Origin of the sequence: Rhodococcus sp. MSC1_016 (genome assembly GCF_023667485.2) — a bacterium.
GTDB lineage: Bacteria > Actinomycetota > Actinomycetes > Mycobacteriales > Mycobacteriaceae > Rhodococcus_F > Rhodococcus_F oxybenzonivorans.
Genome location: NZ_JAMOZI020000001.1, coordinates 802,388 through 860,058, shown reverse-complemented (window position 1 = coordinate 860,058; position 57,671 = coordinate 802,388). Strand labels below are relative to the sequence as shown.

Below are 57,671 nucleotides of genomic sequence, written 5' to 3'. Positions count from 1 at the left end.
CGACGAGGTGGCGGACCAGTTCGGCAACCGGTATCCGGCAGAATCCGGCGACCACCACCAGTGATGACCAGATCACGAGGGTTCCCCCACCCGTCCACGTGGCGCCGTTCTGGGCGATGGCCGCCAATGTTGCGGTGTCCATCCCGGACTGCGGGGCCAGCGCGGCAGCCAGCCCGCCGGTGAGGGGTAGACCGGCCCACCCCGAACCGTCGAGACCGACCGCCATACCGATAAAGAGCATGCTGAACGCGACGAATACGCCGTTGTCGGGGATGTACGGCTGGACCCGTTCCACCGTGTCGAAGAGGAAGGCCGGACCGGCGGTGGCGTCGTCGAGTCCGAGGATGGCGCCCGAGTAATCGGGAATGCCGATGTACACGAAACCTGCGACGGGAAGGATGATGCCCATTGCCCTGAATGCGTACGACAGACCATCGATGAAGTGGGTGGCGCAGAATTCGAGAGCCTCGGAGCGTCGTGACGTGACGGTCACGAGCGCCATCATGATGATTGCCGTACCTCCCACCAGGGACGCGCCCGCCCCGTCCTCCCAGGGGACGAGGTCGGTGAAACGACCGACCAACATGTAGGCCAGGACGGCGACGAACGCGGCGGGCACGCCGATCGCCCAAGCACGGGTCAGCGTCGGACGATCGGTGATTCTCGTTCCGTCGTCCTCGAAACCGGGCAGGTCCTCGTCGAGCACGTCCGTGACAGTGGGTGAGACCGCGACCCGCGGGCCCGGCGCGAGACCAGCAGACGTGCCACCGGGCGTGCCACCGACACCACCGGGGCGAGGTACGGTTCCACCGATCGGGTCGGTGCCCGGAACTGCGTCCGTACGCATCCTGCGGCGGACGGTCAGGAAGTAGGCGAGCACCGCCGCGGTGATACCGACGATCAATGAGATCACCAGGGCACGGTCGGCGATGTCGTCGGCGGGAACGCCCGCGCCGCTCGCGGAAATCGACGGCGCAAGGCCGATCACGTAGTCGGAGGCGATCGACATCCCCTGGCCGGAGATCGCGAGAACCACCGCGGCACCGAGCGGCGGCAGACCTACCTTGATCGCGGCAGGAAGTAGGACCGCACCGATCAGGGCCAGTGCCGGGGTCGGCCAGAAGAACAGCGAGAGAAGATAGGTGAAGACGAACAGCACGATGTACGCGACGCGACCATTGATCATCCACCGGCTGACGGGGCGCACCATCACCTCATCGGAACCGATGGTCCGCATCGCCGCGAGCATCGAGGTCACCGCGGCGATGACGATAAAGATCTCGAACAGTGCGGTACCGGAGGTAATGGTGGCCCGGAACACTGACATGACGGCATTCGGGACGCTGCCGCTGTACGCCAGTGCCGTGGCAAATGTCGCGAGCACCGCGGGGATCATGACGTTCTTGCGTAGTGCCATGGCCACGATCAGCGAAGTAAGGCCTAGTAAGAAGACGATCTGCGCAGCACCCACGTGCGACTCCTTGTATCGAACTACCTGCGGCGAGTACCTCGGAAATGTGCGGGTGAGGACGGCCGAGTAGCGACGAATGTTGGGTCGCGACGCGGGGCGCCGCAGCCCGGTTGTCGCATGATCCTGGCCTGCCTTTGCCGTGTCGTCAACGTCAAAGTGACTATCCGCGAGCCTGTTCGATGTGCAAGGTGCGCAGAAAATGACAACCGTATTTCGGCTTCGGTCGGTCGTGTGAACGTTTAGAGTGTTCTGCGGCTTCGTGGGCCGGCGTCGACGGCGAGTTCGTGAGCCAGGCGGTGTCCCCTCGTGGTTCGGAAGGCACACGAGATGCCGCCCGTGTCCGAGGAAGAGGGGGCGTCCCGGGACACTTGCGGCGGATGGCCTCCCGGCCGAGAGGTGACCGGTCAGGGGGCCTGGCTGCCGTGGGGCTGCCGGGCCCGCGCGCAGCGTAGGTGCGGGGCGCCCACTGATGTGCGGACTGCGCGCAGCGCGCTGCGGGCAAGCTGACCGGGCACCCCAAAGTCGACAATGTTCTCCACGTCGGCGTGACCGACAACGGTCGGCCGTACATCGTCATCCCGTACCACGCCCAGGACTCACTCGACACGCGGATCCGCCGTCACGGACCGCTCCCGCTCGACGAAGCGTTGCGACTCGGGGTGAAGATGGCCGGTGCGCTCGAGACTGTCCACCGCCTCGGGATCCTGCACCGTGACGTCAAGCCCGGGAACAAACACCCTCGACGACGTGAGCCGCCTGGAGGTTGCCCGCCTGTGCCAGCGGCTGGACGGCATCCCTCGGGCAATCGAAGTCGCAGCGGTCCGGATCAGGTCCCGTCCCCTCGACCGCATTCTGTAACGTTCCGCGATCCATCACGACGTTGGAACCTTCGGCCACGAACTTCAACGTATCCGCGATGCGCACGCCGATCAGAACTGGGGAATAGCGACTGCTACGGGCGCTGATTGCCGCGGCAAAAGCTCTGGTGTGATCAGAAGGCACTGTGCCAAGATGACACGCTCAAGGCTCGCCGCGAACAGGTTCGTTTGGATCAGCGCCGCTTCTGCAAGCATCACGTCGCCCATTTTCGAGTGCGAAAGATCCGACTTTGCCAAGTCGGTGTCCTCCAGATCGGCGCCCGCACAAGTCGACTCCGTCGGGTCTATGCAGAGACAGCCACAGTGAGCTCTATCTCCACCGGTGCGCCGGACGGCAGGGCGTACACACCGATCGCGCTGCGGACCGGCAGCGCGTCGGGTCCCAGGCATTCGACCAGCACGTCGGAAGCGCCGTCGGCCACCGCGGACAACTCGCGGAAGTCCGGGGCACACGCGACGAAGACGCTCATGCGCAGGCATCGTGAGATCGCCGCCGTGCCGCCCGCGGCCGCGGCGACGGCGTCGATCGCGTTTCTCGCCGCCAACCTGGCCGCCTCCCGGGCCCGCGGGATATCCAGGTCTCGCCCGACGACACCGGTAACCGTCAGCACTCCGTCGCGGCGTGGCGTCATCCCGGCGCTGTACGCGATCCCGTCGTGCACGACAGCGGGAATGTAGCGGCCCTGGGGTTGTGGGGCGGTGGCGACGGATTCCTGCTCAGACACCGAGCGCTATTCCTTCCTGGCGGGGGTCGGCGGCGCCGGACAGCAGGCCGCGCGCTGCGTCGAGGGAGATGATCTGGGCGCTTCCGCCTGCGGCCCACGGACCCTGCAGTGCGACGTCGTGACCGAGGCGCGCCAACTCGGTGCGCACCTCCCCCGGAATGCGGGACTCGCACCGCAGTTCCGCCGGGCGACCGACCACGTCGGCGTCGCTTCCGGGGAAGACCGTGAAACGAGGCGCCGCGACCGCCTCCGCCGGGTCGAGCCCGTGATCGAGCAGATGCGAGATCAATTGCATGTTCCACTGCACCTGGCCGTCCCCGCCCGGGGTGTTGCCGACGTGCAGGAGATTCCCGGCCGTATCGGTGATCACCCACGCGTTGAGGGTGTGCAGCGGCTTACGTCGCGGCGCCGCGGCGTTGGGATGTCCCGGGATCAGGTAGGCCCCGCGGCCGTATCGGTTGTTCAATGCGACTCCGGTGCCGGGAACCGTCATCTTGGCGCCGAACGTGAAGGCGAGCGAGTGGATGAAACTGACGGCGCGGCCGTCGGAGTCCACCGCGACGGTCGAGGTGGTGTCTCCGGCGCTGACGCTGAAGGCGCCCGCCGACGCCCGGCGGCCGTCCAGTCGCTCTCTCGCCGCCCCGATTGCGGCCGGCTCGAGCACGTCCTTCCACCCGTCGTTGCCGCTGCCGCAGCTCGCGAACCGGTCCTCGAACGCCAGACGGGCTGCTCTCGCCATGCGATCGACCGCCGGAGCGGTGAGCCACGGGGAGAAGCCGACGACGCCGTCGTTCAACGCCGCCTGCTGGAGCACCATCCACCCGGGGGTGGGCAGGGGTGTCTGGTGAACGACCGCGCCGGCGTAGTGCCCGCTGATCGCCGACTCCGGTCGCACGTCGGCGCCTGCCGCCCACTCGTCCCCGCCGAACGGTGCCCCACCGGCGCGGAGCGCCTCGACAGCCTGCCGAGCGAACGAGCCGGTGTAGAAGCCGTGCACGTCGCGCGCCAGAGCGCGGATGGATCGGGCCAGGTCGCGCTGCGGCAGCAGTTCCCCGACCTGCGGCAGCCGCCCGTTCGGGAGATACACCGCGCGCAGGCCGGGGTCGGCGGCGATCGCGGTCTGCGCTTCGCTCACGTCGTCCCGGGTCTTGGCCGAGCAGGGAAGTCCCTGCTCGGCCGCGCGCACGGCTGGTGCCCAGAGATCCGTCAGCGAGCGGGTGGCGCCACCCGCGTGCAGCGCGCCGAGGGCCGCCGGCGCTCCGGGAACCGCCACCGCCAGCGCTCCATCGAGGGGAATCGACCGCAGCCCACGTTCGGTGTAGAAGTCCACGTCACCGCCGTCGGGCCCGAAGCCGCTGCCCCCGACCGTCCACACCGATCCGTCCGGTTCGCGGACGACGGCGAACGCGTCACCGCCGATTCCGCATTGCCCCGGCAACGTCAGCCAGGTCATCGCGGCCATGGCCAGCGTTGCGTCGATGGCGTTGCCGCCGTCGGCCAGTACTCGGGCACCTACCGTGCTCGCCGCGGGATAACTGGACGAGACCATGCCGTCGGCGGAGAGTGTGGGCGGTCGAGGATTCACTTCATGCACCCCCGCCCGGCTCGCCGGCGCGGGATGGAGCTGGTGTCCTCGGGGTCGATGCCGACGAAGATCTCGCCGTCGCGTTCCTCGACCGGGTAGGTCTTGATGGCCACCGTCGCCGGCGGGCACACGGGTTCCCCGGTCTCCAGATCGAATACGCTTCCGTGGCAGGAGCATCCGATGCCGTCGTCGACGAGTTTCCCGGACGAGAGCAGGCAGTCCAGGTGCGTGCAGTAGTTGGAGGTGGCGTATGCCTTCCCGTTCAGGCGGGCCACCGCGAATTCGTGTTCGCCGGCGAAGAAGCGGCGCACGATGCCTTCGGCAACCTGTCCGGAGCGCGCAATGCGAGTGAATTCCATGGTCTTCTCCCTCTGTGGACAGGTACGTCTCAGGCCGAAGGGCTGAGGTAGACGGTCTTCTCGGCTTGGTAGAACTGCATCATCGAGTCGCCCGCCTGTTCCTTGTGGGTTTGCGTGCTCGACGCCTTGTATCCGCCGAACGGCGCGTTCATGCTCATGCCGGTGGTGGGCTGGTTGATCTTCACCAGGCCCGATTCGGAACGGCCGGCGAAAGCGAGTGCCTTGGTCACGTCGTTGGTGACAATTCCCGCGCTGAGTCCGAACTCCGTGTCGTTCGCGAGTGCGACCGCCTCGTCGAATCCGGACGCTCGCAGGAAGACCAGCAGTGGTCCGAACACTTCTTCCGTGACCACCCGCATGTCGGTGCTGCCACCGGCGAACACGGTGGGGACGGCGAAATAGCCGTTCCCACTGTCGAGACTTACTCCGCCGCAGGCCAGTTCGGCGCCTTCATCATGGGCGATCTGTACGTACTCGAGAAATTTGGAGAGCTGCCCCGCGCTCGCGAGAGCCCCCATCCCCACACCAGGGTCGGCGCCCGGGCCGACGGTGATCCCCTTTGCAAGCTCCACCACGCGGTCCAGCAACCGGTCGTGGATCGCGTTCACCGCGATCACCCGGCTGGTGCCTGTGCACGCTTGCCCGGCCAAACCGAAGGCGCCCTTGACGATCAGTGCGGCCGCCTTGTCCACGTCGGCGTCGCCCAGGACCACGACGGGGTTCTTGCCGCCCATCTCCAGCTGACTGCGGCGAGACGGGCCCACTGCCGCGTGGATCGCGCGGCCCACCTGGGTGGAGCCCGTGAACGTCACGGCGTCGACGCGTTCGTCCGCCGCGACCGCGGCACCGGCACGACCGGAACCCTGGACGAGGGCGAGGGCACCGGCCGGAAGTCCCGCGGCGAGCAGCGCCTCGACCAACCGCTGTCCCATCAACGGTGTGAGCTCGGACGGTTTGAACACCACCACATTGCCGGCAGCCAGCGCCGGTCCGAGTTTGCGCGACGGAATGTTGAGGGGGAAGTTCCACGGGGTGATCGCCCCGACGATTCCGACGGGTTCGCGGAGGGTGATGACGAGTCCCTCACCCGGGGTGGGGTACGTACTGCCGGTGGTGCGGAGCGCCTCACCCGCGTAGAAGCGCAGATTCATCGGCGTGCGACCGACTTCCATGGTCGCCTCGGCGCGGGTCTTGCCCTCCTCCCGGACGAGTTCGTCGACGAGTTCGGCTGCGCGCGCCTCGAGGTGCGCGGCCGCGGCCTCGAGGATCGCCGCGCGGTGTTCCGGGGGCGTCGCGGCCCACTGCGGCGCCGCCTTGTCCACCGCGCTGACGGCGGCATCCACGTCCGCCGCGGTCGAGTCCGGGAATACGCCGATCACGTCGTCGTGGTCGGCGGGGTTGCGCCGCTCGAACGTCGCTCCGGAAGATGACGGGACCCACTGCCCGTCAATGAAGTTGAGTCCCTCGATCATGACACCGTCACCAATTCCTCGTCGTCCTCGTCCATCAGGTCGAACAGATCGACATCCTCGTCCGCCAACCGGGTCGGCGCGATCGACCTGCCGATCAGTTCTCTGGCCGCGCTGATCTCGTCGCCGCGGTCGAGCGCGAAGGCGCCGCGCACGACACCGCCGTCCAGGTAGAAGGCGGTGAACTCGCCGCCGTCGGCGCTGCCCCGGAGAACAAGGTCGGTGTAGCGGGCGGTGCCGGCGAACTGAATGTTCTTACCGAACTGATCGGACCAGAACCAGTGCGCGGGGTCCACCACCCCGACGCGTCCGAGCATCAGGTTCGCGGTCGCCGCCCCCTGCTTGCTCGCGTTGTCGAAGTGTTCGACGCGAACGTGTCTGCCTGCCACGTCGGAGAATCGCGCTGCCACGTCGCCGGCGGCGTACACGTGTGGAACCGATGTCCGCCCCTGCGCATCCACGAGGATCCCGCCGTCGACGGCCAGTCCGGAAGCCTGTGCGACCTCGACGTTGGGGACGATCCCGATGCCCACCACCACGACGTCGGCCTGAATTACCTCCCCGCCCTCGAGGTCGATGAGTACGCCGTCGGGTCGGGTCGTCACGGTGTCGACCCGGACGCCGCCGCGGACGGTGACTCCGTTCTCTCGCTGCAACCGAGTACAGACGTCGCCCATCTCGGGTCCGAGAATTCGGGCGAGAGGAACCGGGTCCGCCTCGAGAACGGTCACCTCCGCCCCCAGGGTTCGTGCGGTGGCGGCAATTTCGAGTCCAACGAAGCCTCCTCCGATCAGCACCAGGCCGACACCGGGACAAAGGTGGGCGGCGAGCCGTTCGGCGTCGTCGATTGTCCGCAGATAGTGCACCCGTTCGGGCGCTGGACCGCTCACCGGCATCGTGCGCGGCCTGCCGCCGGTGGCGACGAGCACGGCATCGGCCGCAAGTCTCCGGCCGCCGGACAGTTCGACCGACCCGGCGCTCACGTCGATCCGCGTCACTGTCGTGCCGGTGAGGAGTTCGACGTTCTGCTTGTCTCGCCACGCGTCGGGAAGGAGCATTAACGATTCGCGATCCTCCTGCCCGGCAAGGAATTCCTTGGACAGCGGCGGGCGCTGATACGGCGCGTGCGGCTCGTCGCCGACGAGGAGGATCCTGCCGTCGAACCCTCGGCGCCGCAGGGTGCGCGCCGCGACGGCAGCGGTCTGGCCGGCGCCGATGGAGACGATGGTGTTCAACGTCATGGGGTCACTCGCTCTCTCAGTCGACTTCGGCCGGCGAAGTCGTGGTCTCGGCGTAATCGGGGCTTCGGGTGAGATCCACGTAGACGACGTCATCCTCGACCTTCACCGCGTAGGTCGGCTGGCACAGGTCCTGGTCCTCCTCGTAGCCGGTGTCGAGGTCGAACGCCCACTGGTGGCCTGGGCAGATGACCCGCCCGTGCAGCAGGGTTCCTTTCGCCAGTGACCGATCCTGATGGATGCACAGATCACGAAAGGCGTAGATCCGGTCGTCCGCCTGGAACAGGGCGACCGCGGTGTCCCCGACCTCGACGCGAAGCTTCCGGTGGCGACCGAGCTCACGCACGGTGATCAGCCGGGTCCAATTCGTCTCCATCGTTCTCTCCTGTCGGGCGAGATACCCGCGTCCGGAGGGGCCCCGATGTGGGCCCCTCCGGACGCACGGTCATGCGGTCGCGAGCTCGAGGTCGGTCGCCACGTAGGTGTCGTAGAGACCCTTCGTGTACGAGAAGCGCATCTCGGCGCCCCACTGCACGAGTTGCAGGCAACGCTGTTGCAGCTGCGGGGTATCCGCATGGTCGAGCACGATCTGGTATCCACGCTCACCGTGCACGACGTCCGACGTGATGTGCAAGTCGAAGAACTCGATCTCGTCCTCGGTGAACCCGTACACCTCGCGCAGAGGGATGATCTGCTTCTTGTAGATGCTCGGAACCTGAGACTCGAGTCCGACGACGAGCGCGGCGGTGGCCACGACGAAGTGTTCACGCTGCGACACCGCGTAGCACCAGGACTGGAGTCCGCGGGTGATCGCGTTCATGTTCGACGGATCCTCGACTCGTTCCTTCGTGGTGCCGCACGCCTCGGCAAACTTGATGAGGAGGTCGGTGTGCCGAATGTCGGCCAGTTCCTCCTCGTACATGTTCTGGAGGGTGAAATCCTTTGCATTGGTGAAGGTGTCGGGGGTATTCGAGTAGATGTTCGCGAGGTAGTCAGCGAAGGGGCCGACGTAGTGGTAGTGGTTCTCCGCCCACCGCGCGAAATGATGCTTCTCTAGCTTGCCCTCGGCCCACGCCTTGCTGAACGAGGCGTTCTTCGCCTCGCGGCCCTTGATGGCGTTCTCCAGAGCTGCGCGGAATTCGTCCCTGCCTAGAAGTTCGGTCATGATGTGCCTCGTCTTCCTCGAGTATGAGATTGGTTGGGGATGCTCCGACTGGAGTGGTTTCGACGTTATCGACTCGCGGCCTGCCCGACGACGGTCGAAGTGACTGCGTTGGAACGGTTTCGATGTGCAGGTTGTCGGCACATCGTGGCATTCAGTTGGGTACTGCGGCGAGGGCTTCGAACTCGGCCAGCATCGCTGCTCCGACCGCCTTGTCCTGCTTGCCGTTTCCACCGCTGATACCGACGCCGCCGACGATCTGGCCGTCGAAGACGAGGGGAAATCCGCCGACGAACACCGCGAACTTGCCCGGCAGCATCTGGCTGATGCCGAATGCCTCGTTCCCGGGCAACGCGGGACCGTCGGGGGCCTCGTTGAACAGGTGCGTTGCCCGCTCGTGGCCGGCCGCGGTGAACGCTTTGGCGATCGCGATGTCGACGCCGGTCAGGCGCGCTCCGGGCAGTCGGTGCAAGGCCAGCACGTTGCCGCCGTCGTCGCAGACGCACAGGGTCTGCTTGACGCCGATTTCCTCGGCCTTCGCGCGGCCCGCTGCGAGCAGTGGAAGTGCGTCGTCGAGGGTGATTCGGTGAACCTGGTGCATTTGTCTTCTCCGTTGCGTATTCGGGAGGAAGTGATGCACCGATTTCTATCACCGGCATAGCCGGACGAACCATGGTCAAACTATCCGGCAATTTCGGCGAAGTCAGGGCATAGTGCATAGGAAGTGCAAGCGCGCGCTCCGCCATACTGCACTTTTCGACACACCCGAGGAGGGCCGTAGTGGACGACACCACGACACCGAACGCGGAGGACCAGCGACTGTCTTTAGGCGGCCTGCTGGAAGAACCCCTGCTTGCGTCGGCCCGGCTGCTGTCCGGCACGGATGCGCTGCGCGGCCCGGTGACGTGGTGCCTACCATGGGGTGAGGTGATGAGCCGGCCCGACTCGCTCGCCGAGGTCGCTGTGTATACCCGGCCGGAAACCCTGTCCTCGCACGGGCGTGAACTCGAATCACTGGTGGCACGGGGTGCCGGGGTCCTTCTTGTCGACGGGTCGGCGCCCGCCGGCACGGTCTGGCCGGCCGGACTCACGGTCGTGGAGCTGGGATTTCCCGTCGGGTTCACCGCACTCAACCGGCTCCTCGCCGAGCGCGCACTCACCCAGGAAGCGCACGTGATGCGCTATGCGCTCACCGTGCACCAGTCGCTCGCCGGGTTACTGCACCGCGGAGCGGGTCTGCCCATGCTGATCCGCGAGGTCGCGACGCTGACCTCGGACGTCGCTGTCGCCCTGGACGTCCGGGGACGCCTCCTCGCGCACGCGGGTCTACCGGACGCCGAGGACGCGGGCACCGTCGCCCTGCTGGACGCTCTCGCGGACGACCTGCCGCGGCTCGAGGAATCGCCGCCGGCACGGATGCACAACGTGCACGTGTTGCGCCTGGAGCATCCGGATGGACTGTTCGCACCCACGACGGCGGTCGCCGGGGCCATGCAACTCGCAGGCCGTTACGAGGGCTGGGTCGTGGTCATCGTGCCCGGCGTGAACCCCCGCAGGCACGACATCGCGCAGCACCGGGTGGTCGTCGAACAGGCCGGGACGATCATCGGCACCGAGATGCTTCGGCAGCGGAGCGTGGACGAGGCCGAGGAGCGAGCACGCGGCGACTTCGTCCAGGCCCTCGTGCACGGCAACTTCGCCAACGACCACGACCTGCGGACCCGGGCCGCGCTGCACGAGATCGATCTGGACCTGCACTACATCGTCTTCGTCGCTCCCGGCCTCGTCGACCGGGCATCGGGACGGCCCGGCGCGAGCATGGTCCGGTTGGCCCGGTACGCCGCCGGAGTCCTGCCGCGTCCGGGCGTACGTTCTCACGTCACTGTCATCGGCGACGTGCTCGTGGTGATCCGATCGCTGAGTTCCGCCGACGCGCCCGGCGTCGAATCCGAGATCAGCGAGTACGCGCACGCCATGTCTCTCGATCTCGAAGCTCGTTTGGGTCAGCGGATTCCGGTGGCCCACGGACGTCCGGCGGCGGGCGCCCGCGACATCGGGGAAAGCTATCGCGAGGCCCGGATCACGCTGGGCATCGCCCAGCGACTCGGGCTGTCCGGTTCGGTGGCCTACAACGACCTGCGGGGCTTCAGCGTGCTCGCCCGCGCGACCGATACCGACGAGAGCCGCCGGCTCATCCGTGACGTCCTCGGCCCCCTTCGGGCGTCGAATTTGCACGCCGACACCGAGGAGTTGCTGTTCGCCTACCTCGAGGAGGGCGGCAACATCAACGCGGCGGCGCGGCGCCTCCGAATCCACCGGAACACGATGATCGCCAAGCTCGATCGCACGTCACGGCTCATCGGCATGGACATCCGGGAACCCGAGAACCAGTTCACGCTGTGGCTGGCGCTCCGTCTCGATCTGCTTTCCCAGGTGCAGGCCACCGTCAACCACGAGATCGTGACCCGCTAGCTCTCAGACCGCCACCGGGTCCTCGCCGACGAACGTCCCGGCCAATCCGGCGAGCACGACGAGGGCCGCCACCACGAACAGCAGTCCGTACGGATCGGCCGCCAGATGCGCCGCCACGCCCACCCAGGCGGCACCGACGGCCGAGCCACCGAAGCGGATGAGGTTGAACAGTCCCAGACCGGTTCCGACGGCCCCCGCGGGCGAACGGGTCGAACCGGCCGCGGCGGGCGTCTGGACCATGCCGATCCCCACTCCGGCGACGACGAGCACGGCGCCGACGGCGACCGGGTTCCGGATGTCGACCGACAGCGTGATCGCCAGTGCCACTTGGCTACCGATCAAGATCGTCAGACCGGACCGCATCACCACCCGGGCCCCGATCCTGTCGACGAGACGGCCGACGACGGGCGCCGCGCACGTCATGACGACCGGCAGCACGAAGAGCATCAGACCCGCCTGTGTGGTCGAACTGCCCGAGCCCGTCAGGTAGAGCGGAAGCGCGAGCAGCAGGGCGCCGAGCGCGAACATCTGGGTGAAGGCGGCGAGAGCGCTGCGCAGGAAACGCGATTCGATCACCAGGTCGATAGGCACGAACGGGTTCGCCGCCCGCCGGCAATGGATCACGAACCCGGCCGTGACGACAACTCCGGCGCCGATAGTTGCGGCGGCCGTCCAGGCGGGCACCTGCTCCATCGAGACGGTCGTGAGGCCGAGGATGAGCAGGACCGCGCCGAGCGTGACGGCGAACGCCCCGATCACGTCGAGTCGCATCTTCTTGCCGGGGTAGCGCGGAATGTAGCGGAGGGTCGCGGCGAACCCGATGAGGGCCACCGGCACCAGTGGCACGAATACCCACCGCCAGCCCCACAAGTCGCTGACGATTCCGCCCATGGACGGGCCGACGGCCTGACCGATTCCGTTTACCGCCGCCCAGGCGCCGACGGCGCGCGCCCGCCGCGCGGGTCCGAACAACCACGCGATCAGGCCCATGACCGCGGGCGCGAACGCGGCCGCCGCGATCCCGCCGAGTGAACGCCAGATCACGAGCACCGGCAGGGACGGCGCGAGCGCCGCGCCGAGCGAGCAGACCGCGGTTCCCAGCAGGGCGGCGCAGTACACACGCCTGCGACCGAACCGGTCACCGATCCACCCGGCCAGTGGCATCGTCGCCGCGAAGGTGAGGAGGAATCCGACGACGACGAAGATGCCGCTACCGAGACCGGCGTCGAAGTCGGTGAGGATCGCGTTCAACGGGACGTTGACGATGTTGTTGCTGACCGTGCCGACGAACGTTCCGGCGAGCAGCGCCGCCAACGCGGGCGACGTGCCGGGTCCGCGTTCGCCACCCGCAGTTGCACTCTGAGCCTGACCGACCGCCGTGTTCATAGAGTCCACTTTCATCCGAGAATTCGCGTTTCGGCGATGCCATTTCCCGCCATACCCATGCCGCACCACGCCCGCCATATTTGGATAGGCAGGCCTAATTATGAACACGGGATTCCGTGAAACGGCTTCTGTCGAGCATTCCTTTACTTGCGCGTGACAACAAGCAATATCGGCGAAAAATGCCGGGCACAATGCACAAATACGCTGGGTCATCGATGTGCACTCTGGACGTTGACCCTGGAAAACGCCCCGCGCAGTATCACTGCACTGTGACTAGTGCCACTAGTCTGTATCTATTTCGAAGGGCGCACCGTGGATGTAAGTCTCACCGCCGCACATTGGGTGTATCTCGGAGGAATCATTGTCATCCTCGGGACGATGCTCATGCGGAAGAACATCGTCGTTCCCGCCGTCATCGGCACCTTCCTAACCGCCTTCGTGTTCTCCGGCAGCCTCGTCACCGGTCTCGCGTCGATCTTCAATGCGAGCCTTGTCGCCGCCCGCGAGCTGTTCAACATCTTCCTCATCATCTCGTTGGTGACGGCGATGCTCGGCGCCCTCCGGCAGATGGGGGCCGACAGGCTGATGGTCGCCCCGTTCCGGCGCGTCATGCGCGGCGGCACCAGTAGCTTCATCGTCCTGGCCGTCGTCACCTACACGATCTCGCTGTTCTTCTGGCCCACCCCCGCGGTTCCGTTGATCGGAGCCGTCCTCATCCCCGTCGCCATCCGCGCGGGCCTTCCACCGATGGCGGTCGGGATGGCGATCGCCATCTGCGGGCAGGGCATGGCACTGTCCTCGGACTACATCATCAAGGTGGCGCCCGGCCTGTCGGCGAAGTCGGCGGGAGTCGATCCGGACGTCGTCGCGGACCGCGCCCTGGTGATGTCCCTGATCGTCGGTTGCACAGCGCTCCTCATCACCTATTTCACGCAGCGTAGGCACATGCGCCGCCCCGCACCAGAACTGCTCACCGACTGGGAGTCACGCGCGGAGAGCGACTTCGGCAAGCCCCGCGACGACTCCCCCGACGGCGGTGCGACCCCTACCGGCGGCAGCGCGATCAGTCGCGCACCGGCAGAAGCGGCGACGAGTGCGGCTCCCCCGACGTCGACGGCCGTCCTCGCCGAACCCGTCACGGCCTCCGCCCGGCAGGTCATCGACGGCACGTTCCGGAGCATCCGCGCCGCAAAAACTTTCGCAGTACTCGTTCCCACCGCGTATCTGGCGTTCATCGTCTACCTGATGGTCGGCAAATTCACCGACCTGGTGCCCGACCTCAAGGGCGGCGACGCGGCCGCGATGGTCGGCGGCATCGCCGCGCTCATCCTGTTCGCCGCGGCCGCGACCAACGACAAGAAGGGCTTCCTCGAGACGACATCCGAGCATCTGATCGACGGCCTGGTCTTCGCGTTCAAGGCGATGGGCATCGTGATCCCGATCGCCGGATTCTTCTTCATCGGCAACGGTGACTTCTCCGCCGCAATTCTGGGACTTCCCGCGGACGTGACCGGTCCGACGCTGCTCTTCGACCTGGTGAACGCCGCCCAGTCCCACCTGCCGCAGAACGCCTTCGTCACGTCGTTCGGCATTCTCGCCATCGGAATGATCGCGGGGCTAGAGGGTTCCGGATTCACCGGGCTCCCACTGACCGGGTCGCTCGCGGGCGCGCTCGGGCCCGCTGTCGGTATGGATCCCGCAACCTTGGCGGCGATCGGTCAGATGGGGAACATCTGGTCCGGCGGCGGCACGCTCGTCGCCTGGTCGTCGTTGATCGCGGTCGCCGGCTTCGCCCGGGTTCCGGTCCTCGAACTCGCCCGGAAATGTTTCGTGCCGGTGGTGTCCGGCCTCGTGCTCTCCACCGCGCTGTCCGTACTGATCTTCTGACGGCTCGACGGCCTCGGTGGGCGATTCCCACCGAGGTCACGCGCGCAGTCGATCCGCATTCGTGAGGATCGCAGCACGCAGTGCCTGCTCCGGTTCGCTGAGAACACTCCGGCGGGCCTCCAACACGAATTCGACGTCGACCGCCGGCCCCCATTCGTCGCGAGAGCGCATCCGCACCGGAGCCAGCCCGGCGGGTGGAAGCGTCTCGGCATGGAACACGACGCCGAGACCTGCAAGGCAGGCGGCCCGCAGCCCGTTCAAACTGTCCGTCACACAGGTCACCCGCGCACCGCGTCCAGACCTCTCCAGGACGTCGAGCGCCGCTTCCCTCGTGATCGACGGCGGCGGATACGTCACCAGGGGCACCGGCCCCTCTGCATCCGGAACGAAGTCGGGGGCCGCGAAGAACGCCAACCGGTCGGTCCACACCAATTCGCCGTGCCGCTCTCCTCTGCGACGCTTCCCGAAGACCAGGTCCAGCTGGCCTTCGCGCAGTTGCCGAAACAACACTTCGCTCAACGCCACCGTGAGTTCGAGATCCACCAGTGGATGGCTGCGGCGGAATTCGCCCAGAACTTGCGGGAGCTCGTGCAGAACCAGATCTTCGGATGCCCCGAACCGGACGCGCCCTCGCACACCGGATTGCGTGAAGTAACGCTCGGCGTCCGAGTGCCGCTCGAGTATCGATGTCGCGAAACCCACCATCACGGAGCCGTCCGCAGTCAGCTCGACCGAATGCGTGTCCCGCAGAAACAGGCGGCGCCCGGCCGCCAGTTCCAACTTCCCCACGTGCTGGCTGACCGTCGATTGCCGCAGATTCAGGCGCCGGGCCGCGGCGGTGAAACTCCGGGTGCGCGCGACCGCCAGGAAACTCCGCAGATGAACCGGATCAAACATCACCCATTGTTATCACGATTCGGCATTACAGTAAACGCAGCCATCGTCTTTCGAAATATCCGCGCGTTCCTTACGGTCGAACCATGCTGACGAAGATCCCGCTACTCGGAAGACTCGATCCTTTCATTCTCGGCATCCTGATCACCGTCGGGATCGCCAGCCTGGTGCCCGCAGACGGCACGGCCCTGACCGCGTTCACCTGGGCCACGAAGGTTGCCGTCGGAATTCTGTTCTTCCTCTACGGCGCCCGGCTCTCCACCCAGGAGGCGCTGCACGGTCTGCGCCACTGGCGCATCCACCTCACCATCCTGGCGGCGACGTTCGTGATTTTCCCGCTACTCGGAATCGCTGCGCGCCTGCTGGTCCCGACGATTTTGACCCAACCGCTGTACCTCGGCCTCCTCTATGTCTGCCTCCTGCCGTCGACGGTCCAGTCATCGATCGCCTTTGTATCGATCGCCCGAGGTAATGTGCCCGGCGCGATCGTCAGCGCCTCGTTCTCCAACATCCTCGGCATCTTCGTCACTCCGCTCCTCGTGGCATTGCTGATGACGAGTGAGGGGGCTGGATTCGACGCGTCCTCCGCGATCGGCATCCTCGTCATGCTCCTGCTGCCGTTCATCGCCGGACAGGCCGTGCGACGGTGGATCGGCCCCTGGGTGAAGAAGCACGGCGCGCCCCTCAAGCTGGTTGATCGGGGATCGATCCTGCTGGTCGTCTACGTCGCATTCAGTGAAGGAATGAACGAGGGTATCTGGGGCACGCTGTCCGTCGGCCGACTCCTCGGCCTGCTCGCGGTATGCACGGTGCTGCTCGCAGTGGTCCTATCCGTCACCTGGTTCGGGTCGAAGCGCCTCGGTTTCGACCGGGCCGATCAGATCACGATCACGTTCTGCGGATCGAAGAAGAGCCTCGCCACCGGTCTTCCGATGGCCACCGTCCTGTTCGCCAGCCAGCCGATCGGCCTGATAGTGCTGCCGCTCATGCTCTTCCACCAACTGCAGTTGCTCGTGTGCGCGTGGATGGCGGGCCGGATGGCACGGCGCGCCGCCGACGAGACGGAACTCGCGACGACCAGTTCGCGCTAGCCGGGAATCAGTCTGCCAGCATGGCTTCAGGAAGGTCTTGGTGCGCTCGTTCTTCGGCGCGGTGAAGATCGTCGCCGGGCAGCGTCTACGTAACTCATACTTCCTGCCACTGATGTGGCAGAGGTTGGAGAAGTACGTACTTCACGGCTACCCGTAACAACATGCGATGCTGGTGCGGGTTTGACCGTGTCCCACACCGACGCTCGAGGTGCAGGAACGATTCTTCTTTGATTCACCCCCGCCTGGGGTGTCGCGGTGGGAACACTGCGGCGGACCCGGCGATGACGCGGGCGGCTCGGGGTGGGGCTGGTCTTGTCGCGGCACTGCCGGACCGGCGCATGTTCGGCGATCCGGATCTGTGGGTTTTGTCCGCGTTTGCGGATTGCTGCGCGGCGCCCCAGTAGGGCACGTTTGGCGAGGTTCACCCCCGCTACGTGGTCACGATTGCCGCCGACCTTGCACTTCGCGCACCATGCCCGGTGGTAGCCGCCCGGGCGGGAGAGTGTTTCGTTACAGCCCGGGCACAGCGCCGAGGTGCCGCGGGCCGGGACGGACACCACCGTCACACCGGCCCCTGTGGCTGTGTGTGCGAGAGCGTCGACGGCTTTACGGCGGGCGGACTGCGCGGCCCGGTTGTTGTTCACCCGGCCGTGTCCCCGCGTTTCGAGGGTGGTGAGGTCTTCCACCCCGATCACTGCCGCACCTGCCGCGGCGGCGTACTCGACGATGTGACGGGCGAAGTGAAACGCTAATTCGCGGTTGATCTTGCCCCGTTTGACACCGACCGCGGCGCGGTGGGCGTCGAGGACCGCGATCTTTCCTTCAAGTTCGGCGCGCACCTCGGGTGGTGCGGTCGCGGCGAGCCGCGTCAGGCGTGCGGCTTTGCGGTGCAGGTGTTGGCCTTCCGCTTGGAGGCGGGCCAGTTTGATTCCCAGGCCCCGGTCGTCGTAGGTGAAGCCCCGGTAGTCCGAGACCAGTCCGTCGGGGCGTTCGGTGACGATCGCAGCGGCTCCGAGGGTGGCTGGCGACCAATCCACTCCCACCGCGGTTGCTCCTCCGCTCAGATCGGCAGTGGGTATCTGTTCGGTGGCCGCGCAGCGCAGCAGCAGCCCTCGGTGGTCGAGGACGAGGGTCGGCAGATGCCAATCCGTGATCGCTCTGGTGTGCAGGTGCGGTGGGATCGCGGCGATCAGGCGGACCCTGCGCCAGTGCGCCCGACCTGTCGGGGCCTCATGCGTGGGGAGTTTCACCGTCAACACCATCACACCGTCTGCGACGGTGATCTGCGAGAGTTGATGATCGGCAGCGGAAAGCCTCGCCATCACCGAAGTTCGCGGTGGTTCCTGTACGTCGGTGATGCGTAGGCGTTCGGTGGCCGCGCCGTCGGTGCGGCGGGCGCGCGCTGCGAGTTGTCGTGCCACGCCGCGCGCGAAGCCGGCCGGCACATAGTCGCCGGCCGCAGTCGGCGGCGCCAGTCGGCGGGTAGCCGGGTCGAACCTGGCCGACAGGGCACTGATGGCGTGGTCCCGGTACGCCAAGGTGCGTAGCGTGCCGACCGCCTGGGCGGTGACCACCCGGGTCACCCGCGACGGCACGTACACCCCGGTCGGGTAGGACGGGTTCCACCCCAGACGCGCCGCAGTGACATGCCCCTGTGCCGGGAGCCGCCGGCCTTGACTGTCACGTCCGGCGGTAAGGGCATCGAAGGTGGCCGGTTGCCACAACCTCGACACCAACTCCGATTGCGCGGCGCCGATCAGGTCGAGCAGCCACCGAACACGAAGATCGATCTCGTCGAGCCCGATCGGGGCGCCGGTAGCGTCGTCGACCGCCGCGTACGGGCGGGTGGTGTACGAGAACTGGCGTGGCACGGTACATCCGGCCTCGGCAACGGTCATGCCGCCTCACTGAGTACGACAGTCAGCGATGCGCGCGGTGCCTCGTGCTTCGGACAGCAGCAATGTCCTGTTCCGCCGCAAGGTTCAGCGTGCACCCACCAGGTGCGGTCATCGTGGGGGTTTCCTCCGACCACCCGCAACTCCGACAGTTCCTCCGCACACAGATCTTCCGCTGCAGCTCCCTTGCCGAGGTCTTTCGACGCGCGGAACACGATGTCGTCGACGGTGATCATCTCGTCGTCGTGGAGCCGCAGCTTCCCGGCGTCTTCTGCGTGTCCACCGTCTTCGTCGGGTTACCCCCGCAAACCGTGCTGCCGCATCGGCCGAGAAGACGGCGTTGATTCAGCCTCGACCGCAAGCTATAGAACCGGCCCGAAAACGACGCCGGCAACGCCATAAAGTCATCGATCAACTCTTCCCCCACCGATGTGTCGTCATGCTCCCGCAGGACCTCGACCGTAACCCCGACCACCGACAAGTAGCGTCGATCCACGCGACACCGAACCGAGGCCGACCGATCCCGCCACACCACCCGCACCACGGTGAAGTGACCCTTGGCGGCGTCGTCGAGCATCCGGTCCCAAACCGGCCGGCGTTTCCCGCACACCGAACCGCGATCCTTGTACACCCGATACACGACCCCGGTGGCGCTCTCGCGCAACATCTTCTCCTGGATGGCGAGCGAGGACTCCTGCCCAGTCTTGCCGGACACCCTGCAGTACAACGCTTCCACCCGGTCGACCGGAACCTTGTCAGTGGCAGATCGGCCGAGATGGGCGTCGAGGTCAGCGCGGTCGAAGACTCGTTGACCGGAACCTGTACGCCGGGAGGGCAACCGGCCTTCCGACGCGGCCTTGCAAACTCCCACGACTGACAGTTCAGCTACACGCGGCCTCACCCATTCACATGAAACGGAGAGTAGCAGACAGGATCAGGAGGTATCAGAGACTACGTCAACTGTTGAGAGCCTTCCTCCACGATTCGGCCCGCGTCGAACATCATCACCCGGTTCGACACGTCCCGCGCGAACTGCACCTCGTTCGTGAGAATCAGCATTGTGATGTCGGTGGTGCGCGCTACGTTCCAGGAGCAGCCGGATACCGCTGCCCAGCAGATTGTGATCCGCATCCCCTCCCTCGTTCGTGCCCGAATCAGGTCGCCCTCGAATTCGGCAACCATTGCCAGGACGTTGAACAGCAGGTGACCGACCGGATCGGTGGGATCCTGCAACGAGGCTCCGATCTGCGGGCACGCGTTCCGGGCCGTGAGCTCATCAACGATGTCCCGGGCATCGGGCAACGAACGGGCCAGACGATCCAAACTTGGTCACCACGAGTGTGTCGGTGTTCCGGCACGCTGCAAGGGCGTTCTGCAGTCCGGGCCGTTGACGATTGGTTCCGGTCAAGCCATGGTCGACGTAGATCCGTTCCGGTGACACCCCGAGCGCGAACAGTGCGTGCTGCTGTGCGGTCATGTCTTGTTGATCGGTGGACACTCGTCCATACCCGATGTACATCGCTGAATCCCATCTCTCGGACGCACAACGCTGAAGGGGTTGTGCTTGGGAATCAACGGTCGAACATCATTGACGACGGCGACTAGCCCAGTGCGGGACAGCCCAGAGCATGGGCACGGCCGCTTCCTGTGCAGCGTCTCAAAATGCCACCGGCATTGAGATGCTCCAGCCATGTAGGGTCTCGCGGCTGATGTCGCAATCTCACGGGCCGCGTCGTACCAGTACGACATCACCATGAGACTAGCGCGTGGGTGCTGCTCAGCGCCTCGTCTCGTACCTGGTCAGGACCACGCCGCCTGGAAACGTCCGCGTCTCCACCAGGTTCAGGTTCACCCAGCTGTCCAGCGCGGTGAAGAACGGCGTGCCGCTGCCTACCAGGACCGGATAGGCGGCGATCACGTACTCGTCGATCAGCCCGGCGCGCATGGCCGCCCCGGCGAGCGTTGCGCCGCCGATGCTCATGGGGCCGCCGTCCTCGGCCTTGAGCCGGGTGATCTCGGCGATCGCGTCGCCGGTGACCAGGCGGGTGTTCCAGTCGACCTTGTCGATCGTCGAGGAGAACACCACCTTCGGCGTGTCCCGCCAGTTCCGCGCGAACTCGATCTCCGCCGGGGTGGCGTTGGGCTGCTGGTCGCCGGTCGGCCAGTAGGAGCTCATCGTCTCCCACAGCTTGCGCCCATACAGCGACAGGCCACACGCCTGCTCGTGGTCGAGCCACCACTGGAACAGCTCGTCGCTCGGCGGTCCGCCCCAACTGATGTCGTCGCCGGCCGCGGCGATGTAGCCGTCCAGGGTCAAATTCATGCCGTAGATCAGTTTCCGCATGGCACAGCCTTTCCGTCCGCGGGTGTCCGGCGTATAGACCAGCGCGGCGCGGGAAACTCATCGGTGCGCGATCTGGGCTCGCCGGTAGTCCTCGTGCTCGGGGCTCAGCGTGGCGTACTCGGCCGATTCTGGCAAGCCGCCTGATCTCGACCGTTCGCAGTGCCTACGCTGTTCTGGGCAGGGCCGCGCCGGCATGCGCCTGCTTCCGCAGGGCCTCGAGATTCTGTCGCATCTGGGGTCGCATGTCCCGATGCTGCGGGAGCAGACGCTAATCGAGCGAGGGCAGTGGGCGGTACGGCAGTCGGTCGATCCGATACGAAACCGTCCTGGCAGCCATGTTAAACGGCGGCACTCGGGGCTGCGTTCGTCGATGCGCGTGACGCCGGCGACCGCGTCATACAGCTGCCGGGCTTTCGGTGCTGCTTTCACACTCGGCCCTGCACGCGCACCCCCGCCGTCAGACGGACGGCGCAGTGGCCATGCGGTCGGCGGCGCCGCGTAGTGCGCGTGAGATCGCGTACATGGCGGGGGTGTACTGGCGGCGGGCGAGAGAGGCGATGTAGATGACGCGCGTCGGCACACGGTCCTGCTCACGAAAAGTCACCGTCCGGACGTCCGGCCGGTGGTAGGCCACGGCGAGCCTCGGAACCATGGCGATTCCGACGCCGGCAGCGACCATCGCTTCGATCTCCTGGTAGTCGTGGGCTTCGTAGACGACGTCGGGTTCGAATCCGGCTGCGCGGCAACTACGGAGAAGGACCTCCCCTGCCGGATGATCGTTGCTTCGGATGATCCAACGAGCATCGCAAAGTTCCGGGAGCGCGATCTCGTCGTCGCTCCGATGATCGATGGGCAGCAACAGGACCGTCTCGTCCTCCATCAACGATTCCAGCGACAGCGACCGCTCGGCTTCCTCGGTCCACGAGTAGCTCCACAGCAACGCCAGATCCACCTCGCTCGAGTGCAGCATGTCGAGAAGTTGCGGGCGTACCGCCGAACGCACGCGCACGTCGACTTCAGGCCACCGTGAGTGGTACTCCTTCAGCGCGTCAGAGAGCAGCGACGCGCTGACCGTAGGGAAAGAACCGAGCCGCACAGACCCGCGCTGCAGGCCACGGATCGCTTCGAGATCGCCGCTCGCGGCGCGCATCTCGCGTCGGAACAGGCGAGCGCGGCTGGTCAGGACTTCACCGGCCTCGGTGAGCTGGACCCCACGGGGCAGCCGGGTGAGCACCGGCTGCTTGATGCTGTGTTCGAGCTTGGCGATGCGCTGCGACGCGGCCGAAGGGGTCATCCGAGCGCGCTCGGCACCGGCAGTCAACGAACCCGCTTCCGCAATGTCGAGCAACAGGAACAGCGTGACGACGTCGAATGAGTGCTGCACTCGACCTCCCGACTTCAGTTGAGCTAAAGGGACCAGTAGCGAAACGGTATTGCCCTTAAACCGGTGCCGTCAATAGTGTGATGTGGACGACGTTCAAGCGCTGAATGTGACCTTCTGCCCACGCCTGGAAAGCTCTCTTATGACCTCCATCGAGATCCTCCCGCTCATCGCGCTCGTTGCGATGTTCGCGATCGCCACCTTCTTTCCGATCAACATCGGCATTCTCGGCTTCATCGGCGCTTTCGTCGTCGGCTATTTCGCACTCGGCTACGACGACAAGGAAATTCTCACTGCGTTTCCGAGTTCGATCGTGCTCACCATCGTCGGAGTGACCTACTTCTTCGGCATGGCCAAGCGCAACGGCACCATCGACCTGCTGGTCAACAGCTGCATTCGTGCGGTGAACGGACGGGTCACGGTCGTTCCCTGGGTGTTCTTCTTCACCGCATCCGTGCTCACCGCACTGGGAACTTTCAGTCCCGCCGCCGTCGCTCTGATCATCCCTGCCGCGATGGCGTTCGCCGCCCGCACTCACATGAGCCCGCTGGTCATGGGCATCATGGTCATCAACGGGGCCCACGCCGGCGCCTTCTCGCCGATCTCCGTCTCCGGTGTCCTGGTCCGAGACATCGTCGAGTCGAACGGCCTCTCGATCGCCCCGTGGACGTTGTTCTCCTCCAGTTACGGCATCAACCTGCTGCTCTCGGTGCTGACGGTGGTCGGCTACGCCGCGCTCGCCCGCACCCGAGGACTGGAGTTCTCCGCAACCGGGTCGACTGATGCCGCGCCCCTCGGCGGTTCACGCGACGGCGCGCCGCACCGGACGACACTGCCCACGGGCGGCGGCAGCAGCAGCTCCGGAGCACCGGGCACGCGGGTACTCACGCGGCCGGTCTCGACCACCCTCATCGATGCAGCCGCACCCGTTACCCGCGCCCAAAAGCTGACGCTGTTCCTCATCGGGGCCCTGTTGGTGCTGGTCCTGGTCCTGCATCTGCCGATCAGCTTCATAGCCATCGCGGCGGGAGCAGTCCTGGCGTTCACCGATCTGAAGAAGCAGAACGACGCGATCGCGGACATCAGCTGGTCGACGGTCCTCCTCGTGGCGGGCATGGTCACCTACATCTCCATCCTGCAAGAGGTGGGCACCATCGACCACCTGGCAGAGATGGCCATCACCATCGGCGCACCGCTCATCGTCGCGTTCGTGCTCTGCTACGTCATCGGCGTCACCTCCGCCTTCGCATCCTCCACAGCACTGCTCGCCGCGGTGATTCCGCTCGCCATGCCGCTGCTGGGAACGGGAGCGCTACCAGTGGTCGGTGTCGTCGCCGCTCTCGCCATCTCCGCCACCGTCGTCGACGTGTCCCCGTTCTCGACGAACGGCGCCCTCGTTCTGGCCAATGCCCAGAACGTCGAGCGGCCGCGCTTCTACCGTCAGCTGCTGCTCAACGCAGGCATCGTCGTCGCCGTCGCCCCGGCGCTGTGCTGGCTGATCCTGGTCGTCGTGCCGGCACTGCTCTGACTCTTAAGCCGCACTGAACGACCACGACAGATTTCTCCATTGTGCTTGAACCTCGCGGACCACAGCCTGGAAGCACAGACACGATCGAAAGGTCCATCCGATGTTCACTCTCCGAGGCACCTGGATGCGAGGCGGGACCAGCAAGTGCTGGCTCTTCAACGCCGTCGACATCGACCCCTACATCGCCGGCGCCGGCGGACTCGACAACATCCTCACGGCCGCTTTCGGGTCCGGCGATCCGAGGCAGCTCGACGGCGTCGGAGGCGGTAGCTCCACCACATCCAAGGCCGCCATCGTGCGGCGATCCACCGTGCCGGACATCGACGTCGACTACCTGTTCGCTCAGGTGGCGATCGACGACCGGACGGTCGAATGGGGCAGCGACTGCGGTAACTGCGCCACCGCGATCGGCCTCTACGCAGTGCAAGCCGGGTTGGTCGCCATCGACGACACCCTCACCATCGTGCGCATGCGGAATCAGAACACCGGAGCCGTACTGCGGGCAGAGATCGCCACGCCGGGTCGCCACGTCCCCACCGAGGGAAGCGCCTCGGTCCCGGGCACGCCGGCACTCGGCGTGCCGGTGGGTCTGACGTTCACCGGGTTGGACGCCGATCGCACCACCCTGCTGCCGACCGGACAGGCCGTCAACCGAATCGAGCTCGGCAGCAACATGTATCGAGGAACACTCGTCCGGGCCGGTGCTCCCGCCGCGCTGTTCGACGCGACGGACCTCGGGCTCACCGGCGCAGAGGACAACGACACCCTCGCCGACCGGCTTCCCACGCTCATCGCCCTTCGCCGCGAGGCTGCACTCTTGATGGGACTCGCACGGCCCACCGATCCGATAACCCACGCCATCCCGAAAGTGGGAATCGTCGGACCACCCACGGACTACCGCACCGCAACAGGAACTCTGGTGCGCGCCGAGGACTACGACGTGTCGGTACGCATGATGTCGATGATGGCCCCCCATCCCGCGATCGGGCTCACGTCCGCTGTCGCAGTGGCGGCAGCCGTCACCGTGTCGGGCGGGACCGTCGCCACCAACGCCCGAATCGGCTGGCCGGGTTCGCTCCGTATCGGCACCGCTGCAGGCGTTCTCGACGTCGACTACGCCCTAGACCCTCACGGCATCCTGCAGACGGTGACCCTGCATCGAGCCGTACGACGAATCGCGACCGCAGATCTCTTCGTGGCAATCTCGACTTCCGCGCTCGTGGGTGCGGGAATCTGAAGTTGACGACTCACTCTGGTCCGGATCGAAGCGTTCACCGTCCTCTGACGGCGGCAGTCGGAGGGAGCGTCATTTTCACACTGGTGCAAGGTCGCTCGCTACCAGCGCGAGAATGTCGTTCGCGTGGCTGACGGCGATGAAATGACCACCACCACTTATCGGGTGCCAGACGGCGCCCGGGGTCTTGTCCGCTACCGTCTTGTTGATGATCTCCGGCACCAGGGTGTCGGCGCTTCCCTGCCAGAAGTGCACGGGGCGAGTCACTGTCGTCATGTCGAACGGCCAGGCCTTGTAGAGCATCGTGGCATCGGCGACGAGTCCGTCCGCGCCATGCCGAAAGCATTCGCGCCCTGCCCTCAGAAACGCGTCGAGGACCTTTTCGTCAGCCAACACCTCCTGATCCGCGGTGCACGCCGACTGCGTGATCGCCTTCGCGTAGCGATCCGCGAAATGGGTGGCACTGATACCGAGCACGTCGTACATGAGTGTGAAACCGGGATGGAAGTGAAGCGCCAGGCGGCCACCCAGCGCGTCGACGCTACTGAGGTACTTCGCGGCCCAGTTCGATCCGAACGTTCCGTAATTGCCCCCGGCGATGCACACGACATTGACCAGCCGTGCGGGATCCAGATAGGCGGCGGCCGCGAGGGCCCACGGTCCACCCTCGGACCAGCCGGTTACTGCGAATCGGTGGGCGCCGAAGGAGTCGGCCAGCAGCAGGAGGTCATCGGTCCAGCTTTCGAAGGTGCGGCCCCGCTGGAGATCTGACCCGCCCATGCCCGGCCGGTCCGCGCATACGAATCTCAGTCCATTGGCCTTCGCATACGGATCGAACAGTTCCGCCTCCAGTCGGCTCGAGGGTCCCCCGTGGTTGTGCAGCACGAGTGGTCCGCCCGGGTCACCGGCTTCGAGATACGTGATGATCCGGTCGCCGACCCGGATACTTCCCTCTCGCGTCACCTGGACTCCTCACCGTGTTGGCCGGAACCCGAACCCGGGTCGGCGGCGTCGAAACTGCAGTTCCCTCGCAGACGTCAGCGACGCTGCTGAAGCCAGTCCCGATAGTGCGTGGGCGCCAGACGAGCGTCTGAACCCGCTGTGAGCGCGTCTCCGGTAACTGCGCCGAACAACCCGGCGTTCTCGTCGAGAGTCACGGTCCGGGCATCGCCCTGCGCCGCCAACGTGATTCTGCCGAGTTCGTCGAGAGGAAAAACCTCCGGACCGGCAATGTCTCGGATACCTCCCAGCGGTGTACCAATAGAGACTTCGACGAGCGCATCGACCACCTCCGCAGCGGCAATCGGCTGGAGTGGGGTGGAGGGCAGCCGCACTGTGTCGCCGTCGGAGGTCCAGGACAAGACGGCGTCGACGAACTCGAAGAACTGGGTGGCACGAAGGATGGAGTACGGCGTCGGCCCCTGCCGGAGCAGGTTCTCCTGGAGGGTCTTTGCCCGGTAGTAGTCCAACTGAGGCACTTGATCGACACCGACGATCGAGAGGACCACCTGATGCCGGACACCGGCACGTTCCCCGGCCGCCAGCAGGTTACTCATGGAGGCCCGGAAGAAGTCCAGGGACGCCTCATCGAAGGTCGGAGAGTTCGAGGCATCGATCACCACATCTGTACCCTCGAGTGCGCTGTCCAGACCCTGACCCGAGATCAGGTCGACGCCGGTGGACTGCGACGCGGGAATCGCCTCGTGACCGGCTTCGTTCAGCTTGCGGACCACCTGCGATCCGATCAACCCGGTACCACCGATGACTGCAAGCTTCATCGTCTCACCTTTCACGGCCGTCGCCGACGGTCGGCGCCGAGATGCCGGAGGCCTCCGCCCATTGTCCTCGCTCGGCAACGCGCTGTGAACCGCTATCGCCGGGTCCGTTCGTATCTCGACATCATCGGACGACGGGGACTTTGACCGGATGCGACCTTCATTATCGGAGCGGGCTTCGACCCCGGTCCTGCGCGCTCACGATCGCTGCCGCGGTGGACGCGATCGTCCGGTCGCCGTCGTCGGTGAGCCTGCCGAGTGCCGCCCGGGCCGCCGTGCCGGGAATCTCCGCGAGGGCCTGTGTGATTCGCAGCCTGGTGGGTGCATCGTCGGCGTTGTCGAGCTCGCGCTGCAGGGCCTCGACGATATCTTCCGCCGGAGATGCAATGGTCGTCAGCAGGCCCAGGACTTCGGCCGCCTCGACATCGCGCCGCCCGTCGACGACCATCTCGAGGAGGGCCGGTATCGAGTCCACGTTTCCCCGAGAGCCGAGAGCCAGGGCGGCGTACCCGCGGATGCCGGCATCCGGATCATCGAGGGCTCGTCTCAGATGTACCGTTGCCTCCGCTGTGTGGACAGCCGCTATCGCGGCAGTCGCGCGACGCCGGACGTCGACCTCCTCCGCGTCGAGACCCTTGGCAAGATGCGCAAGTCCGCGACCGGCGACCCTCGCCAACGACCAGTGCAGCGCACCGGCCACATTGGGGTCTTCCTCCGCGAGGGCGGCCTCGACCAGCGCTTCGACGGGTAGCGATGCCTTCCCGCTCTGCGACAGGATCGCTTGTTGACGACGGGCCGCCGACTCCGATTCGAGTGCGCGCAGCAGGGCGACGATGCGCAGGACATCTTCCCACTCCGCCGGGGAGGCGGCGTCTACACGTTCGAGCTTCGCGAGCAGTTCCTCATCGGCAGCGATTCGCTGGCGGGTGTGCCGGATGAGGTCGCCCACCAGATCGGCCGGAGTGAAATCGGGCCCGTCCAGTGCTCGTTTGACTTCGTTCAACGACAGCCCCAACGTCCTCAGGCTCTCGACGTGGAACAGCCGTCGGATGTCGTCGGCGGAGTATTCGCGGTAGCCGCCAGTGGTGCGGCCGGTGGGACTGACCAATCCCAACGTGTCGTAGTGACGTAGCATTCGCGTACTGACGCCGCACCGCCGAGAAACCTCGCCGATCAACATCCCCTCTCCTTCCGCTACGTGTCCGGGCCGGCGACCGCGACGCGCGTCGCCATCTCGAGTGCAAGGCTGAATCCGCTGTCGGGGTCGTGACAGAGCTGCTTCGTAGCATCGGCATGCGCACGAATCCGCGGATCGGGACTCGCCCTCGCGTCGTCGAGGACCGGTAGGACAGCATCCCCGAGTCCGACCAGCGCACGGCTCAGACTGAGCTGCAGGTGCTGATCGCCCCGGCCTAGTTCTGTCGCCAGATCGGCCGCGAGCGCGGCCTCCTCGCCCGGCGGCACGAGCACCACGGCCGCCCGCCACGCGCTGCGCGCGACCTCGTCGTGGTCGTTGTGCAGCAGTCCCGACACCCCGGGCCAGGCGAGCCGATCCCCGATCTTGGACAGGGTGTGCAGCGACTGACTGCGGGCCTGCGCAGTGTCGGACCCGAGCTCTCGGACCAGTCTCGGCACCGTGAGTTCGGGCGGCAGGCGGCACAATGCCCAGGTCAGCATGTCGCGGACGAAGAAGTCCGGTTCGACGGCGCACCGAGCGACGAGAGCGTCCATGAACTGGGGGTCTGGGCGCGTGCCGGCCGCGAGCGCCGCCCGCAGCCGGCTCGACGGGCCGCCCGCAGCCAGAGTGTCGACGAGGTGAGCGCTCGACCCACCGTGGTTGGTTGTGTTCACGACAACCACCTCCTTCGCCGACCATTCGAGTCCTTGTCACTGTGTCAGGGTCAAGCGTTGCCGTCAGGGTAGGCGTGGATCAACTCGCAGATCCGGTTGCACGAGAAGAGTCACCCGCCTTCTCTACTGTGAGGGGTGCGAGTTCCACCGATGAGTTTGTCCGGCTCGCGGGTCCAACCATCATCACCCTCTTCGACAGTGCAGGAGAAATTGAATGGATCAGCTGCTGAGAGTCCAGAACTTCACGGTGTCTCGCGACGGGTTCGGCGCCGGTGAAAACCAGAGCTTCGAGAGACCGTTCGGCCACGCCGACCCCGGCGAAATGTTCACCTGGGCCGGCGCCACGGCGAGCTGGCCCATGCGGACCGACCCCGGCGGGAGCCGCGGACTCGACGACTACTTCACGCGGGATTTCGCCCGAAACATCGGCGCCGAGATCATGGGCCGCAACAAGTTCGGACCCCAACGGGGGCCGTGGGAGGACCACAGCTGGCGCGGCTGGTGGGGCGACGAACCGCCGTTCCATACTCCAGTATTCGTGATGACTCATCACGAGCGTCCGTCGTTCACCCTCTCCGACACCACATTCCACTTCGTCGGAGGTGACCCTGCCACGGTTCTCGAGCAAGCGCGTGACGCCGCTGGCGGCAAGGACGTCCGACTCGGCGGCGGGGCTACCACCATCCGGCAGTTCCTCGACGCCGACCTCGTGGACACCATGCATGTGGTGGTCTCTCCGGTGCAACTCGGGTCCGGCGTGCGACTGTGGGATTCCCCCGATGAACTGCTCGACCGGTTTCATCTCGAGGTTGTGCCGAGCCCCAGCGGTGTGGCACACCACCTGTTCTGGCGCAGGTGATCACTCTGCCCGACGCACCTGCGGGGAACCGGCGCCTGCCGGTTCCGTCGCAGGGCCGAATCGGAGCCGCGCAGCGAGTTCGGCGCGACTGCGAACTCCCGTCTTCGCATAGACGGATTTCAGGTGATCCTGCACGGTATTGGCAGTAATGGCACGGCGCTGCGCGATGTCGGATGTGGCGTATCCCGCCACAACGTCGCTACAGATTTCGCGTTCTCGTGCGGTCAACCCATAGGCGGCGAGCAGCAGACCGGTGAGGTCGCTGCCACCGGCCGATTCGAAAGTGACCACGGTCTGCGGTTCGTCGCCACCGAGCATGGCGGTTGCTCGCACCAGAATCCAGCCGCCGTGTGCGTCACGGATGCGGGCCCGGAACATCCCGGAACTGCTGGACCGTGCACCGAATGTCGCGGCCCGTAGCACCACGGTCATCCGCCCGTGGGCGACTTCCTCGACGCGATCCCGCCAAGTTCGGGCCGCGGAAGTGAAGGAAAGGGGATCGCCCGTGGCACTCGTCAACACCACTGCCGGCCCCTGATCGTCCGGTGGTTGGGTAGCCGGAGCGTGCACTGCCGCCGCCCGGGTCGCGGCCGCCAACCCCGGTGCCACCAGCGCGAGGAACTCGACATCGCGGTCGGAAAAATCTGGCCCCGATCGAACGAAGCCGGCTCCACCCCAGCAGGTTCCGTCCACTCGGAAGATGACCCGAACCTCTCGTGGCAGACCGAGGGGCCGCCACACGGAACTGTGCCGGAGACTGCGCGCCACCTCGTCGACGGGCAGGTCGGAGGCACGGGCGACTCCACGACCGGTGCAGGCGAGATCGGCGAACGTCGCGGGATCACTTCCGCCGTATTCCGACTCGGCAAGCAGCGGCTCGTATTCCTGAGGAATGCGATTGCGCCCGCTGGTCATCGAACTGATCGAGAGCGACTCCGGGTCGATCATCGCCCAACACGTCAGGTCACTGCACACCGTCTGCTCGACCAGCTCGATGGCGCGCTCGTGCACTTGCGTGACGCCGGCACCCGATGCCGCCAACGCCACCACTTCCCGGCGGATCCTGTCCGCTCGGATCTCGAGCATGCAGCCAAGTATGCGCTGCTCACACCGTCGCGGCTATCCCAGATTTCTGGGATGGGCCACCGATCATCCCGGTTCTACGGTCGCAGTATGTCTACCCACGTTCACATCCTCCGCTCCTGTGACGGCCCACGCCTCACCATTCCCGACGCCGATATCACGGTGCTGGTACCCGGCGAGGTCACCCGCGGGGCATACGAGGTCTTCCTGGTCGAAAGTCGGCAAGGCAGACCGGGGCCACTGCATACCGAGCCGTGGCCGAAGTCCTACCACCTACTGCGCGGCCGGATTCTCGTTCAGGCGGCCGACACCGGTTACGAACTCGCCGCGGGTGAATCCATCACCTTCCCCCCGGGAACGATGAACACCTTCACCGTTCTCAGCGAGTCTGCCGAGTTCCTCCTCGTCACGGCCGGTGCGCACATGAGCGGGTTCTTCACCGAACTCGACGCTCTCGGTCGCGCTCAGCACTCGGCGGAGGACGTCGCACCCCTTCTCCTCGAGGTCGCGAACGAGTACGGGATCACGCTGGCGAGCCAAGCGGGTGCGTCATGATCGTCATTGCTCAGATTGCCGCGCTGATCGCGGCGGCCGTTCACCTACTCGCGTTCGTGTGGGAATCGGTGGTGTTCCTCCGGCCGTCGGTGCACGAGCGGCTGTTCAGGATTCCCACCTCCGACGTACCGGCTGTCCGCCTGTGGGCGTTCAACGTCGGGTTCTACAACTTGTTCCTCGGTTCCGGCGCGGTGGCCGGCGTGGTTCTCTGGTGGGCCGGGTCGGACACCGCGGGCCGCACCCTCGTGATCTACACCTGCATCTTCATGTTCCTCGCAGGAATCGCCCTGGCCGCCTCGGACCGTATGGCCTTGAGCCGCCCTCGCGGGTCGGGCGTCGCCGGAGCCCTGTCCCAGAGCACACCTCCCCTGGTGGCGTTGGTGGCCCTGGCCATCGGATGAGCACGATCGTCTCGCGATTGCCAGTAAGTTCTCAGGCTCCGAACCCACCCGGGAGCGTCACCGGGCGGCACCATGGAGTGATGTCACAGATGACCGTGCTCGCCGTCGGTGGCACCGGCGAATCCCGTCCCGATGACCGCCGCACCGAAGTCTCGGGCCTCCTCCGCGAGGTGACCGTCCGACTCGACGACCGTTTTGCGCCCCGATGGGTGGGTTACCCGGCGTCGTACGGGCCGGTCGCGACGGGTGGCCTCAGCTACGTGCAGAGCACCGAAGCGGGCGTCTGCGCGTTACTCGACCGACTCCGGGAAGACGCCGGCCCGATCGCCCTGATCGGCTACTCGCAGGGGTGCACGGTCATCCGGGAACTTCTCGGAATGATCGCTGCGGGCATTGTCCCAGCGGGCCGCATCGTTGCCGCCGGATTCATTTCGGATCCGCAGCAACCGGCCGGGGTGGTGCCGGGCTGCGAGGGACGCGGCGTCGCCGGCGAAGGCCCGCCACTCCCGGCCGCGGTTTCGGTGATGTGGGTGGCGAACCCGCAGGACATGATCTGCAACGCCAGCGACGACAGCTACGTCCGCGACATTGCGGATCTCACCCGATCGATGTCCTTGCACACCGTGCACACCTGGTGTACGCACATGTGGCAGCTGCTCCGCCACAACAGTTTCCAGAATGCGGCGAAAACCCGCTTCAGCCCCCGTCAGTGGCGTACCGACCTCCGGCGTCTGCGTATCGCACTCGTCGAAATTCTTGGCTACCTCCCGCCACGGCTCGCCTGGCGTGGCATTCGTATAGCCAACCGGCGGGGTGGACGGCACATCGCGTACGCAACCGAGCCCCTCGACGCGCGTGGGCTGACGGGATGTCAGGTGTTGGCACGCTGGCTGTGCGACACGGTGGATGACCACACGGATTCCGAGTCACTGAGCCCGGCCGCCTGAACCGAACGCGCTACGACGGCCATCGACGCTCCCTCACCGACCGCACTGTGCACTGCCATCAGTCCGCCGAGGGAAATGAGAGCCACGCCCGCGTCGAGCGCCAACCTCCCGACCGCGAGTGCACCGGTCACCGTTTGTCGCACACTCATCAGGATCTCCCTCCGGTTGCCGACCGCTTCTGACACCTTCCTAAAGAGACGTGCCCGGATACCCGATTGCTCAACCACAGCTTCAGACCTGCGCCTGGAACGCCTCCCCTGGCGCCGACCGCCTCCGCAGTTCTGGAACGCCCTGGTTCCACATCGAAGGGGCGCGGGGTCATAATGGGTCGTTATGGACGCATATCACGCTGATGCGGCCACCGCAGATTCCGTCCTCGCCTCACCCGAGGACGCCCCCGCGGTGGTGAAGAAGGTTGCCCGGTCTGCCGCGACGCTGAGCGTCGAGCGGTTGGCTACGTTGGTGACCGCTATGGGCGGGTCGATCTCCGACGAAGATCACCTGGTGGTTGTACTGCAGCGAGCAGTGGAGATCGCGCACGAGGCGATCGACGGCGCCGACAGCTGCGGCATCACCATCGTGTCCGGCGGCCGCACCTTCACCGCAGTGCACACCGATGCGCGAACCCTGCAGGTCGACGCCCACCAGTACGAAATCGGCGAGGGTCCGTGCCTGCATGCGGCCACCACGGGCGAGACAGTGCGCGTAGACGTCGACAGTGCCGACGCACGCTGGCCCCAGTTCATCGCCGCCGCGAAAGAAGAAGGCGTCCGCTCGTTCCTCGCTGCCCCGCTCTACACACCTAGCGAGCGTTTCGGTTCGCTCAACATCTATGGTCGCAGGCCCGACGCCTTCACCGAGCAGGACGAAGCCGTCGTCGATGCCCTGACCGCCGCTCTGGCCCGTGCCATCGGCGACTATGCGCGCTTCCGGCATGCGCGGGATCTCGCCGACGGGCTACGCGAGGCCCTCGAAAGCCGCGCCCCGATCGAACAGGCCAAGGGCATGCTGATGGCCATCCACCGGATCGACGCCGACGCCGCCTTCCAGATGCTCGCCGAGAATTCGCAGCGCAGCAACCGAAAGTTGCGGGTTGTCGCGAAAGAACTGCTGGCCGCCGTCTCCGGAGTCGACGCCACAACCGCCGACGAGACGGCCAAAGAACCCTCCTGATCCGCTCACTGCAGCACAAAGTCCTGCCCGGCATAAGACCCACCGAACAGGACCGTGCGCGCCCTCGGAGCTGCTTTCTCAACTCCGCGCGCTGAGCAGATGCACACGTAGAAACGAGCAGCCACTTCCGGACGAGCGTACGCGTGCTTCGGCGGCCCACGCCTGCGACAATGGGACGGTGTACGACGACGTCACCACACTGGGCAGCGAAAAGCTGACCGCCATCTTGGCGGAGCAGCGGGCACTCCTCGGAGAGTCTGTTGCCAACGACTACGGCGAGGCGTATTGCATCCACGCCCGTGAGCGCATCGAAGAACTCGAGGCCGAGGTCGCTCGTCGCGGGTTGTAGTTCTCGCCGCACTGTCCCAAGTACGTGATCTGCTCAGAGCGCATAGTCCACGACCACCGGGGCGTGGTCACTCATCCGGCGGTCCGCCGCCGGATCCCGGTCGGTGCCGGCCGCGACCACCGCCCCCGCCAAACCTGGCGTCGCAAGGTGGTAGTCGATGCGCCACCCGACGTCGTTCACGAACGACTGCCCCAGCCACGACCACCACGAGTACGGACCGTCGACACCCGGATGCTGTCGCCGGACGACGTCGACGAGCGTGCGCGGCGACAGGATGGAGTCGAACCACTCACGTTCCTCCGGCAGATAACCCTCCACCTGGTTGCTGCGGCGCCAGTTCCGAACGTCGTGACGGGTGTGCGCAATATTGAGGTCACCCATCACCAGCAGTTCCCTGCCCCGTGCGCGTGCCGTGCGGCGCGCGCGGGTCAGCTGTCGCGCGAATGCGGAGAGGAACCGCATCTTGCGGTCGTAGCGGGCTCCACCGTCGGGCGCCTCCCGCATGCGCCCCGGCTTCTGCAGGTGCGCCGGAAGACCGCCCTTCGGGAGGTACATCGACACCACGGTGATCGGCGCCTCGGCAAGGTCCACCTCGAGGTACCGGCCCTCCTTGGCGAACTCCCCCAGCCCACGGGCCAACGCCACAGGGTCGAGTTCGACTGTCTCGGTGTGCGTTTCCCCCGGCCGTTGCACGAGCGCCGCACCACTCCACGTTCGAATCGCGAGGGGCGCACACCGAGTCAGGACCGCCACACCATTGCGGCCCGCGAGCTCCCCCTCGTCGTACGCCAGGTGGTACTCGCCGAACACACCCGGCGGAATAGCGCTGGCACGGGCCCGCATCTCCTGGATCGCGACCACATCGGGTCGACGATCAGCCAGCCACTCCTCGAATCCGCGCCGCTGCGCCGCACGAATCCCATTGACGTTGAAGGTCGCGATCCGCACGGGACACAGTGTAGGGAACCGTCTCGAGCGGCCGAACTCGGCTGGGTAGTCACCCGAGTCTTAGACGTTGAAGCGGAACTCCACGACGTCTCCGTCGGCCATGATGTAGTCCTTGCCTTCCATGCGCACCTTGCCGGCGGCTTTGGCGGCGGCCATGGAGCCGGCAGCGACGAGGTCGTCGAAGGAGACGATCTCGGCCTTGATGAAGCCGCGTTCGAAGTCGGTGTGGATGACGCCGGCGGCCTGGGGTGCGGTGTCGCCCTTGTGGATGGTCCAGGCCCGTGCTTCCTTGGGACCTGCGGTGAGGTAGGTCTGCAGGCCGAGGGTGTGGAAGCCGGTGCGGGCGAGTGCGTGGAGGCCGGGCTCGGACTGTCCGATGGAGTCGAGCATCTCCTGCCGGTCCTCTTCGTCGAGCTCGAGCAATTCCTGTTCGACCTTGGCGTCGAGGAACACGGCGTCCGCGGGGGCGACGGACGCGCGCAGCTCGGCGACCTTCGCCTCGTCCGTGAGCACTGCCTCGTCGGCGTTGAACACGTAGAGGAACGGCTTGGTGGTGAGCAGGCTCAGCTCGCGCAGCAGTGTGAAGTCGAGCTTGTCCTTCGCGCTGAACAATGTCTTGCCTGTGTCCAGCACTTCCTGCGCGGCCAGTGCGGCCTCGTGCAGGGGCTTGAGGTCCTTGTTCTTCTTCGCTTCCTTTTCGAGCCGCGGCAGAGCCTTCTCCAACGTCTGCATGTCGGCGATGACGAGCTCGGTCTCGATCACCTCGATGTCGGACGCCGGGTCGACGCGGCCGTCGACGTGCACCACGTCGTCGTCGTTGAACACGCGTACCACCTGGCAGATGGCGTCGGCTTCACGAATGTTCGCCAGGAACTTGTTGCCGAGACCGGCGCCTTCGGAGGCGCCCTTCACGATGCCGGCGATGTCGACGAACGACACCGTCGCAGGCAGGATCCGCTGGGAAGCGAAGATCTCGGCGAGCTTGTTCAGCCGGGGATCGGGCAGTTCGACCAGGCCGACGTTGGGTTCGATGGTGGCGAACGGGTAGTTCGCGGCCAGCACGTCGTTGTTGGTCAGCGCGTTGAACAAGGTGGACTTGCCGACGTTGGGCAGTCCGACGATTCCGAGGGTAAGGCTCACGGTCGTTGGATTCTACGGCCTCGGCCGCGGTGACCGATCACCAGTTGCGCGGGTCACCGTTCGGGGTGTAACCCGGTGATAGCCCGGAGATGCCACACGGCTGCCTAAACTCCTGGCCGGGACCCGTAACGGGGGGCGTCGGGTTGACGATGTAACAAGGCTAAGCACCACACCGGAAGGACACAGTCAGCACGCGGTCCCGAACGATCACCGCACCGTAACTGAAACCCGTACCCCGGGCCTCTCTGACCTCCACGCCCCACGGGTGTGGCGGTCACCCGCGACCCCCGGTCGTTGCATGGAGGGATCCTCCCCTTGGATTCTTCAACTTCATCCGACCCCCTCACCGACAGGTTCGGTGCCGGCTTCCCGCTGTCGTCGGCGCAGCGCGGGATGTGGCTGGCGCAGCGGCTGACGCCCGAGGTTCCCCTCTGCATCGCGCAGTACGTCGAAGTGCACGGACCCTTGGATGTGGGCTTGCTCGACGAGGCCTCCGTGACCGCTGCGCGCGAGTTCCACTCCCCGTACCTCCGGATTTTCGAGGTGGACGGCGAACCTTTCCAGGTGGTCGACCCGACCCTCGAGTTGTCGACCGAGTACGTCGACCTCCGGGCCGCCGCCGACCCGGTGGCGGCGGCGCACACGTGGATGGAGGACGACTACACGAGACCCCTCGACCCCGAGGCGGACATGCTGGCCGCATCAGCGGTTCTGCACGTCGGGGATCAGCATTACTTGTGGTACAGCAGGATTCACCACATCGCGCTGGACGGATACGGGGCGATGACCATGGTCAATCGCATCGCCGCCCTCTACACGGCTGCCGTGCAGGGGCGCCCCCCGGAACCGAATCCCGCGGCGGATCTGCGCACGCTCTACGCCCTCGACCAGCAGTATCGGTCGTCGTCTCGATTCGAAGCCGACCGCGACTACTGGGCGCAGCGGATCGCCGGGTTCGCGGAGGGGTCGAGCCTGTCCGAGGTGGTCTCGCCGGCGGTCGCGAAGAGCATCCTCCTGACTAGCTCGCTGTCGGATGCCGCGTCAGAGCGCCTGATGCACTCGGACGAGGTGTTCGGAGTTCCCGCAGCCGGCGTGGTCGTGGCTGCCTTCGGCTGCTACCTGGCGAGAATGAGCGGCCGCGAGAAAGTGTTACTCAGCCTGCCCGTCTCCGGTCGAACCACCACCATCCTGCGACGTTCCGGTGGAATGCTCGTCAGCCTCGCCCCACTGCACATCACCGCGCCGCCCGAGGACCGGGTGGGCGAGATGCTGCGCCGGTCCCAGTTGGAGCTCATGGGCGCACTCCGCCATCAGCGCTACACCCTCGAGGACATTCGCCGTGATGCCGGCGACCGATCGTCCGGCCGCCGGCTCACCGGCCCGATGGTCAACGTCATGCTCTTCCATCCGGAAATCACACTGGGCCCGGTGACCGGGGAATTCCACGTCGTCACGTCCGGTCCCGTCGAGGACCTCCTGGTGAACGTCTACCGCAGCGGCACACCCGAGAGGACGTTGGTCGAGTTCCGGGGCAACCCGCACCGGTACACCGCCGAGGACTTGCGTCGGCACCATTCCGCTTTCGTCGCCCTGTTGGACGAGCTACTGGGGGCCCGCCCCGAAGACGCGACGGCGGAGGTTCATCTCGAATCCGCCGCCGAAGGAGCACGCCGACGGCGGAAGGTGGCTGCGCTCGACTATTGGAAGCAGACCCTCGACGGCCTGTCCGCGAACGACATTTTGCCCACCGACCACCCGCGGCCCGCCGATCGCACACCCGTGGCCGACGGACGGGTCGATGTTCGCATCCCGGCCGAACTGCACCAACGGATGCACAGTGTCGGCGGCGACTGCCGATTCGCAGCCTTCTCCGCGATCCATACCGGGCTGGTCGCACTGCTCTCGCGACTGGGGAGCACCGACGACATCGCGGTCGGCACCTCCGGCGGTCCCGGCGGTGGGCCGCTGATCCTGCGCACCCTCGTCGACAGCGCTCAGACGTTCACCGACGTGCTCGGACGGGTCCGCGACACGGAGCTGGGCGCGTACACCCACTCCGACGTTCCCTTCGACGAAATCGCGGAGGCACTGGGCCGACGGGACGAGTCGTCCGGCCGGTACCCATTCCAGATCGGTCTCGAATTCGTGGGTGCGGCAACGGACGCGTCACCGACCGACGGCGCGGATCTGTCGGTCGTCTGCACGGCGCAACCCGACTGCGCAGGCGTCGATATCCAGCTTCTTTTCGCGACGGCCTTGTTCGAACCCGACGCCGTGCGGGAGTTCGGAGACCGCTTGGTGCGCCTGCTCGATGTCGCCACGCTCGACTCCGGTGCGGCCGTCGGCGATGTCGACGTCCTCACTCCCGCCGAACGCGCGAACCTGGTACCCGCTCTGGGACCACCTGCGTTGCCGCCCCGACTGCTGCCCGACATCCTGACTTCGGCCGCGGAGATCGATCCCGACGCCATCGCCGTCTCCGAGCGGGGCACCGACATGTCGTACCGGGAACTCGACGAGGAATCGAATCAGTTGGCGCGCCTGCTGATCGCGCGCGGTGCCGGACCGGACGCCATCGTCGCGCTCGCACTGCCGCGATCTTCCGAGTTCGTGCTCGCGCTCTGGGCCGTCGCGAAGTCCGGTGCAGCGTTCCTCCCGGTGGACCCGAACTACCCGCAGGCACGCATCGAGCACATGCTGACCGATTCGGGCGCAGTGCTGGGCGTGACCGATCATCGGCACCGCCTGCGTTCGCCTGCCGTGTCCTGGCTCGACTTGGACGACACACGAACCGAGACGACGGTCGCCGGGTGCTCACCTACCCGTGTGACCCAGGCGGACCGATTGCGGCCACTGCGGCGTGACCACGCGGCCTACGTGATCTACACGTCCGGTTCCACCGGCATCCCGAAGGGCGTGTCGGTCGGTCACCGGGGCATCGCCGACCTCGTCAGCGCGGAACGCGAAGGTCTGGAAATTTCACCGAAGTCGCGGGTCTCCCATTTCGCCTCGCCCAGTTTCGACGCTTCCATCTTCGAACTGCTCAGCGCATTCGGTGCGGGCGCGCGGGTGGTGATCGTGCCACCTGCCGTCGTCGGCGGCGCCGAACTGACCCGGGTACTCGCCGACGAGCACGTCAGCCACGCAATATTCACGCCGACTACTGCGGCGACACTAGATCCCGCAGCCCTCCCCGAGCTGACCGATCTGGCCCTCGCCGGCGAGGCTAGCCCGCCCGAGTTGGTCACGCGGTGGGCGTCTGACGCCCGGAGGGTCCGCAACGCATACGGCCCCACCGAGGCCACGATCATGTCGACGCTGAGCCCACCGCTCACGCCAGGGCAACGGGTGACCCTGGGCGGGCCGATCCGGGGATTCTCGATACTGGTTCTCGACTCCCGACTCCATCCGGTTCCGCCGGGAGTCGCAGGCGAGGTGTATCTGGGTGGTCCCGGCCTTGCCCGCGGGTATCACCGGCGACCCGGGTTGACTGCAGCACGTTTCGTTGCCGACCCGCACGGTCCACCGGGCGAGCGCCTCTACCGCACGGGCGACGTCGCCGCGTGGCGGAAGTGTGCCGGCCTTCCGGACGGAACACCCACCGGCCTGTCGCTGGAGTATTTGGGCCGCAGCGACTTCCAGGTCAAGATCCGCGGGTTCCGTATCGAACTCGGCGAGATCGATGCCGTCCTGATGCGGCATCCCACGGTGAGCTTCGCTGCGACGGTCGACCGCGCCACCAGCGCAGGCGACCCCACACTCGTCGCGTACGTGCGACCGGCGCAGGGCGCGCAGGTGGACGTCCCCGGATTAGAAACGCTCCTGCGACGCACCCTCCCCCGGTACATGCTTCCGTCGGCCATCGTGCCGCTCGAGGAGGTCCCGCTCACCCCTGGTGGGAAACTCGACCGTGCGGCGTTGCCCGCACCCACCTTCCTGCCCGGCAGCACTCATCGGAAGCCGGCCACACCGACGGAGGCCACCGTCGCCGCCGTCTGGGAGACCGTGCTGGGGGTCAGCGGCATCGGCGCCGACGACGACTACTTCGATCTGGGCGGGAATTCGCTGACGGCGACCCGGGTGGTGGCCCGGGTGAACGCGGCCCTCGGCACCACGATGGGGGTCGCTGAACTGTTCGAGGCGCCGACCGTGGCGACACTGGCTGCGAGACTCGACCGGAAAGAGCATCGCGGGCCCGACCGTCCCGCCCTTGCCCCGGTGGCACGCCCCGCCGTCATTCCGCTGTCCTCCGCTCAACAGCGCATGTGGTTCATCAATCAGTACGACACCACGTCACCCGCCTACAACATTCCGCTGGTCGTCCGCTTGACGGGACGACTCGACGTGCCTGCCCTGGTGGCCGCGATCGGTGACATCGTGGAACGGCACGAATCGCTGCGCACCGTGTTCCCCGCATCACCCGACGGCCCGCACCAGGTCGTCCTGCCGGCCGCCGACGCGGTACCCGTCATTGAACCGACCCTCGTGGAGAACGAAAGCGAACTGGCGCAACGCCTTTCCGAGGTGTGCTCGACGAGGTTCGACGTCGCCACCGCCGTCCCCTTGCGTTGCACCCTCCTTCAGCTCGGCGACAGTGAGTACGTCCTGGCACTGGTTCTGCACCACATCGCGGCGGACGGGGCGTCGACCGCGCCACTGGCTCGGGACGTGACCACGGCGTACGCCGCGCGCACCGCCGGTCACGCCCCGCAGTGGCCACCGCTCGCCGTGCAGTACGTCGACTACACCCTCTGGCAGCGTGCATTGCTGGGAAGTGACACGGACCCGGACAGCCTGCTGTCGCGGCAACTCGACTACTGGACCGAAACACTGAGCGGAAGTCCCGCTCTGCTCGAGTTGCCCACCGACCGCCCGCGCCCGGACACCCGGTCGCTGCGTGGCGGCCGTGTCGAATTCGCGATCGACCCCGAGCTGCACGGCGCCGTGCTCGAGCTTGCGCGAAACTCCACGTCGACGGTGTTCATGGTGTTGCACGCCGCACTGGCAGTTCTGTTGGCCCGGCTCAGTGGATCCGATGACGTCGCCGTCGGCACTCCGGTGGCAGGCCGCGGCGAGGCAGCGCTGGACGACGTCGTCGGCATGTTCGTCAACACCGTGGTGCTGCGTACCCAGACAGACCTGTCGACGGGTTTCGGCGACACCCTTCGGCACGTGCGGGACACCGATCTCGCCGCCTTCGGTCACACCGACATCCCGTTCGAACAGCTGGTGGAGGTGCTGGACCCCCCACGTTCATCGGCATATTCACCGCTCTTCCAGGTATTGCTCGAGTTCGAACACATCTTGCCTTCGGGCCGGGAACTGCACGGTCTCGAGCTGCCCGGACTCCGCCTGGAGCCGGTCGACTACGACGCGGGAATGGCCAAGTTCGATCTGCAGCTCTGGCTCTCCGAACGCCTCGACACCAACGGCTCCCCCCTCGGTATGCAGGCGGGGGTCGTGTATGCCACCGATCTGTTCGACGAGCAGACGGTGCGGAAATTCGCCGAGCGTTTCGTGCGCATACTGGAGGCGGTCACCGAGAATCCGCAGACCCCGATCGGTGACATCGAGATCCTCGATGCAGCCGAGCGGCACGCCGCGCTCACGCCTTGGCGGCAGCCCGTCGCTCTGAGTGAAAGCCACACTCTCGCAGACGTATTACTTCGCACGGCAGCGACGTCCTCGAATCAGGGAGCCGTCACCTACGCGGGTGACACGGTCTCGTATGCCGAGCTGGCTACCCGCGTCACTCGCCTGGCCCGCCTGCTGATCAACCGCACGCATACCCCCGAAACCGTAGTCGCCGTGGCGGTTCCCAGGTCCGTCGACTGGGTGGTCGCCGTGCTCGCGGTGATCGCAGCGGGCGGTGCCTGTCTGCCGGTCGAGGTGACCTGGCCTCGCTCCCGCGTCGAGCATGCCCTGACGTCGGCGGATCCCGCGATGATCATCACTCACCTCGACCTCGCGGCTGAACTCCCCGACACCGGTTCTGCTGTCGTCGTGCTCGACGCTCCCGACACGGTGGTCGAACTCGCTGCCACGTCGGATGCGCCGCTCACGCATGCTGCGACGCCGGACTCGGCCGCCTATGTGCTGTTCACCGCCGGTTCGACGGCGCCGCCGAAGCCGGTCTCTCTCTCGCACCGCACCGTGCTCGCCGCCTTCGCTTCCGCATCCCACTCTTTCGGCTTCGACCGTTCCGATGTGTGGACGACGTTCCCCACCCACACCGTCGATCTCTCCGTGTGGGAGCTGTGGGGTGCGTTGCTGCACGGTGGGCGATTGCTGATCGTCGACGAAGACACCGCCCGATCACCTCGGGAGACCGCAGCATTGATCGCCCACGAACACGTCACTGTCCTGAGCCGGACCCCCACAGCATTCGATCCGATCCTTCGCGCCCTGCCTACGGCGGGAAGCACTCCACTGTCAGCTCCGCGACTCGTCGTCCTCGGCGGCGAGGCCGTCTCCGCCGACCTGGCCGCACGATTGTCCACGCTGCCGGCGTCGACCACCGCGGTGCAGATGTATGCCTCCACCGAGACCGTCACCTGGGTGGCAGCGTCGGAGGTGCGCGCGACCGCACACCAGGAACAGGCCCTCCCGCTGATACCCGCGCCCGGGCGGCCGCTCGTCGTCCTGGACCGTCGGCTGCACATCGTCCCCGCGGGTGTCGTGGGCGAGCTGTATGTGGGTGGTCCCGCCCTCGCACGCGGCTATCACGGCCGGGCACGTGCCACCAGCACCCGTTTCGTGGCGAGTCCGTTCGATGGTCCCGGGGAACGGATGTACCGCACCGGCGATCTGGCGCGAACCGAGCGAGACGGGGGCCTTTACATCGTCGGCCGTTCCGACTTCCGGTCGTCGCTCCGCGGATACCGTATCCCCCTCGACGAGATCGACTCGGCGATGTCCGCGCACCCGTCCATCGACCGGGCGGTGACGGTCGACTACACCACCCGTTCGGGTGACCACGCCCTGGTGTCCTATGTGACACCGGCCGCGAGTGCCGAAGTGGAGCAGGGCCGTCTGACCGAGTTCGCCGCGACTCTTCTTCCCGCGCACTGCATTCCCGCCGAGATAGTCGAACTCGACACTTTTCCCGTCGACGACACCGGTGCGTTCGACCGCACCGCCCTGCCCGTGCCCGAGTCCCTCGGGTACGCCGCCGAGTTCCGCGCGCCCAGGACACCACGGGAGGAAGCGGTCGCATCGGTGTTCGCGCAGGTACTCGGTGTCGAAGGTGTGGGCGTCGACGACAACTTCTTCGAACTCGGCGGCACCTCCCTGATCGCCACGAAGGTGGTGGCCCGCCTCAACTCGGCGCTGGGCACCGGAATCGGTGTGCGCGCCCTGTTCGAGGCGCCGACCGTGCAGGCCCTGGCCGCCGTGCTCGACGCCGAGGACAAGGAGGCGTCCCTTCCACCGCTCCAACCGAGGGATCGCACCCGGCCGGTTCCGGTATCGTTTGCGCAACAACGGATGTGGTTCGTCAATCAATTCGATACCAGCTCCGCGGCCTACAACATACCGATGGTCGTGCGCATCAGCGGACCACTCGATATTGCCGCTCTCAGCGCTGCCCTGGTCGACGTCGTCACTCGACACGAATCGTTGCGGACGGTGTACCCCCTCACCGACGAGGGACCGGTCCAGGTGGTGCAACCCGTCGACGAGGCACAACTCGAACTCACGCCGATACCGATCCTCGACGACAAGCACCTGCGGGAACGGATCGACGACGTCATCGCCACCACCTTCGACGTCACGGTTCGGGCACCGCTGCGCGCCGAGGTATTCCGCGTGGACCCACTCACCCATGTCTTCGCGCTCGTGGTGCATCACATCGCGGCGGATGGGTGGTCCCTGGTTCCGCTGGCGCAAGACATGACCACGGCGTATGCCGCGCGCACGCAGGGTCGCGCCCCCGACTGGAAGCCACTTCCCGTGCAGTACGGGGACTTCGCACTCTGGCAACGAGAGGTCCTGGGGTCCGCCGAAGACCCGACGTCGCCACTGTCCGAGCAGCTCACCTACTGGCGGACCACGTTGGCCGATCTCCCGGAGAGGCTCGAACTGCCGGCCGACCGTCCACGACCCTCGACCGCCACCTACCAGGCGGCCACCGCCCGCTTCACCATGTCGCCGGCGACACACCGTCGGCTGACCGAGATGGCGCGGGAACACGATGCCACTCCCTTCGTCACCGTCCACGCCGCTCTTGCGGTGCTGCTGTCGCGGCTCGGGAACACCGGCGACGTCACGGTAGGGTCGCCGATCGCGGGACGTGGCGAACAGGCACTCGACGATCTCGTCGGCATGTTCGTCGGCACCCTCGTGCTGCGCACGCGAATCGACCCGGCACTGCCGTTCGACAAGGTCCTGGCCCGCGTACGAGAAACGGATGTCGACGCCTTCGCACACGCGGATATCCCCTTCGAGCGTCTGGTCGAGGAACTGAACCCGGCGCGTTCCACGGCTGCACACCCCCTGTTCCAGGTGATGCTCTCCTTCCTGAACCTGGCGGAGGCGAAACCGGAACTGCCTGGACTGCGCGTGTCCACCCTCGACCTCGACTCGCACCTGTCCCAGTTCGACCTGAATGTCGTTCTGCGCGAGCACCTCACCGACGACGGTGCGCCTGGCGGAATCACCGGCGAATTCGTGTATTCCACCGATCTCTTCGACGACGCGACCGTGCGCAGGTTCGTCGACATGTTCCTCCGCGTGATCGACACGGTCTCTTACCTGCCCACCACGGTGGTCGGTGATATTCCCTTGCTCGACAGCACCGAGCTCGAGCGAGCGCTCGACCGGAAGTTCGTCACCAGGCACGACTTACCCGGTGACACGATCCTCGACCTCTTCGATGCCCAGGTCGCCAGGGCACCCGAGGATACCGCTGTCGTGTTCGAGGGGGATGCCCTGACCTACCTCGAGTTCGACGCCTGGACCAATCAGCTCGCGCGCATCCTGATCGGGCGGGGCATCGGACCGGAGTGCGTGGTGGCACTGGCCTTGCCGCGATCGTTCGAACTGCTTGCCGGAATGTTCGCCGTCGTCAAAGCGGGCGCCGCCCTGCTTGCCCTCGACCTCGGACATCCCCCCGAACGCATCGCCTATCTGCTCGACTCCTCCGCGCCCGCATTGGTGCTCACGGTTTCCGGCGTCGATGTTCCGGTCCCTCCCGGCACCGACGTTCTCGCCCTGGACGTCCTCGATCTCGAGGCCGTGGATGCGCGTCCGGTCACGGACGCCGACCGCATCGCTCCCCTGCACCCGGAGAACCTCGCCTACGTGGTCTATACCTCGGGCTCCACCGGAAGACCCAAGGGCGTCGCAGTGTCCCATGCAGCGATCACCAATCAGCTGGCGTGGTCCCAATCCCAGCTGCCGCTCCTTCCCGACGACCGCACCCTCCAGAAAGCACCGATCGCGTTCGATGTCGCTATCTGGGAGTCGTTCTCGGCATTGTGCGCCGGCAGCGCTTTGGTCATTCTCCGGCCCGACGGCCATCTCGATCTCGAGTACCTGACTACGGTGCTGTCGACCGAGAACATCACCGTCGTCGAATTCGTGCCCTCGATGCTCGAGGTGTTCGTCGGCGACCACCGGCGCGCATTCCCCTCGTCGCTCCGCCGGGTGTTCTCGGGAGGTGAGGCTCTGCCTGCCCGCACCGCCGACCGGGTACTGTCCCGAGGCGTCGCGCTCGGGAACATGTACGGTCCGGCAGAGGCGTCGGTGACGGCCACCTATTGCGATGTCACGTCGCTGCCGCTCACACCCGTGATTCCGATCGGCACCCCGGTGTGGAATACCCGGGTGTATCTCCTCGATCACCGGTTGCACCCGGTGCCGCGCGGAGTCGCTGCCGAAATGTACATCAGCGGTGCGCAACTGGCCCGCGGATACCTGGGACGACCGGACCTGACCGCACTTCGGTTCATCCCGGATCCGAACGGTGCCCCGGGGAGCCGGATGTATCGCACCGGTGACCTCGCCCGCCACAACAGTCTCGGACGGATCGAGTATCTGGGACGCAGCGATTTCCAGATTCAGCTGCACGGCTACCGAGTCGAACCGGGAGAGATCGAATCCACACTGCTCCGCCACCCAGGGGTTGCCCAGGCCGTGGTGGCACTCCACCGGGACTCCCACGGCGCCGACCATCTGATCGGTTACGCCGTGCCCGAGCCGGATGCGGAGATCGACGGGAACATCCTGATCGACCATGCCGCCTCTGCCCTGCCGTCGCACATGGTGCCGTCGACGATCCTCATCCTGCCGTCGTTCCCGCTGACACCGAACGGCAAGGTCGATCGCGGGGCACTTCCCGCCCCCGACTTCTCCGTCCGTGCAACGAGTCAGCGGATGCCGAGCTCGGAGGCCGAGCGCGTACTCGCGGCCCTGTTCGCCGAGGTACTCGGCCTCGACGCCGTGGGTGTCGACGATTCGTTCTTCGCGCTCGGCGGCGACAGCATCATGGCCATTCAATTGGTCGCGAGGGCACGAACCGCCGGCCTCACGGTGCAACCGCGGGACGTGTTCGAACACAAGACCGTCAGCCGGCTCGCGCGGGCCGTATCGATCCAGCCGTTCGCCGCACCCACTCTGGAGGAACTGCCCGGTGGCGACACCGGAGAGTTCCCCCCGACTCCTGTCGTTGCCTGGTTGCTCGAGCTCGGCGGCGACTTCAGCCAGTTCTCGCAGGCCGCACTGCTGACCACCCCGGCAGGGGTCGACCACGAGACGCTCACGCGCACCCTCGGGGCCGTCCTCGAGCACCACGCCGCGCTGCGCGCTCGGCTTCGTCTCACCCCGGGCCGCGACCCGATCATGGAGGTACCCGCGGGACCCGCCCCCGGCGGCGGCGATCTTCTCCGACGGGTCGCGGTCGCGAGGGTCACAGGCCCGGAGTTCCATCGCCTGGCGGTCTCCGAACTGGAGGCCGCAGCCGGCCGGCTCGATCCGGCCCGGGGCGTCATGCTGCAGGCCGTGTGGTTCCACGCCTCCCCGGACCACCGCAACGGCGACCTGTCGGCGCAGGAGGGCCGACTACTGCTGGTGATCCATCACCTGGCCGTCGACGGCGTGTCCTGGCGAATCCTGGTACCCGACCTCGCCGCCGCCTGGGAGGACATCACCGCCGGCCGGGACCCCGACCTGCCCGAGAACGGAACCTCGATGCGCCGCTGGGCGCACGCCCTCGTCGACACCGCCCCCGAACGGGCCGGTGAACTCGACCTCTGGCGCCGCATCCTCGACGGACCCGACCCCCTCCTCGGATCCCGGCCACTCGACCCCGCCCTCGACACCCGCGCGACGTCCCGCGACCTCACGGTCGACGTGCCGACCGGCGTCACCGAGGCACTATTAGCCGACGTGCCCAAGGCTTTTCACGCGGGCACCGACGACGCACTGCTCACTGCGCTCGCGCTCGCGATCGCCGTCTGGCGACACCGCAGGGGCCTTCGGGTGAACGAGGTTCTGGTGACCGTCGAGGGGCACGGCCGCGGCAACAGCCTCATCCCCGGCGCGGACCTCTCCCGCACCGTCGGCTGGTTCACCACCATCCACCCCGTCCGACTCGACCTCACCGGCATCGACCTCGACGACGCCCTCCACGGCGGAGACGCCGCCGGAACCGCCATCAAAAACATCAAGGAACAACTACGCACCATCCCCGACCACGGCGCCGGATACGGACAACTGCGCTACCTCGACCCCGACACCGCAGAAGAACTCCGCACCTACCCCGACCCCCAGATCACCTTCAACTACCTCGGAAGGTTCACCACCGCCACAGATGTCGAGGGACGGAACTCGGCGTGGGCGCCGGTCGAGGATGCCGACCTCGGGGGACGTCAGAACGCGGAGATGCCCGCACCTGCGGTGCTGAGCATCGACGCCGCCGCGGTGGGGGCCGCGGGTGCACGAGAGTTGAAGTCCACGTGGACGTATGCGGCCGGAGTCCTGACCGCTGCGGAGGTGCGCGAACTCGCCGACCTCTTCACCACCGCACTCACCGCCCTCACCACCCACACCCACCAACCCCACACCGGCGGACACACCCCCACCGACTTCGACCTCGTCCACCTCGACCAACACACCATCGACACCCTCGAACACCACTACCCCACCCTCACCGACATCTGGCCCCTCTCCCCCTTACAAGCCGGCCTCCTCTTCCACTCCGAATACACCGACCACACCCTCGACACCTACACCGTCCAACTCACCCTCGACCTCCACGGCCCCCTCGACACCACCCGACTCCACCACGCCGCCGAAACCCTCCTCCACCGCCACCCCAACCTCCGCGCCGCCTTCACCCACACACCCGACGGCCACCCCATCCAAATCATCACCCACCACACCCCCCTCCCCTGGACCCAACACGACCTCACCCACCAACCACCCCACCAACACCCCACCACCGTCGAAGACATCCTCACCACCGACCGCCACACCCGCTTCGACATGAACACCCCACCCCTACTCCGCTACACCCTCATCACCCGCACCCCACACCACCACCACCTCGTCATCACCAACCACCACATCCTCCTCGACGGCTGGTCCACCCCCCTCCTCCTCCACGAACTCCTCCACCTCTACACCCACCACAACGACACAACCGGACTTCCACCGGTGACCCCCTACCGGGATTACCTCGCCTGGTTGGCTCAGCGCGACTACGCCGAGTCGGTCGAGGCGTGGCGCCGGGCGCTCGAGGGAGTCGAGGAACCGACACTTCTGGTGCCCCAGGGCCATCTCCCCTTGGAGCGGGGGGCGCCTGCCGACCACGTCGTGACACTCGCCGCCGAACACACCGACGCCCTGCGGGCGCTGGCGCGCGAGCGGAACCTCACCCTCAACACCATGGTCCAGACCGCCTGGGGCATCGTCCTGGCCACCCTCACCCACCGCGACGACGTCGTCTTCGGCACCACCGTCTCCGGACGCCCACCCCACATCCCCGGCATCGAAACCATGATCGGACTCTTCATCAACACCATCCCCGTCCGCATCACCCTCGACCCCCACCACACCCTCACCCAACTCCTCGACCACACCCACCACACCCACACCCAACTCCTCGACCACCACCACCTCGGCCTCCCCGACATCCACCGCGCCACCGGACCCGCCACCACCTTCGACACCCTCACCGTCTTCGAGTCCTACCCCCTCGACACCGCCGCTCTCGACCCCCACGACAGCGAACTCGACATCACAGGTGTCCATACGATGGACACCACTCACTACCCTCTGGCGATCGCCGCCACCGCCGACACCCGCCTGCACCTGCGTGCCACCTACGACAGCGCCGCTTTCGACACCGCAGCGGTCGACACCCTGCTCGAGCGGGTGATCACCGTTCTCGTCACCATGGCCGACACACCGGCTCTTCCGCTGTCCCGCCTGAGCGTCCTCACCCCCGAAGAGTCGGCAACGCTGGTGCCCGCCCGCGGTGAGGCGGCCGAGCGGCCCCGCACCCTCGCCCACCTCATCACGGAAGCCGCTGCCCGGCATGGCAATTCGACCGCGGTGGTCGTCGGGGACGTCCAGGTGACCTATAACGAACTCGACGAACGCTCCACCCAGCTCGCCCGCTTGCTCGTCGGCCGGGGGGCCGGTCCCGAAACCGTTGTCGCGGTGGCGGTGCCGCGGTCGATAGAGTCTGTGGTCGCCGTGTGGTCGGTAGTGAAGACCGGCGCCGCGTTCCTTCCCGTGGACCCCACCTACCCCCGCGCCCGCATCGACCACATGGTGTCCGACTCCGGTGTCACACTCGGCCTGACCGTCTCCGAGCATCTCGAAGCACTGCCCGGCACCGTCGCATGGACAAGTGTCGACGACGTACGCACGGACGGCGGCGCGCCTGCCACCGGTTCCGGCGTCGACCTGTCAGCTCCAAGCGTCGACACCCCGGCCTACGTCATCTACACCTCCGGGTCGACCGGCATCCCGAAAGGTGTCGTGCTCAGCCACCGTGGGATCTACGCGCTGGCAGACGAATTGCGCGAGCGCGCCGACGTGACGTCGCGATCGCGCGTCATGCATTTCTCGTCCCCGAGCTTCGACGCATCGATCCTCGAGTACCTGCTGACCTGGTCGGCGGGGGCCACCATGGTTCTGGTCCCACCCACCGTGTACGGCGGCGAGGAGCTGAAGCGGCGGATGCTCGACGGCGGCGTGACCCATGCCTTCCTCACTCCCACCGCACTGGCCTCGCTCGATCCGGCCGGATTCGACGGGCTCGAATGCATCCTGACCGGTGGCGAGGAATGCCCGACGGAGCTGGTCGCTCGCTGGGCGCCGAAACACCGCATGCTCAATGCGTACGGCCCGACCGAGGCGACGGTGGCCACCAACCTCACCCACGGCCTGGTCCCGGGGGAGACGGTCCCGATCGGCGGCCCTGTTCGCGGCGTCACCGAACTCGTGCTCGACACCCGGCTGCAACCGGTCCCGGTGGGCGCGCCCGGCGAGCTCTATGTCGCCGGCGGCGGGCTGGCGCGTGGCTACTACGGGCGCCGCGGCCTCACCGCTACCCGGTTCGTGGCACACCCTTACGGCGGCCCGGGTGAGCGGCTGTACCGCACCGGTGACATCGTCCGGTGGCGCGACCACGGTCATACGCTGGAGTATCTGGGCCGCAGCGATTTCCAGGTGAAGGTCCGCGGTTTCCGCATCGAACTCGGTGAGATCGATGCGGTGCTGACCCGCCATCCCGCCGTCGACTTCGCAGCCACGCTCGCTGACCAGACGGCTTCGGGTGACACAGCCCTCACCGCCTACGTACTGCCCGCCGCCGATCAGGATTTCGAGGCACGGAGCCTCGTCGCGTTCCTTGCTCAGCGACTGCCCTCGCACATGGTTCCCGCAGCGATAGTGCCGATTGCCGAGATACCGCGCACCCCGACCGGCAAGCTCGACCGCGACGCACTGCGGGCCTTGCGCGGTACTTCCGGGCGGGATGGGCGTGACGGTACCGGGCGGACAGCCCCCACCACTCCGCTCGAAGACACGCTCACCCGGCTGCTCGCTGCGGTACTCGAGATGCCCAGCCTCGGGGTCGACGACAGCTTCTTCGAGTACGGCGGTAACTCCCTCAGCGCCACCCGGGCGGTGGCCCGCATCAACACTGTGCTGCACACCGACATCGGCGTCCGCGCACTGTTCGATGCCCCCACCCCTCGCGCGCTCGCCCGGGTGGTGGCCTCGGCGGAGAGCGGCACCACCGCCCGGCCTGCCCTGACTGCGGGTCCCCGGCCGCGGTGGATCCCCCTCTCCCCCGCCCAGAAACGCATGTGGTTCCTCAACCAATACGACACCACCTCACCCGCCTACAACATCCCCCTCACCCTCCACCTCACCGGACACCTCGACACCACCGCACTCGAACACGCCCTCACCGACCTCACCACCCGCCACGAAACCCTCCGCACCACCTACCCCCTCCACCACGGCCAACCCACCCAACACATCCACCCACCCACACCCCACCACCTCCCCACCACAACCACCACCGAAACCCAACTCCCCCACCACATCACCAAAGACACCACCACCGGATTCGACGTCACCACCGACACCCCACTACGCACCCACCTCTACCAACTCACCCCCCACCACCACATCCTCACCCTCGTCCTGCACCACATCAGCGCCGACGGCCACTCCCTCACCCCACTCCTGCGCGACCTCGTCACCGCCTACACCGCCCACACCCACCACCACACCCCCCACCTGGCCCCCCTCACCATCCACTACGCCGACTACACCCTCTGGCAACACCAACTCCTCGGCACCACCGACGACCCCCACAGCCTCATCACCACCCAACTCCACTACTGGAAAAACACCCTCCACGCACTCCCCGACCTCCTCCCCCTCCCCACCGACCACCCACGACCACCACAACGCACCCTCCGCGGCGAATCCGTGTACTTCGACATCGATCCGCAGGTCCATCGCCGACTGTCCGCCCTGTCCGGGGATCACGAGGCGACGATGTTCATGGCCTTCCACGCGGCGTTCACCGTGCTGCTCGCCCGGCTCGCCGACAGTTCCGACATCGTTGTCGGTGTACCCGTCGCCGGGCGCGGTGAGCCCGCCCTCGACGACCTCGTCGGGATGTTCGTCGGAACGCTCGTGCTGCGTACTCCGGTGACGGCCGCCGCATCGTTCGCCGAACTCCTCGACACCACCCGAGACGCCGACCTCGGCGCCTTCACTCACGCCGACCTGCCGTTCGAGGTGCTCGTCGAGGAACTGGACCCCGGCCGCTCCACCGCGCATTCGCCGTTGTTCCAGGTTCTCATCGAGTTCGGCCGGGCCGAGTCGATCTCTCTCGAGTTGCCGGACCTGACGGTCGAAGCCGTAGACACTGATTTCGGTGCCGCGAAGTTCGACCTGCAACTCACTCTGCGTGAACATCTCGCCGAAGATTCCTCACCCGGCGGCGTATCCGCCGCCTTCACCTACGCCGGGGATCTTTTCGAGCGCGACACGGTCGAGGGCTTCGCGAAGCGCTTCGTCCGGATACTCGAGGCGGTTTCGACAGACCCCACCCTCCCGGTCGGGGACATCGAGATCATTGACGACACTGAACGCGACACCATCGCACATCAGTGGAACGAGCCCGGCACCGACTCGGGCGCTGACACCCTCGCCCACCGCTTCACCCGAGTCGCTGCGCAGTTCCCCGCTTCCGGCGCTCTCACGGTGGACGGCTCGACGACGACGTATTCGGCGCTGGCGGCCCGCGTCAACAGCTTGGCACGGTATCTGATCTCGATCGGCGCGGGTCCGGAATCCTCGGTAGCCGTCGCGCTCCCACGCTCGTTCGACTCCGTCGTCGCATGGCTCGCGGTCACGGTGTCCGGAGCCGCGCACCTACCCCTCGACGTCACCTATCCGGCGGAGCGCATCGCGTTCGTGCTCGGCGATGCGCGCCCCCTGTGCGTCGTGACGTCCACCGAGATCGACGGGTCACTGCCGGACACCGGCATTCCGCACGTCGTAATCGACTCGGAAGCGGTGATCACGGTAGCGAGCGGCTTCTCACCGGATCCTGTGACAGAGACGGACCGACGGAACGCACTGACCCCGGATTGTGCTGCGTACGTGATCTATACGTCCGGGTCTACCGGCCGTCCCAAAGGCGTTGCGGTGTCGCACCGCAACGTTCTGACGTTGTTTGCCAACACCCTCGACCGGTTCGGAATCGACGACTCCGACGTGTGGACGCTGTTCCATTCGTTCTCGTTCGACTTTTCCGTGTGGGAACTCTGGGGCGCTCTGCTGAGGGGCGGCAGAGCCGTGCTGGTCGATTACTACACAGCGCGGTCCCCGGAAGCGTTCCTCGCACTGCTCCGCCGTGAACACGTCACGGTCCTCAGCCAGACCCCCACCGCGTTCTACCAGCTCGTCGAGGCGGATGCCAGTGCGCCCGACACCGCTGCGCAACAGGGTGATACGGCGCTGCGCTACGTGATCTTCGGCGGCGAGGCCCTCGATCTCCGTCAACTCGACCGCTGGTACGCCCGTCACGACGACGATGCCCCCACCTTGGTGAACATGTACGGCATCACGGAGACGACCGTCCACGTGAGCGCGCTGGCACTCGACCACACAATGGCGGCAACGGCACGGGCGTCGGTCATCGGCCGGGCCATATCCGGGCTGCGCGTCGCCGTCCTCGATCGCCGACTGCACCCTGTTCCGGTCGGAGTGCTCGGTGAAATGTATGTCTCGGGCAGTCAGCTCGCGCGAGGATATCTGAATCGGCCCGAGCTGACCGTCACCCGCTTCGTGGCGGATCCTGCCGGTCACGGCACCCGCATGTACCGCACCGGTGACCTCGCCCGGTGGAATCGAGACGGGCAGCTGGAGTACCAGGGCCGCAGCGACTTCCAGGTTCAGCTGCACGGTTACCGCATCGAACCCGGAGAGATCGAGATCACGCTGCGACGGCACCCCGCAGTAGTGCACGCGGTGGTGCAGGTCCACACGGACGACAACGGGGTGGACCGGCTCATCGGTTACGTCGTACCCGGGGTCCCCGATGAGGAACTCGACGTCGAATCGGTGCTGGAATCGGCCCGTGCCGAGTTGGCTCCGCACATGGTGCCCGCGACTCTCGTCGTCCTCGACCGGTTGCCGCTCACCGCGAACGGTAAACTCGACAGGAAAGCGCTACCGGCGCCGGACTTCACCGAGCGCGTCACGTCGAGCCGGGCTCCGTCGCTTCCCACCGAGCGAGTACTCGCCGGACTGTTCGCACAGGTCCTCGGGCTGGACACCGTCGGCATCGACGACTCGTTCTTCGCGCTCGGCGGCGACAGCATCATGGCCATCCAGCTGGTGGCCCGCGCCAAGGCGGCAGGGATGTTCTTCAGTCCGCGCGACGTGTTCGAACGCAAGTCGGTGGCTGCGCTCGCCGAGGTCACCACCATCGCTCAGCCGACGGGTCTCGCGGAGCTTCCCGGCGGGGGCGTCGGCGCGCTCCCGTTGACGCCCATCGCGCACTGGCTGCTGGGGCGTGGCGGCGACATCAGCCGGTTCTCTCAAGCCGCAGTCCTGACAGCGCCGCCGGGCCTGTCCCTCGATACGCTCGCTCGAACAGTGCAGGCGGTACTGGACCACCACGACATGCTGCGCGCCCGGCTGTGGCGATCGGCCACCGGACCGGCCATGGAGGTGCTCCCCGTCGGAGCGATCCAGGCCTCGAACCTGCTGTCGCGCATCGACACTCCGTCGGTCCGCGGCCCCGAGTTCGGGGCGATGATCAGTGACCAGCTGACCCTCGCCGAGGACCGGCTCGATCCGGCCCGGGGCGTCATGCTGCAGGCCGTCTGGTTCGACGCCTCCCCGGACCACCGCAACGGCGACCTCTCAGCACAGGAGGGCCGACTCCTGCTGGTGATCCATCACCTGGCCGTCGACGGCGTGTCCTGGCGTATCCTGGTACCCGATCTCGCCGCCGCCTGGGAAGACATCTCCGCCGGCCGGGACCCCGACCTGCCCGAGAACGGGACCTCGATGCGCCGCTGGGCGCACGCCCTCGTCGACACCGCACCCGAACGGGCAGGTGAACTCGACCTCTGGCGCCGCATCCTCGACGGACCCGACCCCCTCCTCGGATCCCGGCCACTCGACCCCGTCCACGACACCGAGCTGACCACCGACAAGGTAACGACCGAGATCCCGCCGGACGTCACCGAAACGCTTCTGCGCGAACTCCCCCGCGCCTTCCACGCCGGTGTCGACAACGGCTTGTTCACCGCCCTGGCGCTGGCCGTCGCGCGGTGGCGGCGTCGTCACGCTCACCCGTTCGACGAGGTTCTGGTCGGGGTCGAGGGGCACGGCCGGGAAAATAGTCTCATCCCCGGCGCGGACCTCTCCCGCACCGTCGGCTGGTTCACCACCATCCACCCCGTCCGACTCGACCTCACCGGCATCGACCTCGACGACGCCCTCCACGGCGGAGATGCCGCCGGCACCGCCATCAAAACCATCAAGGAACAACTACGCACCATCCCCGACCACGGCGCCGGATACGGTCAACTGCGCTACCTCGACCCCGACACCGCCGAAGAACTCCGCACCTACCCCGACCCCCAGATCACCTTCAACTACCTCGGAAGGTTCAGCGGGAGCCTTCCGGATCGCTCCGGTGGCGGTGGATGGTTGCCGGTGTCGGGCACCGGACTACATCGCCGGTTCCGTGCGGACATCGGTGCTGCAGCAACTCTCGACGTCAACGCCATGGTCATCGAGACGGACGACGGACCGGTCCTGGAAGTGGGATGGCTCTATCCGACAGGAGTTCTCACCGCCGCGGAGGTGCGCGAACTCGCCGACCTCTTCACCACCGCACTCACCGCCCTCACCACCCACACCCACCAACCCCACACCGGCGGACACACCCCCACCGACTTCGACCTCGTCCACCTCGACCAACACACCATCGACACCCTCGAACACCACTACCCCACCCTCACCGACATCTGGCCCCTCTCCCCCTTACAAGCCGGCCTCCTCTTCCACTCCGAATACACCGACCACACCCTCGACACCTACACCGTCCAACTCACCCTCGACCTCCACGGCCCCCTCGACACCACCCGACTCCACCACGCCGCCGAAACCCTCCTCCACCGCCACCCCAACCTCCGCGCCGCCTTCACCCACACACCCGACGGCCACCCCATCCAAATCATCACCCACCACACCCCCCTCCCCTGGACCCAACACGACCTCACCCACCAACCACCCCACCAACACCCCACCACCGTCGAAGACATCCTCACCACCGACCGCCACACCCGCTTCGACATGAACACCCCACCCCTACTCCGCTACACCCTCATCACCCGCACCCCACACCACCACCACCTCGTCATCACCAACCACCACATCCTCCTCGACGGCTGGTCCACCCCCCTCCTCCTCCACGAACTCCTCCACCTCTACACCCACCACAACGACACCACCGGGCTCCCGCACCCGCGGTCGTATCGCGACTACCTGGCGTGGCTCGGGCGGCAACCGATCGAGGACAGCGTCGCCGCGTGGAAGGAAGCACTCGACGGTGTGGAGGAGCCGACTCTTCTCATCGCGGACTCGGACCGGGCAACGGTGGCGAACTTCCCGGAGGAGCTGAGCCTGTCGATCGATCAGGAAGGGACGCAAGCATTACGAACGCTGGCGCGCGAGCGGAACCTCACCCTCAACACCATGGTCCAAACCGCCTGGGGCATCGTCCTGGCCACCCTCACCCACCGCGACGACGTCGTCTTCGGCACCACCGTCTCCGGACGCCCACCCCACATCCCCGGCATCGAAACCATGATCGGACTCTTCATCAACACCATCCCCGTCCGCATCACCCTCGACCCCCACCACACCCTCACCCAACTCCTCGACCACACCCACCACACCCACACCCAACTCCTCGACCACCACCACCTCGGCCTCCCCGACATCCACCGCGCCACCGGACCCGCCACCACCTTCGACACCCTCACCGTCTTCGAGTCCTATCCCCTCGACACGACGCTCGACGCCCAGAAGTCCGACCTCGAGATCACGGCCACCCGCGGGTCCGACGCCACCCACTACCCCCTGGCCATCGCGGCGTCCGCGGACGACCGGCTCCACCTGAAGTTCGAGTACCTGCCCGACCTGCTCGAGCAGGAGGAGGTGGAATCCATTGCTGCCCGAGTCCGCAAGGTTCTCACCGTCATGGCGACCGAACCCGATACGACGCTGGCCGCGCTGAACGTGCTCGACGACGCGGAACTGCGGGACCTCGTGCCCGCCCGGGGAGCACCGGCCGTCGAGTACCGCACCCTCGCGCAGATCTTCAGCGCCGCCGCCGCAGGAAATCCCGAGGCGCCTGCGCTGTCGTTCGAGGGGCGCACGGTGACGTACCGCGAGCTGGACGAGACGTCGAACCGGATGGCGCGCTTGCTGATCGACTTCGGTGCCACACCGGAATCGTTCGTGGCGTTCGCCCTCTCTCGGTCGATCGACTCGGTCCTTGCCGTCTGGGCAATCAGCAAGACGGGTGCG

General features: G+C 66.7%; 36 protein-coding genes and 3 pseudogenes (2 of these 39 running past the window's edge). 13 read left to right on the top strand and 26 right to left on the bottom strand.

Annotated elements, in window-relative coordinates:
• Positions 1–1,471: the 5' portion of a permease gene (locus L1080_RS03875; protein ID WP_250776633.1), read on the bottom strand. 56 nt of this gene lie to the left of the window's left edge; the window shows 1,471 of its 1,527 coding nt (coding positions 1–1,471); it begins with the start codon at positions 1,469–1,471; its stop codon lies off the left edge, out of view.
• A gap of 485 nt (positions 1,472–1,956) precedes the next feature.
• Between L1080_RS03875 and L1080_RS03870 the strand changes: the two are divergent.
• Positions 1,957–2,202 (top strand): annotated as a pseudogene (locus L1080_RS03870) (protein kinase domain-containing protein); the annotation flags it as partial.
• Positions 2,203–2,400: 198 nt separating this feature from the next.
• Here the strand turns inward: L1080_RS03870 and L1080_RS03865 are convergent.
• The 9 genes from L1080_RS03865 to L1080_RS03825 form a co-directional block, all read right to left on the bottom strand.
• Complete coding sequence (locus L1080_RS03865; RefSeq protein WP_250776632.1) at positions 2,401–2,586, bottom strand: hypothetical protein; 186 nt, start codon at positions 2,584–2,586, stop codon at positions 2,401–2,403.
• Between the two features lie 47 nt (positions 2,587–2,633).
• Positions 2,634–3,074, bottom strand: coding sequence for a RidA family protein (locus tag L1080_RS03860; RefSeq protein WP_250776631.1), 441 nt, complete (start codon positions 3,072–3,074; stop codon positions 2,634–2,636).
• A complete protein-coding gene (locus L1080_RS03855; RefSeq protein ID WP_250776630.1) occupies positions 3,067–4,659 on the bottom strand; it encodes a gamma-glutamyltransferase family protein in 1,593 nt (530 codons plus the stop codon). Before L1080_RS03855 ends, L1080_RS03860 begins: the two co-directional genes overlap by 8 nt.
• Positions 4,656–5,018, bottom strand: coding sequence for a Rieske (2Fe-2S) protein (locus L1080_RS03850; RefSeq protein WP_159925322.1), 363 nt, complete (start codon positions 5,016–5,018; stop codon positions 4,656–4,658). Before L1080_RS03850 ends, L1080_RS03855 begins: the two co-directional genes overlap by 4 nt.
• A 29-nt stretch (positions 5,019–5,047) precedes the next feature.
• Positions 5,048–6,490, bottom strand: a complete 1,443-nt coding sequence (locus tag L1080_RS03845) for an aldehyde dehydrogenase family protein (protein WP_250776629.1) — start codon at positions 6,488–6,490, stop codon at positions 5,048–5,050.
• Positions 6,487–7,728, bottom strand: coding sequence for an NAD(P)/FAD-dependent oxidoreductase (locus L1080_RS03840; protein WP_250776628.1), 1,242 nt, complete (start codon positions 7,726–7,728; stop codon positions 6,487–6,489). The genes L1080_RS03845 and L1080_RS03840 overlap by 4 nt, the downstream gene beginning before the upstream one ends.
• 16 nt (positions 7,729–7,744) lie before the next feature.
• Positions 7,745–8,101 (bottom strand): Rieske (2Fe-2S) protein, encoded by a 357-nt coding sequence (locus L1080_RS03835; RefSeq protein ID WP_159925316.1) that lies wholly within the window; start codon positions 8,099–8,101, stop codon positions 7,745–7,747.
• A 69-nt stretch (positions 8,102–8,170) separates the two neighbouring features.
• Complete coding sequence (locus L1080_RS03830) at positions 8,171–8,890, bottom strand: TenA family transcriptional regulator (RefSeq protein WP_159925314.1); 720 nt, start codon at positions 8,888–8,890, stop codon at positions 8,171–8,173.
• Between the two features lie 151 nt (positions 8,891–9,041).
• Positions 9,042–9,488: a GlcG/HbpS family heme-binding protein gene (locus L1080_RS03825; RefSeq protein ID WP_250776627.1), complete on the bottom strand. Its 447-nt coding sequence runs from the start codon at positions 9,486–9,488 to the stop codon at positions 9,042–9,044.
• Positions 9,489–9,667: 179 nt separating this feature from the next.
• On the opposite strand from L1080_RS03825, the gene L1080_RS03820 reads away from it, so the two are divergent.
• Complete coding sequence (locus L1080_RS03820; protein ID WP_250776626.1) at positions 9,668–11,359, top strand: PucR family transcriptional regulator; 1,692 nt, start codon at positions 9,668–9,670, stop codon at positions 11,357–11,359.
• 3 nt (positions 11,360–11,362) lie between these two features.
• Here the strand turns inward: L1080_RS03820 and L1080_RS03815 are convergent, their stop codons facing one another.
• Positions 11,363–12,745: an MFS transporter gene (locus L1080_RS03815; protein ID WP_250776625.1), complete on the bottom strand. Its 1,383-nt coding sequence runs from the start codon at positions 12,743–12,745 to the stop codon at positions 11,363–11,365.
• A 312-nt stretch (positions 12,746–13,057) separates the two neighbouring features.
• Between L1080_RS03815 and L1080_RS03810 the strand changes: the two genes are divergently transcribed.
• Positions 13,058–14,632, top strand: coding sequence for a hypothetical protein (locus L1080_RS03810; protein WP_159925306.1), 1,575 nt, complete (start codon positions 13,058–13,060; stop codon positions 14,630–14,632).
• Between the two features lie 36 nt (positions 14,633–14,668).
• Here the strand turns inward: L1080_RS03810 and L1080_RS03805 are convergent, their stop codons facing one another.
• Positions 14,669–15,529 (bottom strand): LysR family transcriptional regulator, encoded by an 861-nt coding sequence (locus L1080_RS03805; protein ID WP_159925304.1) that lies wholly within the window; start codon positions 15,527–15,529, stop codon positions 14,669–14,671.
• An 83-nt stretch (positions 15,530–15,612) separates the two neighbouring features.
• Here L1080_RS03805 and L1080_RS03800 point away from each other — a divergent pair, with 83 nt between their 5' ends.
• The gene (locus L1080_RS03800; RefSeq protein WP_159925302.1) at positions 15,613–16,617 is read left to right on the top strand and encodes a bile acid:sodium symporter family protein; all 1,005 of its coding nucleotides are present in this window, start codon (positions 15,613–15,615) and stop codon (positions 16,615–16,617) included.
• 26 nt (positions 16,618–16,643) lie between these two features.
• Here L1080_RS03800 and L1080_RS03795 read toward each other — a convergent pair whose 3' ends face one another.
• The 7 genes and pseudogenes from L1080_RS03795 to L1080_RS03765 form a co-directional block, all read right to left on the bottom strand.
• Complete coding sequence (locus L1080_RS03795) at positions 16,644–18,515, bottom strand: zinc ribbon domain-containing protein (protein WP_250776624.1); 1,872 nt, start codon at positions 18,513–18,515, stop codon at positions 16,644–16,646.
• Positions 18,512–18,748, bottom strand: a complete 237-nt coding sequence (locus L1080_RS03790; RefSeq protein WP_250776623.1) for a hypothetical protein — start codon at positions 18,746–18,748, stop codon at positions 18,512–18,514. Before L1080_RS03790 ends, L1080_RS03795 begins: the two co-directional genes overlap by 4 nt.
• Positions 18,745–19,383: a recombinase family protein gene (locus L1080_RS03785; protein ID WP_159925298.1), complete on the bottom strand. Its 639-nt coding sequence runs from the start codon at positions 19,381–19,383 to the stop codon at positions 18,745–18,747. Before L1080_RS03785 ends, L1080_RS03790 begins: the two co-directional genes overlap by 4 nt.
• Positions 19,384–19,463: 80 nt before the next feature.
• Positions 19,464–19,598: pseudogene (locus L1080_RS03780) on the bottom strand (L-cystine ABC transporter ATP-binding protein YecC); the annotation flags it as partial.
• A gap of 36 nt (positions 19,599–19,634) precedes the next feature.
• Positions 19,635–20,031: pseudogene (locus L1080_RS03775) on the bottom strand (recombinase family protein); the annotation flags it as partial.
• A gap of 258 nt (positions 20,032–20,289) precedes the next feature.
• A complete protein-coding gene (locus L1080_RS03770) occupies positions 20,290–20,856 on the bottom strand; it encodes a dihydrofolate reductase family protein (protein ID WP_250776622.1) in 567 nt (188 codons plus the stop codon).
• A 457-nt stretch (positions 20,857–21,313) separates the two neighbouring features.
• Entirely contained in the window at positions 21,314–22,240 is a 927-nt protein-coding gene (locus L1080_RS03765; RefSeq protein ID WP_159925294.1) for a LysR family transcriptional regulator, read from the bottom strand.
• A gap of 139 nt (positions 22,241–22,379) precedes the next feature.
• Between L1080_RS03765 and L1080_RS03760 the strand changes: the two genes are divergently transcribed.
• Both L1080_RS03760 and L1080_RS03755 read left to right on the top strand, forming a co-directional pair.
• Positions 22,380–23,765 carry an SLC13 family permease gene (locus L1080_RS03760; protein ID WP_250776621.1) on the top strand — a complete coding sequence of 462 codons (1,386 nt, stop codon included), beginning with the start codon at positions 22,380–22,382 and terminating at the stop codon, positions 23,763–23,765.
• 100 nt (positions 23,766–23,865) lie between these two features.
• Positions 23,866–25,002 (top strand): PrpF domain-containing protein, encoded by a 1,137-nt coding sequence (locus tag L1080_RS03755; RefSeq protein WP_250776620.1) that lies wholly within the window; start codon positions 23,866–23,868, stop codon positions 25,000–25,002.
• Between the two features lie 75 nt (positions 25,003–25,077).
• Here the strand turns inward: L1080_RS03755 and L1080_RS03750 are convergent, their stop codons facing one another.
• The 4 genes from L1080_RS03750 to L1080_RS03735 all read right to left on the bottom strand — a co-directional run bounded on the left by L1080_RS03750 (position 25,078) and on the right by L1080_RS03735 (position 28,634).
• The gene (locus L1080_RS03750; RefSeq protein WP_250776619.1) at positions 25,078–25,962 is read right to left on the bottom strand and encodes an alpha/beta fold hydrolase; all 885 of its coding nucleotides are present in this window, start codon (positions 25,960–25,962) and stop codon (positions 25,078–25,080) included.
• A gap of 74 nt (positions 25,963–26,036) precedes the next feature.
• Positions 26,037–26,777 carry an SDR family oxidoreductase gene (locus L1080_RS03745; protein ID WP_250776618.1) on the bottom strand — a complete coding sequence of 247 codons (741 nt, stop codon included), beginning with the start codon at positions 26,775–26,777 and terminating at the stop codon, positions 26,037–26,039.
• 160 nt (positions 26,778–26,937) lie between these two features.
• A complete protein-coding gene (locus L1080_RS03740) occupies positions 26,938–27,954 on the bottom strand; it encodes a MerR family transcriptional regulator (protein ID WP_250776617.1) in 1,017 nt (338 codons plus the stop codon).
• Between the two features lie 14 nt (positions 27,955–27,968).
• The gene (locus tag L1080_RS03735; protein ID WP_250776616.1) at positions 27,969–28,634 is read right to left on the bottom strand and encodes a HEAT repeat domain-containing protein; all 666 of its coding nucleotides are present in this window, start codon (positions 28,632–28,634) and stop codon (positions 27,969–27,971) included.
• 205 nt (positions 28,635–28,839) lie between these two features.
• Between L1080_RS03735 and L1080_RS03730 the strand changes: the two genes are divergently transcribed.
• Positions 28,840–29,484 (top strand): dihydrofolate reductase family protein, encoded by a 645-nt coding sequence (locus L1080_RS03730; RefSeq protein WP_250776615.1) that lies wholly within the window; start codon positions 28,840–28,842, stop codon positions 29,482–29,484.
• Here the strand turns inward: L1080_RS03730 and L1080_RS03725 are convergent, their stop codons facing one another.
• On the bottom strand, positions 29,485–30,570 hold the full coding sequence (locus L1080_RS03725; RefSeq protein WP_250776614.1) for a helix-turn-helix transcriptional regulator: 1,086 nt from the start codon (positions 30,568–30,570) through the stop codon (positions 29,485–29,487).
• Positions 30,571–30,657: 87 nt separating this feature from the next.
• Between L1080_RS03725 and L1080_RS03720 the strand changes: the two genes are divergently transcribed.
• The 5 genes from L1080_RS03720 to L1080_RS03700 all read left to right on the top strand — a co-directional run bounded on the left by L1080_RS03720 (position 30,658) and on the right by L1080_RS03700 (position 33,992).
• Positions 30,658–31,122: a cupin domain-containing protein gene (locus L1080_RS03720; protein WP_250776613.1), complete on the top strand. Its 465-nt coding sequence runs from the start codon at positions 30,658–30,660 to the stop codon at positions 31,120–31,122.
• Positions 31,119–31,523 (top strand): DUF1304 domain-containing protein, encoded by a 405-nt coding sequence (locus L1080_RS03715; RefSeq protein ID WP_250776612.1) that lies wholly within the window; start codon positions 31,119–31,121, stop codon positions 31,521–31,523. Before L1080_RS03720 ends, L1080_RS03715 begins: the two co-directional genes overlap by 4 nt.
• 80 nt (positions 31,524–31,603) lie before the next feature.
• Positions 31,604–32,470: an alpha/beta hydrolase family protein gene (locus tag L1080_RS03710; protein ID WP_250776611.1), complete on the top strand. Its 867-nt coding sequence runs from the start codon at positions 31,604–31,606 to the stop codon at positions 32,468–32,470.
• Positions 32,471–32,803: 333 nt separating this feature from the next.
• Positions 32,804–33,643 carry a GAF and ANTAR domain-containing protein gene (locus L1080_RS03705; protein ID WP_159925270.1) on the top strand — a complete coding sequence of 280 codons (840 nt, stop codon included), beginning with the start codon at positions 32,804–32,806 and terminating at the stop codon, positions 33,641–33,643.
• Between the two features lie 178 nt (positions 33,644–33,821).
• Positions 33,822–33,992, top strand: a complete 171-nt coding sequence (locus L1080_RS03700; protein ID WP_201453441.1) for a hypothetical protein — start codon at positions 33,822–33,824, stop codon at positions 33,990–33,992.
• A gap of 33 nt (positions 33,993–34,025) precedes the next feature.
• On the opposite strand, the gene L1080_RS03695 is transcribed toward L1080_RS03700, so the two are convergent.
• Together L1080_RS03695 and ychF are read right to left on the bottom strand one after the other, a co-directional pair.
• The gene (locus L1080_RS03695; RefSeq protein WP_250776610.1) at positions 34,026–34,940 is read right to left on the bottom strand and encodes an exodeoxyribonuclease III; all 915 of its coding nucleotides are present in this window, start codon (positions 34,938–34,940) and stop codon (positions 34,026–34,028) included.
• 60 nt (positions 34,941–35,000) lie between these two features.
• On the bottom strand, positions 35,001–36,080 hold the full coding sequence (gene ychF / locus L1080_RS03690; protein WP_159925266.1) for a redox-regulated ATPase YchF: 1,080 nt from the start codon (positions 36,078–36,080) through the stop codon (positions 35,001–35,003).
• Positions 36,081–36,395: 315 nt separating this feature from the next.
• On the opposite strand from ychF, the gene L1080_RS03685 reads away from it, so the two are divergent.
• Positions 36,396–57,671 carry the 5' portion of a non-ribosomal peptide synthase/polyketide synthase gene (locus tag L1080_RS03685; protein ID WP_459030329.1) on the top strand. It continues 5,529 nt past the right edge of the window, so 21,276 of the gene's 26,805 nt are visible here — the first part of the coding sequence; its start codon is at positions 36,396–36,398; its stop codon lies beyond the right edge, outside the window.

What these genes read in the sequence shown, in the direction of transcription:
- L1080_RS03725 (WP_250776614.1), bottom strand. Translation starts at nt 30,570, where the DNA reads ATGCTCGAGATCCGAGCGGACAGGATCCGCCGGGAAGTGGTGGCGTTG.
- L1080_RS03745 (WP_250776618.1), bottom strand. Translation starts at nt 26,777, where the DNA reads ATGAAGCTTGCAGTCATCGGTGGTACCGGGTTGATCGGATCGCAGGTG.
- L1080_RS03710 (WP_250776611.1), top strand. Translation starts at nt 31,604, where the DNA reads ATGTCACAGATGACCGTGCTCGCCGTCGGTGGCACCGGCGAATCCCGT.
- L1080_RS03795 (WP_250776624.1), bottom strand. Translation starts at nt 18,515, where the DNA reads ATGACCGTTGCCGAGGCCGGATGTACCGTGCCACGCCAGTTCTCGTAC.
- L1080_RS03800 (WP_159925302.1), top strand. Translation starts at nt 15,613, where the DNA reads ATGCTGACGAAGATCCCGCTACTCGGAAGACTCGATCCTTTCATTCTC.
- L1080_RS03715 (WP_250776612.1), top strand. Translation starts at nt 31,119, where the DNA reads ATGATCGTCATTGCTCAGATTGCCGCGCTGATCGCGGCGGCCGTTCAC.
- L1080_RS03805 (WP_159925304.1), bottom strand. Translation starts at nt 15,529, where the DNA reads ATGTTTGATCCGGTTCATCTGCGGAGTTTCCTGGCGGTCGCGCGCACC.
- L1080_RS03850 (WP_159925322.1), bottom strand. Translation starts at nt 5,018, where the DNA reads ATGGAATTCACTCGCATTGCGCGCTCCGGACAGGTTGCCGAAGGCATC.
- L1080_RS03755 (WP_250776620.1), top strand. Translation starts at nt 23,866, where the DNA reads ATGTTCACTCTCCGAGGCACCTGGATGCGAGGCGGGACCAGCAAGTGC.
- L1080_RS03840 (WP_250776628.1), bottom strand. Translation starts at nt 7,728, where the DNA reads ATGACGTTGAACACCATCGTCTCCATCGGCGCCGGCCAGACCGCTGCC.
- L1080_RS03770 (WP_250776622.1), bottom strand. Translation starts at nt 20,856, where the DNA reads ATGCGGAAACTGATCTACGGCATGAATTTGACCCTGGACGGCTACATC.
- L1080_RS03720 (WP_250776613.1), top strand. Translation starts at nt 30,658, where the DNA reads ATGTCTACCCACGTTCACATCCTCCGCTCCTGTGACGGCCCACGCCTC.
- L1080_RS03760 (WP_250776621.1), top strand. Translation starts at nt 22,380, where the DNA reads ATGACCTCCATCGAGATCCTCCCGCTCATCGCGCTCGTTGCGATGTTC.
- L1080_RS03790 (WP_250776623.1), bottom strand. Translation starts at nt 18,748, where the DNA reads ATGATCACCGTCGACGACATCGTGTTCCGCGCGTCGAAAGACCTCGGC.
- L1080_RS03845 (WP_250776629.1), bottom strand. Translation starts at nt 6,490, where the DNA reads ATGATCGAGGGACTCAACTTCATTGACGGGCAGTGGGTCCCGTCATCT.
- L1080_RS03815 (WP_250776625.1), bottom strand. Translation starts at nt 12,745, where the DNA reads ATGAACACGGCGGTCGGTCAGGCTCAGAGTGCAACTGCGGGTGGCGAA.
- L1080_RS03825 (WP_250776627.1), bottom strand. Translation starts at nt 9,488, where the DNA reads ATGCACCAGGTTCACCGAATCACCCTCGACGACGCACTTCCACTGCTC.
- L1080_RS03730 (WP_250776615.1), top strand. Translation starts at nt 28,840, where the DNA reads ATGGATCAGCTGCTGAGAGTCCAGAACTTCACGGTGTCTCGCGACGGG.
- L1080_RS03740 (WP_250776617.1), bottom strand. Translation starts at nt 27,954, where the DNA reads ATGTTGATCGGCGAGGTTTCTCGGCGGTGCGGCGTCAGTACGCGAATG.
- L1080_RS03830 (WP_159925314.1), bottom strand. Translation starts at nt 8,890, where the DNA reads ATGACCGAACTTCTAGGCAGGGACGAATTCCGCGCAGCTCTGGAGAAC.
- L1080_RS03835 (WP_159925316.1), bottom strand. Translation starts at nt 8,101, where the DNA reads ATGGAGACGAATTGGACCCGGCTGATCACCGTGCGTGAGCTCGGTCGC.
- L1080_RS03705 (WP_159925270.1), top strand. Translation starts at nt 32,804, where the DNA reads ATGGACGCATATCACGCTGATGCGGCCACCGCAGATTCCGTCCTCGCC.